This window comes from Bacillus sp. SJ-10 (assembly GCF_002843505.1).
In the GTDB taxonomy this organism is placed as follows: Bacteria; Bacillota; Bacilli; order Bacillales; family Bacillaceae; genus Bacillus; species Bacillus velezensis.
This window is the reverse complement of record NZ_CP025258.1, coordinates 116516-174186: the sequence shown is the minus strand read 5'-3', so window position 1 is coordinate 174186 and position 57671 is coordinate 116516. Positions and strand designations below refer to the sequence as shown.

56 protein-coding genes, 7 tRNA genes, 9 pseudogenes and 1 riboswitch (2 of these 73 running past the window's edge) are annotated in these 57671 nt (G+C 38.5%); of the genes and pseudogenes, 53 read left to right on the top strand and 19 right to left on the bottom strand.

The window, feature by feature from the left end; genetic code table 11:
• The 3 genes from sigB to CXL14_RS00930 form a co-directional block, all read left to right on the top strand.
• Positions 1–534, top strand: the 3' portion of a protein-coding gene (gene sigB, locus CXL14_RS00940) for an RNA polymerase sigma factor SigB (RefSeq protein WP_003156171.1). Its footprint begins 255 nt before the window's first position; the window shows 534 of its 789 coding nt (coding positions 256–789); the start codon falls outside the window, past its left edge; the stop codon is at positions 532–534.
• On the top strand, positions 534–1136 hold the full coding sequence (locus CXL14_RS00935) for a phosphoserine phosphatase RsbX (RefSeq protein ID WP_007410234.1): 603 nt from the start codon (positions 534–536) through the stop codon (positions 1134–1136). Before sigB ends, CXL14_RS00935 begins: the two co-directional genes overlap by 1 nt.
• 72 nt (positions 1137–1208) lie before the next feature.
• Entirely contained in the window at positions 1209–3368 is a 2160-nt protein-coding gene (locus tag CXL14_RS00930; protein WP_014416967.1) for a Tex family protein, read from the top strand.
• A 9-nt stretch (positions 3369–3377) separates the two neighbouring features.
• Here CXL14_RS00930 and cmpA read toward each other — a convergent pair whose 3' ends face one another.
• Positions 3378–3491 carry a cortex morphogenetic protein CmpA gene (cmpA, locus tag CXL14_RS00925; RefSeq protein ID WP_003156164.1) on the bottom strand — a complete coding sequence of 38 codons (114 nt, stop codon included), beginning with the start codon at positions 3489–3491 and terminating at the stop codon, positions 3378–3380.
• A gap of 99 nt (positions 3492–3590) precedes the next feature.
• Here cmpA and CXL14_RS00920 point away from each other — a divergent pair, with 99 nt between their 5' ends.
• From CXL14_RS00920 to CXL14_RS00880, 9 genes are all read left to right on the top strand, one after another.
• Positions 3591–4040, top strand: coding sequence for a SprT family protein (locus tag CXL14_RS00920; RefSeq protein WP_014416968.1), 450 nt, complete (start codon positions 3591–3593; stop codon positions 4038–4040).
• Positions 4041–4175: 135 nt separating this feature from the next.
• A tRNA-Asn gene (locus tag CXL14_RS00915) sits at positions 4176–4250 on the top strand.
• 3 nt (positions 4251–4253) lie between these two features.
• Positions 4254–4344, top strand: a tRNA-Ser gene (locus CXL14_RS00910).
• A gap of 19 nt (positions 4345–4363) precedes the next feature.
• Positions 4364–4438, top strand: a tRNA-Glu gene (locus CXL14_RS00905).
• An 11-nt stretch (positions 4439–4449) separates the two neighbouring features.
• Positions 4450–4524, top strand: a tRNA-Gln gene (locus tag CXL14_RS00900).
• 33 nt (positions 4525–4557) lie between these two features.
• A tRNA-Lys gene (locus tag CXL14_RS00895) sits at positions 4558–4633 on the top strand.
• Between the two features lie 8 nt (positions 4634–4641).
• Positions 4642–4723, top strand: a tRNA-Leu gene (locus CXL14_RS00890).
• 68 nt (positions 4724–4791) lie between these two features.
• Positions 4792–4875, top strand: a tRNA-Leu gene (locus tag CXL14_RS00885).
• 111 nt (positions 4876–4986) lie between these two features.
• Entirely contained in the window at positions 4987–5361 is a 375-nt protein-coding gene (locus tag CXL14_RS00880) for a cystatin-like fold lipoprotein (RefSeq protein ID WP_021495076.1), read from the top strand.
• 25 nt (positions 5362–5386) lie between these two features.
• Here the strand turns inward: CXL14_RS00880 and CXL14_RS00875 are convergent, their stop codons facing one another.
• Entirely contained in the window at positions 5387–7204 is a 1818-nt protein-coding gene (locus tag CXL14_RS00875; protein WP_021495075.1) for a hypothetical protein, read from the bottom strand.
• 262 nt (positions 7205–7466) lie between these two features.
• On the opposite strand from CXL14_RS00875, the gene CXL14_RS00870 reads away from it, so the two are divergent.
• Entirely contained in the window at positions 7467–8642 is a 1176-nt protein-coding gene (locus CXL14_RS00870; protein WP_101287632.1) for a Rap family tetratricopeptide repeat protein, read from the top strand.
• 510 nt (positions 8643–9152) lie between these two features.
• Here CXL14_RS00870 and CXL14_RS00865 read toward each other — a convergent pair.
• Both CXL14_RS00865 and CXL14_RS00860 read right to left on the bottom strand, forming a co-directional pair.
• Positions 9153–10496 (bottom strand): PIN-like domain-containing protein, encoded by a 1344-nt coding sequence (locus CXL14_RS00865; protein ID WP_032863959.1) that lies wholly within the window; start codon positions 10494–10496, stop codon positions 9153–9155.
• Between the two features lie 281 nt (positions 10497–10777).
• A complete protein-coding gene (locus tag CXL14_RS00860) occupies positions 10778–12007 on the bottom strand; it encodes a Shedu anti-phage system protein SduA domain-containing protein (RefSeq protein WP_032863960.1) in 1230 nt (409 codons plus the stop codon).
• A gap of 591 nt (positions 12008–12598) precedes the next feature.
• Here CXL14_RS00860 and CXL14_RS00855 point away from each other — a divergent pair.
• The 5 genes and pseudogenes from CXL14_RS00855 to CXL14_RS00845 all read left to right on the top strand — a co-directional run.
• A pseudogene (locus tag CXL14_RS00855) lies at positions 12599–12754 on the top strand (tetratricopeptide repeat protein); the annotation flags it as partial.
• On the top strand, positions 12711–12839 hold the full coding sequence (locus CXL14_RS20305) for a hypothetical protein (protein ID WP_228370356.1): 129 nt from the start codon (positions 12711–12713) through the stop codon (positions 12837–12839). The pseudogene CXL14_RS00855 and the gene CXL14_RS20305, both read left to right, overlap by 44 nt.
• Positions 12796–12914, top strand: a pseudogene (locus CXL14_RS20605) (IS1595 family transposase); the annotation flags it as partial. The gene CXL14_RS20305 and the pseudogene CXL14_RS20605, both read left to right, overlap by 44 nt.
• 705 nt (positions 12915–13619) lie before the next feature.
• Positions 13620–13985 (top strand): annotated as a pseudogene (locus tag CXL14_RS00850) (BCCT family transporter); the annotation flags it as partial.
• Positions 13986–14023: 38 nt separating this feature from the next.
• Positions 14024–15427, top strand: coding sequence for an MFS transporter (locus CXL14_RS00845; protein WP_014416971.1), 1404 nt, complete (start codon positions 14024–14026; stop codon positions 15425–15427).
• 615 nt (positions 15428–16042) lie between these two features.
• Here CXL14_RS00845 and CXL14_RS20300 read toward each other — a convergent pair.
• Positions 16043–16147, bottom strand: a pseudogene (locus CXL14_RS20300) (esterase); the annotation flags it as partial.
• A gap of 227 nt (positions 16148–16374) precedes the next feature.
• On the opposite strand from CXL14_RS20300, the pseudogene CXL14_RS00830 reads away from it, so the two are divergent.
• Both CXL14_RS00830 and CXL14_RS00825 read left to right on the top strand, forming a co-directional pair.
• A pseudogene (locus CXL14_RS00830) lies at positions 16375–16749 on the top strand (cystatin-like fold lipoprotein); the annotation flags it as partial.
• Between the two features lie 125 nt (positions 16750–16874).
• Entirely contained in the window at positions 16875–17300 is a 426-nt protein-coding gene (locus CXL14_RS00825) for a MaoC family dehydratase (RefSeq protein ID WP_014416973.1), read from the top strand.
• A gap of 263 nt (positions 17301–17563) precedes the next feature.
• On the opposite strand, the gene CXL14_RS00820 is transcribed toward CXL14_RS00825, so the two are convergent.
• Positions 17564–17905 (bottom strand): MmcQ/YjbR family DNA-binding protein, encoded by a 342-nt coding sequence (locus CXL14_RS00820; protein WP_032863961.1) that lies wholly within the window; start codon positions 17903–17905, stop codon positions 17564–17566.
• Positions 17906–18245: 340 nt separating this feature from the next.
• Entirely contained in the window at positions 18246–18689 is a 444-nt protein-coding gene (locus CXL14_RS00810) for an Rrf2 family transcriptional regulator (RefSeq protein ID WP_014416974.1), read from the bottom strand.
• Positions 18690–18886: 197 nt separating this feature from the next.
• On the opposite strand from CXL14_RS00810, the gene CXL14_RS00805 reads away from it, so the two are divergent.
• Complete coding sequence (locus CXL14_RS00805; protein ID WP_014416975.1) at positions 18887–19525, top strand: NAD(P)-dependent oxidoreductase; 639 nt, start codon at positions 18887–18889, stop codon at positions 19523–19525.
• Positions 19526–19837: 312 nt separating this feature from the next.
• Here CXL14_RS00805 and CXL14_RS00800 read toward each other — a convergent pair whose 3' ends face one another.
• The 3 genes from CXL14_RS00800 to CXL14_RS00790 form a co-directional block, all read right to left on the bottom strand.
• The gene (locus CXL14_RS00800; protein ID WP_014416976.1) at positions 19838–21007 is read right to left on the bottom strand and encodes an MFS transporter; all 1170 of its coding nucleotides are present in this window, start codon (positions 21005–21007) and stop codon (positions 19838–19840) included.
• A gap of 73 nt (positions 21008–21080) precedes the next feature.
• On the bottom strand, positions 21081–21656 hold the full coding sequence (locus CXL14_RS00795; protein WP_014416977.1) for a TetR/AcrR family transcriptional regulator: 576 nt from the start codon (positions 21654–21656) through the stop codon (positions 21081–21083).
• Between the two features lie 513 nt (positions 21657–22169).
• The gene (locus tag CXL14_RS00790) at positions 22170–23198 is read right to left on the bottom strand and encodes a Delta(5) desaturase DesA (protein ID WP_014416978.1); all 1029 of its coding nucleotides are present in this window, start codon (positions 23196–23198) and stop codon (positions 22170–22172) included.
• Positions 23199–23382: 184 nt separating this feature from the next.
• On the opposite strand from CXL14_RS00790, the gene CXL14_RS20600 reads away from it, so the two are divergent.
• Entirely contained in the window at positions 23383–23481 is a 99-nt protein-coding gene (locus tag CXL14_RS20600) for a molecular chaperone TorD family protein (protein WP_072177240.1), read from the top strand.
• Positions 23482–23928: 447 nt separating this feature from the next.
• Positions 23929–24132: a cold shock protein CspC gene (gene cspC, locus CXL14_RS00780; protein ID WP_003156143.1), complete on the top strand. Its 204-nt coding sequence runs from the start codon at positions 23929–23931 to the stop codon at positions 24130–24132.
• 632 nt (positions 24133–24764) lie between these two features.
• Here cspC and CXL14_RS00775 read toward each other — a convergent pair.
• A complete protein-coding gene (locus CXL14_RS00775; RefSeq protein ID WP_014416980.1) occupies positions 24765–25226 on the bottom strand; it encodes a CarD family transcriptional regulator in 462 nt (153 codons plus the stop codon).
• 471 nt (positions 25227–25697) lie between these two features.
• On the opposite strand from CXL14_RS00775, the gene CXL14_RS00770 reads away from it, so the two are divergent.
• From CXL14_RS00770 to CXL14_RS00735, 8 genes and pseudogenes are all read left to right on the top strand, one after another.
• Complete coding sequence (locus tag CXL14_RS00770; RefSeq protein WP_014416981.1) at positions 25698–25958, top strand: metal-sensitive transcriptional regulator; 261 nt, start codon at positions 25698–25700, stop codon at positions 25956–25958.
• Between the two features lie 159 nt (positions 25959–26117).
• Positions 26118–26600, top strand: a complete 483-nt coding sequence (locus CXL14_RS00765; protein ID WP_003156140.1) for a DsrE/DsrF/DrsH-like family protein — start codon at positions 26118–26120, stop codon at positions 26598–26600.
• Positions 26601–26644: 44 nt separating this feature from the next.
• Complete coding sequence (locus CXL14_RS00760; protein ID WP_014416982.1) at positions 26645–27013, top strand: rhodanese-like domain-containing protein; 369 nt, start codon at positions 26645–26647, stop codon at positions 27011–27013.
• 65 nt (positions 27014–27078) lie between these two features.
• Positions 27079–27648: a sulfurtransferase TusA family protein gene (locus CXL14_RS00755; RefSeq protein WP_014416983.1), complete on the top strand. Its 570-nt coding sequence runs from the start codon at positions 27079–27081 to the stop codon at positions 27646–27648.
• Positions 27614–28778: pseudogene (locus CXL14_RS00750) on the top strand (MBL fold metallo-hydrolase). Before CXL14_RS00755 ends, CXL14_RS00750 begins: the two are co-directional and overlap by 35 nt.
• A gap of 33 nt (positions 28779–28811) precedes the next feature.
• Positions 28812–29039 carry a sulfurtransferase TusA family protein gene (locus CXL14_RS00745; RefSeq protein ID WP_003156135.1) on the top strand — a complete coding sequence of 76 codons (228 nt, stop codon included), beginning with the start codon at positions 28812–28814 and terminating at the stop codon, positions 29037–29039.
• A 59-nt stretch (positions 29040–29098) separates the two neighbouring features.
• Complete coding sequence (locus CXL14_RS00740) at positions 29099–29875, top strand: sulfite exporter TauE/SafE family protein (RefSeq protein WP_014416985.1); 777 nt, start codon at positions 29099–29101, stop codon at positions 29873–29875.
• A 442-nt stretch (positions 29876–30317) separates the two neighbouring features.
• Entirely contained in the window at positions 30318–30998 is a 681-nt protein-coding gene (locus tag CXL14_RS00735; protein ID WP_014416986.1) for an aspartate/glutamate racemase family protein, read from the top strand.
• A gap of 105 nt (positions 30999–31103) precedes the next feature.
• Here CXL14_RS00735 and CXL14_RS00730 read toward each other — a convergent pair whose 3' ends face one another.
• The 3 genes from CXL14_RS00730 to cotR form a co-directional block, all read right to left on the bottom strand.
• Positions 31104–31673 carry a DUF2812 domain-containing protein gene (locus CXL14_RS00730; RefSeq protein WP_014416987.1) on the bottom strand — a complete coding sequence of 190 codons (570 nt, stop codon included), beginning with the start codon at positions 31671–31673 and terminating at the stop codon, positions 31104–31106.
• Positions 31660–31977, bottom strand: a complete 318-nt coding sequence (locus CXL14_RS00725; RefSeq protein ID WP_014416988.1) for a PadR family transcriptional regulator — start codon at positions 31975–31977, stop codon at positions 31660–31662. Before CXL14_RS00725 ends, CXL14_RS00730 begins: the two co-directional genes overlap by 14 nt.
• Before the next feature lie 363 nt (positions 31978–32340).
• Complete coding sequence (gene cotR / locus CXL14_RS00720; RefSeq protein ID WP_014416989.1) at positions 32341–33306, bottom strand: sporulation hydrolase CotR; 966 nt, start codon at positions 33304–33306, stop codon at positions 32341–32343.
• A 202-nt stretch (positions 33307–33508) separates the two neighbouring features.
• On the opposite strand from cotR, the gene CXL14_RS00715 reads away from it, so the two are divergent.
• Complete coding sequence (locus CXL14_RS00715; protein ID WP_014416990.1) at positions 33509–33985, top strand: DinB family protein; 477 nt, start codon at positions 33509–33511, stop codon at positions 33983–33985.
• A 105-nt stretch (positions 33986–34090) separates the two neighbouring features.
• Here CXL14_RS00715 and CXL14_RS00710 read toward each other — a convergent pair whose 3' ends face one another.
• Entirely contained in the window at positions 34091–35287 is a 1197-nt protein-coding gene (locus CXL14_RS00710) for a diaminopropionate ammonia-lyase (RefSeq protein ID WP_014416991.1), read from the bottom strand.
• 141 nt (positions 35288–35428) lie between these two features.
• Here CXL14_RS00710 and CXL14_RS00705 point away from each other — a divergent pair, with 141 nt between their 5' ends.
• From CXL14_RS00705 to CXL14_RS00690, 4 genes are all read left to right on the top strand, one after another.
• Entirely contained in the window at positions 35429–36094 is a 666-nt protein-coding gene (locus CXL14_RS00705; RefSeq protein ID WP_014416992.1) for a GntR family transcriptional regulator, read from the top strand.
• Between the two features lie 137 nt (positions 36095–36231).
• Positions 36232–36609, top strand: a complete 378-nt coding sequence (locus tag CXL14_RS00700) for a RidA family protein (protein WP_014416993.1) — start codon at positions 36232–36234, stop codon at positions 36607–36609.
• Positions 36610–36686: 77 nt separating this feature from the next.
• Positions 36687–37997 (top strand): SLC5/6 family protein, encoded by a 1311-nt coding sequence (locus tag CXL14_RS00695; protein ID WP_197535983.1) that lies wholly within the window; start codon positions 36687–36689, stop codon positions 37995–37997.
• 49 nt (positions 37998–38046) lie between these two features.
• A complete protein-coding gene (locus CXL14_RS00690) occupies positions 38047–39207 on the top strand; it encodes a M20 aminoacylase family protein (protein ID WP_014416995.1) in 1161 nt (386 codons plus the stop codon).
• Positions 39208–39246: 39 nt separating this feature from the next.
• Here CXL14_RS00690 and CXL14_RS00685 read toward each other — a convergent pair whose 3' ends face one another.
• Positions 39247–40143, bottom strand: a complete 897-nt coding sequence (locus CXL14_RS00685) for an AraC family transcriptional regulator (protein WP_014416996.1) — start codon at positions 40141–40143, stop codon at positions 39247–39249.
• A gap of 126 nt (positions 40144–40269) precedes the next feature.
• Between CXL14_RS00685 and CXL14_RS00680 the strand changes: the two genes are divergently transcribed.
• From CXL14_RS00680 to CXL14_RS00650, 7 genes are all read left to right on the top strand, one after another.
• Positions 40270–41517 (top strand): Zn-dependent hydrolase, encoded by a 1248-nt coding sequence (locus CXL14_RS00680; protein WP_014416997.1) that lies wholly within the window; start codon positions 40270–40272, stop codon positions 41515–41517.
• 239 nt (positions 41518–41756) lie between these two features.
• On the top strand, positions 41757–43145 hold the full coding sequence (locus tag CXL14_RS00675; protein ID WP_014416998.1) for an aminotransferase-like domain-containing protein: 1389 nt from the start codon (positions 41757–41759) through the stop codon (positions 43143–43145).
• Positions 43146–43237: 92 nt separating this feature from the next.
• Positions 43238–44536: an MFS transporter gene (locus CXL14_RS00670; RefSeq protein WP_088056320.1), complete on the top strand. Its 1299-nt coding sequence runs from the start codon at positions 43238–43240 to the stop codon at positions 44534–44536.
• 324 nt (positions 44537–44860) lie between these two features.
• A complete protein-coding gene (locus CXL14_RS00665; RefSeq protein ID WP_014417000.1) occupies positions 44861–45277 on the top strand; it encodes an NUDIX hydrolase in 417 nt (138 codons plus the stop codon).
• Positions 45278–45471: 194 nt separating this feature from the next.
• Positions 45472–45657 carry a hypothetical protein gene (locus CXL14_RS00660; protein ID WP_017419203.1) on the top strand — a complete coding sequence of 62 codons (186 nt, stop codon included), beginning with the start codon at positions 45472–45474 and terminating at the stop codon, positions 45655–45657.
• 242 nt (positions 45658–45899) lie between these two features.
• The gene (locus CXL14_RS00655) at positions 45900–46199 is read left to right on the top strand and encodes a hypothetical protein (RefSeq protein ID WP_014417001.1); all 300 of its coding nucleotides are present in this window, start codon (positions 45900–45902) and stop codon (positions 46197–46199) included.
• 398 nt (positions 46200–46597) lie between these two features.
• Entirely contained in the window at positions 46598–47944 is a 1347-nt protein-coding gene (locus CXL14_RS00650; protein ID WP_032873047.1) for an FAD-binding oxidoreductase, read from the top strand.
• 106 nt (positions 47945–48050) lie between these two features.
• On the opposite strand, the pseudogene CXL14_RS20295 reads toward CXL14_RS00650, so the two are convergent.
• Positions 48051–48462, bottom strand: a pseudogene (locus CXL14_RS20295) (VOC family protein).
• A gap of 192 nt (positions 48463–48654) precedes the next feature.
• Between CXL14_RS20295 and CXL14_RS00640 the strand changes: the two are divergent.
• Complete coding sequence (locus CXL14_RS00640; protein ID WP_101287630.1) at positions 48655–49596, top strand: cation diffusion facilitator family transporter; 942 nt, start codon at positions 48655–48657, stop codon at positions 49594–49596.
• Positions 49597–49658: 62 nt separating this feature from the next.
• A complete protein-coding gene (locus CXL14_RS00635; RefSeq protein ID WP_021495052.1) occupies positions 49659–50696 on the top strand; it encodes a flavin-containing monooxygenase in 1038 nt (345 codons plus the stop codon).
• A 447-nt stretch (positions 50697–51143) separates the two neighbouring features.
• On the opposite strand, the gene CXL14_RS00630 is transcribed toward CXL14_RS00635, so the two are convergent.
• Entirely contained in the window at positions 51144–51485 is a 342-nt protein-coding gene (locus CXL14_RS00630; protein WP_014417007.1) for a YxeA family protein, read from the bottom strand.
• Between the two features lie 173 nt (positions 51486–51658).
• On the opposite strand from CXL14_RS00630, the pseudogene CXL14_RS20290 reads away from it, so the two are divergent.
• Positions 51659–51911 (top strand): annotated as a pseudogene (locus CXL14_RS20290) (GNAT family N-acetyltransferase); the annotation flags it as partial.
• A 91-nt stretch (positions 51912–52002) separates the two neighbouring features.
• On the opposite strand, the gene CXL14_RS00620 reads toward CXL14_RS20290, so the two are convergent.
• Complete coding sequence (locus tag CXL14_RS00620) at positions 52003–52500, bottom strand: DinB family protein (RefSeq protein ID WP_014417008.1); 498 nt, start codon at positions 52498–52500, stop codon at positions 52003–52005.
• 276 nt (positions 52501–52776) lie between these two features.
• Between CXL14_RS00620 and CXL14_RS00615 the strand changes: the two are divergent.
• The 7 genes and pseudogenes from CXL14_RS00615 to CXL14_RS00585 form a co-directional block, all read left to right on the top strand.
• Positions 52777–53163 (top strand): annotated as a pseudogene (locus CXL14_RS00615) (dihydrodipicolinate synthase family protein); the annotation flags it as partial.
• Between the two features lie 68 nt (positions 53164–53231).
• Positions 53232–53612, top strand: a complete 381-nt coding sequence (locus CXL14_RS00610) for a hypothetical protein (RefSeq protein ID WP_014417010.1) — start codon at positions 53232–53234, stop codon at positions 53610–53612.
• A gap of 117 nt (positions 53613–53729) precedes the next feature.
• A riboswitch (TPP riboswitch) is annotated at positions 53730–53833 on the top strand.
• 77 nt (positions 53834–53910) lie between these two features.
• Positions 53911–54375: a TIR domain-containing protein gene (locus CXL14_RS00605; protein ID WP_014417011.1), complete on the top strand. Its 465-nt coding sequence runs from the start codon at positions 53911–53913 to the stop codon at positions 54373–54375.
• Positions 54372–55382, top strand: coding sequence for a thymidylate synthase (locus CXL14_RS00600; protein ID WP_014417012.1), 1011 nt, complete (start codon positions 54372–54374; stop codon positions 55380–55382). Before CXL14_RS00605 ends, CXL14_RS00600 begins: the two co-directional genes overlap by 4 nt.
• On the top strand, positions 55379–56137 hold the full coding sequence (locus CXL14_RS00595; RefSeq protein WP_014417013.1) for a class I SAM-dependent methyltransferase: 759 nt from the start codon (positions 55379–55381) through the stop codon (positions 56135–56137). The genes CXL14_RS00600 and CXL14_RS00595 overlap by 4 nt, the downstream gene beginning before the upstream one ends.
• A 14-nt stretch (positions 56138–56151) precedes the next feature.
• The gene (gene thiD / locus CXL14_RS00590; protein ID WP_014417014.1) at positions 56152–56970 is read left to right on the top strand and encodes a bifunctional hydroxymethylpyrimidine kinase/phosphomethylpyrimidine kinase; all 819 of its coding nucleotides are present in this window, start codon (positions 56152–56154) and stop codon (positions 56968–56970) included.
• An 8-nt stretch (positions 56971–56978) separates the two neighbouring features.
• A protein-coding gene (locus tag CXL14_RS00585; RefSeq protein WP_101287628.1) for an HAD-IIA family hydrolase crosses the window boundary here: on the top strand, positions 56979–57671 show its 5' portion. The gene runs 546 nt beyond the window's last position; only the first 693 of its 1239 coding nucleotides appear in the window; the start codon lies at positions 56979–56981; its stop codon lies beyond the right edge, outside the window.

Genomic DNA, 57671 nt, shown 5'->3' with positions numbered 1-57671 from the left:
GCGATTCCGACCATCATCGGCGAGATCAAACGCTTCCTCAGAGATAAAACATGGAGCGTACACGTTCCGAGACGGATTAAAGAACTCGGGCCGCGCATTAAAATGGCGGTGGATCAGCTGACGACAGAGACGCAGCGGTCGCCGAAAGTCGAAGAAATCGCAGCCTTTCTCGATGTGTCAGAAGAGGAAGTGCTTGAAACGATGGAGATGGGAAAAAGCTATCAGGCGCTTTCTGTCGATCACAGCATCGAAGCGGATGCGGACGGAAGCACCGTCACGATTTTAGATATCGTCGGTTCGCAGGAGGAAGGATACGAACGCGTCAACCAGCAGATGATGATCAAAAGCGTGCTTCATGTGCTGTCCGACCGCGAAAAACAGATTATCGATCTAACATTTGTGCAAAATAAAAGCCAAAAAGAAACAGGGGACATTCTCGGAATATCTCAAATGCACGTCTCGCGCCTGCAGCGGAAAGCGGTGAAAAAACTGAGAGAGGCCTTGATTGGAGATCCCTCCATGGAGCTAATGTAATGATTCAGGTTGAAGAAAATGAACATGTTCAAACTCTTGTATACCAATTAAATAAAGAAGGCAAGTCCATATGCGGCGACAGCTTTTTTATGAAGGCGAATGAAGAAGAATTAGTTTGCGCGGTAGCGGACGGTCTCGGCAGCGGATCTCTTGCCAACGAATCCTCGTCAGCCATTAAAGACATCGTGGAAACGTATGCGGATGAGGATGTGGAAAGCATCATTGAGCGCTGCAATCAAGCGATGAAAAACAAAAGAGGGGCGACTGCCTCCATCTTAAAAATCAACTTCATCAAAAGGGAATTGACATACTGCTCGATCGGCAATGTCCGTTTCTTCCTGCACTCCCCATCAGGCGAAGTCTTTCATCCGCTGCCGATTTCGGGTTACCTCTCAGGCAAACCGCAAAGATACAAAACGTATACGTCATCATACGAAAAAGGGGCGAGGTTCATCATCTACACGGATGGGCTTGAGGTTCCGCATATCCGCACCTGCTTAAAGCAGGGACACTCAATAGAAGATATATCAAAATCACTTCATCCGTACACAACATCCAGACGTGATGATTTGACCTATATTCTAGGGCAGCTTTTATCGTAAGGCTGCTTTTTTTATGTTCCGCCGTTTTTTGATACACTAGAGAAAGAATGAAGAGATGGAGGCTTTGGTGATATGGAAACGTTAGCCCTTTTGAAAAAACAAATTGCTGAAGAAACAGCGTTATCCCAAAAACATGTCGAAAGTGTCATCCGCCTGCTGGAAGACGGCAACACCGTCCCGTTTATTGCGCGGTACCGAAAAGAGCAGACCGGCTCAATGGACGAGGTGCAGATTCAGTCAATCTCCGAGCGGTGGCAATACATACAAAACCTGACGCAGCGGAAAGAAGAAGTCATCAGATTGATCTCTGAGCAGGACAAGCTGACGGAAGGGCTGAAGCAAAAAATCGAACAAGCGGTCAAGCTTCAGGAAGTCGAGGATTTATACCGTCCCTTCAAACAAAAACGGAAAACAAAAGCCACCGTCGCCAAAAGCAAAGGCCTTGAACCGCTTGCGGACTATATTCTTTCTCTCCCGAAAGAAAACCGCCTTCACGACATCGCTGATCAATATATCAGTGCAGAAAAAGAAGTCGCTTCAAGAGAGGAAGCCATTGAAGGCGCGAAGCACATCATAGCCGAACAAATCTCGGATGATCCTCATTTCAGAAAGTGGATTCGCCAGGAAACGTATAAAAAAGGAATTCTCACTTCCGCGGCAGGCAAGTCAGCCGCAGATGACGAGAAAAACGTCTATGAAATGTACTACGAGTACGAAGAGCCGATCCAAAAGGTCGTTCCTCACAGAGTGCTTGCGATGAACCGCGGTGAAAAAGAAGGCATTTTAAAGATTGCGATCGAACCGCCCGCCGATCAGATAAAAGCTTATTTAGAAAGACAAATCATCAAACACCGTGAAACGCCTGTGAAAGAAACGCTGAAAGAAGCCATTGAGGACAGTTACAAACGTCTGATCCAGCCGGCTATTGAGCGCGATATCCGCAAAGAGCTGTCAGAAAAAGCAGACGCGCAGGCGATTCATATTTTCGCTGAAAACCTGCGTAAGCTCCTGCTGCAGCCGCCGATGAAGGGAAAAGTCGTGCTCGGCGTCGATCCGGCCTTCCGTACGGGGTGCAAACTGGCAGTTGTTGATGAGACGGGAAAAGTGTTGAAAATCGACGTCATTTACCCGCACGCTCCCGTAAAAAAGACAGCGGAAGCCCGGAAAAAAATCAAAGAATTGCTGGACCGGTACGAAGTCGAGGTTGTGGCGATCGGAAACGGCACGGCATCACGAGAGACAGAGCAATTCGTCGTTGATGTGCTGAAAGAAACAGAGCGGGACATTTATTATGTCATCGTCAATGAGGCCGGAGCAAGCGTGTATTCGGCGTCAGAAATCGCCCGTGAAGAATTTCCGGATTTTCAGGTCGAAGAGCGCAGCGCCGTCTCCATCGCGCGAAGATTGCAGGACCCGCTGGCCGAGCTTGTAAAAATTGATCCTAAATCCGTCGGCGTCGGGCAATACCAGCATGATGTGAGCCAAAAGCATTTAAATGAATCACTCCGTTTTGTCGTAGAGACCGTCGTCAACCAAGTCGGGGTGAATGTCAATACAGCATCAGCCGCGCTGCTTCAATATGTAGCCGGGTTATCCAAAACCGTTGCCGGCAATATCGTTAAAAAAAGGGAAGAGCTCGGAAAATTTACAAATCGCAAAGAGCTGAAAGAAATCCCGCGTCTCGGCGCAAAAACATATGAACAGTGCATCGGCTTTTTGAGAGTGCCCGGAGGACGGGAGCCGCTCGACCGCACCGGGATACACCCGGAAAGCTATAAAGAGACAAAGGCGCTGCTCAAAAAACTGCAGCTCACTGCGGATCAGATCGGAAGCGCGGACGCAAAAGAGAAAATCAGCGCATTGCCGCTGTCTGAAACGGCTGAAGAGCTCGGTATAGGGGAGATTACGCTTGCGGATATTTGCGGGCAGCTGACAAGGCCGGAGCGAGATCCTCGTGACGAAGTGCCGAAGCCTTTGCTGAAAAAAGACGTTCTGCAGCTTGAGGATTTAAAGGAAGGAATGGAATTGCAGGGCACCGTCCGCAACGTTGTAGACTTCGGCGCTTTCGTCGATATCGGCGTCAAACAGGACGGGCTTGTGCACATTTCAAAACTGAGCAATCAATACGTCAAACATCCTCTCGACGTCGTATCGGTCGGAGACATCGTCACCGTATGGGTCGAAGGAGTGGACGTGCAAAAAGGCAGAGTGTCGCTGTCTATGGTAAAATAAAAGCACTGCTTACGAGCAGTGTTTTTTTCTGTAGAAATACCAGCACTGGTTCAGCAGTTTGATTTGGTAATTGTCCTTTTCTAAAAACGCTTTTTGCATTTGTTTCATCAGCCAATTCGGCATGGCTCATTCCTCCTCAGCTTTTAGTTAGAGGTCGGTTTTAACTCATTGTATGCGAACGGTGAATTGTCCCGTTCAATGTTTTTAAAGCGGGGTGCACATATGGATAACGAACAACTTCAAAAGCTGACGGAAGACATCTCTGCACAAGATTTCGGAAAGCCGTTCCGTCACAGAGCCTTCTTCAATGACCGGCTGAAAACGACAGGCGGCCGGTACATGCTGTCTTCCCATAACATCGAATTAAACCGCAGATATCTTCTCGAACACGGGCAGAGCGAGCTGGAAGGAATCATTAAACACGAGCTGTGCCATTACCATCTTCACCTTGAAGGAAAAGGGTACAAGCACAGAGACAAGGACTTCAGAGAACTGCTTCAGAAAGTCGGAGCGCCGAGATTCTGCACGCCGCTGCAAACCAAAAAGCCACAAAAGAAAACATATATGTATAGATGCGCGGCTTGCGGCCAACAGTATATAAAGAAGCGGGCAATGAACCCGGAAAGATATGCCTGCGGAAAATGCAGAGGGAAAATCAAAAGAATTTTTTAAAAAGGCTTGACTCATTTTAATGTTCTATGTTAAATTATAAAAGTCGTTGAGAGACAACGACACTTTCTTAAAAAAATAAATGTTGCTTCTTGACACAATATGTCGCATCATTTATAATAAAGAAAGTCTGATTATTCCACAGTAGCTCAGTGGTAGAGCTATCGGCTGTTAACCGATCGGTCGCAGGTTCGAATCCTGCCTGTGGAGCCATATGGAGAAGTACTCAAGTGGCTGAAGAGGCGCCCCTGCTAAGGGTGTAGGTCGCGTAAGCGGCGCGAGGGTTCAAATCCCTCCTTCTCCGCCAGATAAGTTCTCAACCAGACGGCCCGTTGGTCAAGCGGTTAAGACACCGCCCTTTCACGGCGGTAACACGGGTTCGAATCCCGTACGGGTCACCATTTACCTTCGTTGGGCTATAGCCAAGCGGTAAGGCAACGGACTTTGACTCCGTCATGCGTTGGTTCGAATCCAGCTAGCCCAGCCATTTTATTTAAAAATTTTGAATCACTTTTAGAGCGAGCCATTAGCTCAGTTGGTAGAGCATCTGACTTTTAATCAGAGGGTCGAAGGTTCGAGTCCTTCATGGCTCACCACTTGTCACGCGGGTGTGGCGGAATTGGCAGACGCGCTAGACTTAGGATCTAGTGTCTTACGACGTGGGGGTTCGAGTCCCTTCACCCGCACTTTCTTTTCAAAGTGCTGATCATCATCACTAGCTTATATGCTTAGTGGAAAGACAGCTTCATAGCACGCGGTCGTGGCGGAATGGCAGACGCGCTAGGTTGAGGGCCTAGTGGGTGAATAACCCGTGGAGGTTCAAGTCCTCTCGGCCGCATCTCAATGATACCAAGGGTTTAGATACCCTTGGTATTTTTTGTTTATAGAAATTCATCTGTTACTGTCCACTTATTTATAGTAGGTCGTATGATTTGTCAGCTATCTCTTTTTGAAGAACCTTTTTATTTTCCTTAATATATTCGCTTTGCTTCTGCTGACTGCGTGCGGCGGTAGTAAATATGATAATGCAATTAATGAAGTAATTAAGCAGGAGAAGAAAGCCAGAAAAGAAATGAGAGCTGCTTCTGATGAGTACAAGAGAGATAACGCCATAATTCGTGTATATGATAAAGGGAAGTATATTCAACTTGCGTTTTATCAGCCAGAAGAAAGTTCTCGCAAGCTTACTACCTATTCTTATTATGAGAAGCTTGGAGATTCTTTTGAGGAAATGGCACATATGCCGGGTGATGGGGATGGCGACCGACTTGGTCTGTATAAGAAAACACCTGGTTATGAAGAGGTAAAAGGGGAGCAGACATAATGTCTGCTCATTTTGTTTAAGTATACTACCTCAAATTCTTATAGAAATGATAAATTGGAAATCCCATCACCTCTTTTTGTTCTCTATCATTAAGAGAATTGAATATTCTTTCAGCTTTCATTTTACATCGTAATAAGACTTCACATGCAAAGCATAATTGATTGTTTTTGGATACCTCTGCTTTTTCTAGTATATCTAGAATATCAGATTGTTCCTCATCTAAAAGTGTGTGGTCTTTTATTAGCTTAATAAGATAAATATTAATTCTTGCAAAAAAGTCTTCTGGAACCTTGTCTAAGTGTCGTTGATTAAGGTCAAGAGCAAGTTCTAGAAATTTTTCATCATGAAATTCATTATAATAATTTATATAGCTTAATGAAACATTAATTGTTGCGTCGGTTTTTATGTCATGATACTTATTAGAGAAGGATAACTTTAATATTTCAAAATTAAAGTTAGCATCGTTCGCCATTTTATTCACGTTCTGAGAAGAGTAAACACTTACTTGTAAATAGTGATCTTCCCATTTATCAAGTGAATAATCAATTCTTTCATTGCCTTGTTCTTTCGGTAATAAGCCACCTATTGTTGTTAAAGCTTCTTTACTGTAGAAATTAACAAATTTATCACCTGTGTAAATTAAACTTACTGTAACGTAATCAGAAAGTTCAATAGAGTATAACCTTATATTTTCTAGTTTTGCTTCTTGAGGGATAGTTAAGAGTTCATATTTTTTATCTTTGAAAACCTTAATAATCCCATTAAATAAAATTGGTAAATTCTCTTTATCATTAAATACATAGTCTTCACTTATCCCAATTTCGGCACAAACTTTGATCAACTCTTTGTATGAATTGATTTCTTCTTCAATGTTTTGAAATTTATCCATAGACATTTCGCCCTTTAACTGGAAAGTGCGAAATGAAAGGTTTTTGCTTTTTATGTAATGTTTTATTACTTGTAAACATTTTAAATATGAACTTAGTGTCTTTAGTTTTCCTAAATGAAACTGTCCCAAGCTATTGTCTTTATTTAAAACAAAACTTAATGTGTTTTCTATAACAACTTTAGATGTTTTTTCTGTAACACTTACCTCATAAGAGATATTAACTTTTTCATCGTTTAGATAAATACTTTCTGTATCTGCTTTATTTATTATGGATAAATGTGCTACATCTACAGGGATTTCTATATTGTCTGCAGTGAGTCCATAAATGTAAGCACTTTCTTCGAATAAATTAAAAGTATCTTTATTTATATCAATGAAATCCACTTTATAATTTTTGAAATTAGTTTCTATATTTGCTTCAAGAAATTTCTGAGGCTGTTTTTTTGTCACTTCTAAAAGAGTACTACACAAATATTCTAAGTGTCCTTCTTCTAGCTTTTTAAAATTTAAATATTTAGTATTTTTTTCTCTACTATTCAATTCTAATAAGAGTTTTTTTAATTCTATGGGAGCAAATAGTCTGTAATATGCTTGTCTTTTGTATGTTAAGGGATTTATTGTTACCACAAAGTATAATACACCCACACCAAACTTATTATAAACCTCGATGTCCTTTTTCTCTACGCGATGTTTTATTTTGTTTAACTTATGAATTTTTTTATAAGTCGTGGTTCCTTTTACTTGTACTCGGACCTCCCCAGCAACATTTGATTTTATTAGCTTTGTATTATTATAAACCTGAATTTCACCATCGTAAGAGATACCCTTATCATCTACTTGAATATTACCAACTAAACGGAATGGTGGCTTAAGAATTAAACTGTTAATCTCTAAGCAAGCCAAATGTTCAATAATTTTATTATCAATTTTTTCGTTTTTGTTTTGGTCATCCATCTAAGCATCTCCTTTTAAGAAGGTATCATCTGTGAAAACTCCCCTTACTATGATAACAAGGATTGCCTTTCTTTGGTATTGTCTGTTTTTTAATGTCAAGAAACAAAAGTCTTACAATAAGCGAAAATATGACGAAAAGAATAATTTCTTCAATAGACAATTCGTACCTTTTTGCATTTTAACTTTGTAAAGAAATATTCAATCTGCCATAATACAATTAATGTAAATATTCCAACAATTTAGTGGAGATGGGGGAGCTTTCTTGCAGCAGGGTTTTTTAAAGAGAAGCAAAATTCCATATGATTTGGTGACAAAAAAACTAAATGCTTGGTACATGGCGATAAAGAGTGATTTGGTTGAGGAAGCAGAACGAATTAAAGTGGAAGCTGAAGCTGAACTAGCTAATATGGAAGAAAATCAAGATGCTCTATTATATTATCAGCTGCTAGAATTCAGACATGAAATCATGTTGAGCTATATGAAGTCAAAGAATATGGATAGCTTGGAAAATGCATATGAGACGCTAAGGGAAATTGAATCCCAAGGTCAATTAACCGGTATGTTGGAGTATTATTTTTATTTCTTTATGGGAATGTATGAATTTAGAAGGAAAGAACTGACTACAGCAATAAGTGCTTATCGAATCGCGGAGAAAAAGTTGTTTGAGGTGGAAGATGAAATTGAAAGGGCGGAGTTCTTCTTCAAAGTCGCCCATGTGTATTACTATATGAAACAAACTTATTTTTCTTTAAATTATGCCAATCGGGCGCTTAAAATTTTCAAACAGTACGATGCGTATGCAGTTCAAATCATAAGATGTCAAAATATAATTGCTGGTAATTTAATTGACTCTTTGGATTATGAAAGAGCACTAGATGTGTTTAGAGACACATTGCGTATAGCTGAATCAGTTGGAGCGGATTACTTGATTGGTATGTCTCGAATGAATATTGGTATTTGTTATGATTATATAGGTGAATATGATAAAGCAGCTGAGTATTTACAAACGTCATTAGAATTTTTCGAAAAGACTGAACACGTCTTTTTGACAAAAACATTGTTCAATATTGTAAATGTTAAAACGAAACAGAAAGCTCTGGCTGAAGCCTTACTTTATTTAAAAAAGGGGCAATCTGTCGCAAAGAAATACGGAGATTCAGAATATGAAGCAAAGTTTAAGATTATAGAAGGACTTTATTTTAGTGATGATGAATATTCTTTAATTGAAGAGGCCTTTTCGTATCTGAATGAAAAAAGAATGTTCGGAGACATTGAAAATTTTGCAATCAGAGTAGCGGATTATTTTTATGAAAAAGGGGATTTGTCACGTTCAAATGAATATTATCGACTGAGTATTGAAGCGAGACGAAAAATAAAAAAAGGGGAGATTATTAATGAAGATCAGCCGGACTTTGTTTTCAGTCATTTTATTGGGTAGCATCGCAGGAGTAATTTTAACAAATGATGCCCCTGTTATCAAAGCTCCTTTCCATGTTGCTGACGACAGAGTAGGTGCTTAGTAAGCGGGATAAAAAAGTATAAAAAAGCTCTAACTAGCAACCTTTGTGGTTTTGTTAGAGCTTTTTTATTTGACCATGTTTTCCGCTGTAATCCTGCATTTAGAAACGACAAAACAGAATTCGTTTAGGAAGAGGAAAATCGGTCATTACGGTTTAGATATAACATCAAGCTGATTTAAGGGTTTCTTCTCATTAGTTATGATTTTTTATCAGCAGTTGGATACAAGAACAAATTTCAATTTCTTAAGTGTCTATTTAATGAATCAAAAATCTCCTTGGATTGGTTCGCCAAATCTGATCACTTAATAGGTTTAATACTTCGAATTATGTCTAGTAGCGCAATAGCGTTCTACTAAAAGTAAAGCTTGCAATGTTCACTAAAAAAGATAGGCAGAAGAAGGTATAGTTATTGCACGTTTTAATTCTAATTAATGCAAATCTTCTAGAGGGTCCACTTCAACCAATTTTTCTTCAAGAATCTCTATGCTTTTTAGTAACTTAATGTTTGGTAAGAGCGCTTTTTGTTCAAAAAAAGGCTTCAGACGTTTATAATATAAATCAGCTTCTTCGGGATCGTAATATGCAAATCTACCTAACAATGCCTTGACTCTTCTGGTGATATTTGCAGAAGATTGTTTTAAGCACCACCTGTATAATTGCTCCATATCTTCATCTTCTGTGTCATCAAGCCTATTATAGAATTCTTCTATTTTTTCTTCAGGTAAAAGATCTATCAATTTCCTTCTTATATTGCTTGAGCCAAAGAATTTTTGGATATAGTCTGTAGCATTAATTAACTTAGGATACTCAGTAGAATCTTTAAAACTATTATTTTGCTCTAGTGTTCGGATGTTTTCAATGTCTTTAGTAACATTTTCAACTTGTTCTTCTGTAATATCAGTATAGAGGTGCTCTTTTGCATATTTAACAAATCTCTCTGTTCTATACATAAAAAACTTTTGTTTAGTTTTATTGATGAATTCCTGAATTAATAGGGGATGAGGTCTTTTAATATTATCTTGTTCATCTTTTTCCCACCAATCTTCTTTTTTCTCTTCAGTGATAAATATTACTGGTTTTGGATTTTCGGAGTTTTTGATTTTATCAATTATTTGATTCCAAAGAATTAAGTCACCATAGATTTGTTTGTATCTAAAATCTCCATACGTTCTATAGCCTTCTTTCTTTTTATTGCCTTTATCTTTGAAACCGGGGGGGACATCAAATTCGTAGCGTTCTTTTCCTGCAATTTCAATCTTATCAATTTTTGTTTGAACATAGGGATCACCAATAATATTTTCAAGTAAGTTGCTTAGATCGTCTTTTATTTTTTCAGTATTCGGTAAGTTTTCTAACTCTTTTTTTAGAATCTTATCAAGTTTATAATTTAGTTTATCTATTTGTTCAATATAAAATTTGAATTGCTTTGTATTTATATATGGATAATCACTTTGAGCTGTCCGCAAAGTTTTCTCTGCCTCATGTTTTAATTTGTGGAGTCCGTCACTTAAAAAGAGGTAGCCCTCTTTTTGTTTGGACATATTAGAATCAAGATTGAAAAAGTATTCTAGCGCCACTTGATGGGGAATCCATAGTCTATCTGAATCCTTTAAGGATTTTAAAATTTTCAGTAAACTTTTGGTTACCTCTTTTGATGTATACTTATAGAAATTCAATAAAACATTTGTATCAACTACAAATATTGCATTTTCCCATATTTCCTTGAATTCAGAATCATCATAACCTGTTAATCCTTTAAAGTTTTCTAGCAATTAAAATTCCTCCATTCCCTCAATTTTCATATATTTAGAAATCGTTTCATTCAATTTATATACTTCACCATGTTTTCAGAATTTTTTCTTTGTCAAAAAACAAAAGTTTATCTAATACAGCAAAAAACACGCAACCATGTATCAAAATTAGCTAAAATGTACTTTCTACATTATAAATTGTAATTGGCTTTTTGATCTGACATAAAACAATTACATAAATATTAATATTTACACAATATGGATAGTGTGTAAATCCATTAGAAACCTGAAATATAACTTTATTATGAATATAAATGACTTAAAACTAAATCTATAATGTCGTCATAAGTTTTAAACATGATGTTTCTATAATCATTTTCTAACTTTCTCCAATCTGGGGTATCTAGCATCCATCTTCTTCCCATTACCAAAATTCTTTTCGGATAATGAACTTTTATTCCATGCTGTTCTTCCGCAAACTCTCTATTTTTAGGGTCCTCAAAATACTCCTCATAGTTTCTTGTTTGACTAATATATGAATTAATCTCCGCGCTGAAGGTTTCTCTATTCTCCCGCCCCACTATGCTTTTTGTATTTTTTAAATTATGTAATTTAAATTCAACAATATCCGAATAACCATTTGGTCCTTCTACAAAAAAATCTGGTCTAATTGCTTTGCATTCTACTGATTGCCATTCTAATTCACATTCAGAATATATATTTTTACCCATAAAAGCCATTTTTAATATAAACTGATTTTCAGGCTTAGCTAGAAAAGCAGTTATTTGGAGTTCACTCGTATCCTTAGAACTAATCAACTCAACAAAGCGATTTAAACTATACCATTTTTCTTCTCTATATCCAGAAGGAAGAGGGTATTGAAAGTGGACATCATGTATTATGACATCTGAAATATTGGGCCACATATAAAATTCAAATGTATCTACTTCTACGTCTGTATCATCTAACTGTAGTGGAAACAAATCTAACCATTTTACATTTCTGGTAACTAAGCCAGACCTGTTAGTTCCATAAAAGAAACCATTAACTATTCTATGACACATACCTTCCTGTAATACAAATTCGCCTGCATTGAGACCTATTATCATTGACTGACCATCTAAATTCCATCCATTCTTTAACATGATGTCCATGGCTTCATTGGTAGGATGAACCAAATCAACATTATACTCCGGTAATGGCAGTACTGGACCTGTTTGTTTACTATAATCAATGCCTAAAATATCTGTTAAAAGATTATCTCCTGTTGAATAGTCTGAGAACTGACACTCAAACTTATGATTCAAACTAATTTCTTTAGAATTAACATTTCCTATATACTCTACACCCCAATGAGTTTTACCTAAGTATAATATTACTTTCTCTGGGTTCACTAAGAATTTTGTAAAATTCTTTTTTAATTCAGGATTTAATTCTAGAAACATCAATAATTTTGTGAAATATTTATTCTTAAGCATTGTTATCAACGAATTAGCAACATCCTTCAATGTTGATATTTCTTTTCTCTCCATCTTATCATCCTCCCTTTAAATTTAAACGAGACTCTTTGATCTATTTTTCAACACATCAATACAACAAATCATATATATTATAAATTATATAACCCACTTATGCTGAGTTTAGTTTATAAGATGGAAAATTATGAGGGTTATCTTTTTCTATTTGCAAGGGTAACTAAACGAACATGGCATCAATGACATGTTTGCAATCTATATGGGCACAATTTAATCACCGATTTTTAACCATAATTCATGAAAACATATAAAAATGATGAAAGTGGAGGATAGAGAGTGTAATGAAAACAAGCTTTCATAACCAGTGATATGGATTCACTATGTTGAGGGCCTAGTGGGTGAATAACCCGTGGAGGTTCAAGTCCTCTCGGCCGCATTAATGATACCAAGGGTTTAACCACCTTTGGTATTTTTTTGTGCTTATTTTTAAATGATCTACTGCCCACAAACTGCCCACTTACCTAAAGTAAGTCATCTGCAGTAGACATCGCACAAATATTTTCATCTTTATAGGTAGTTACTAATGCCTCAAACTCCAATTTGCCAAAGCAGAGAAAGTGCTGCTAAGCAAGGAAGAATACCAAGACTTCGAGGAAAATGTTTGCTGATGTTGAAAATTTTTCGATTGAAGTCGCTGATTATTTTCATGAACGAGGAAGCTTAATGCTCTCTACGAAAAATAAAAAAGGGGAGATTATTGATGAAAATCAGCCGATGTCTATTGGCTGCAGTGATTTTAGGTAGTGTATTTTCAATAACTTATTTTCAAAGTGATCAAAATACTCAAACTATCTGGACAATACTTTGCTTGGTTCTTATTTGTCGATAGTCGCCGTAACGAAAGCACTAAACAACACCTTAAAGAGATTCTTTTGATATGACGGACACATATGACAGTTTGTGATTGTCAAAATTCAATGTTTAATCCTTGTTCAACTTACCCAGTTCAGTTAAAAGATTGTTAAAATTGTGATAAATGTATGAAAGGATTAAATGTTCATATCGAAACATTAGGATTACAGGGAAGGGGAACAAATACATGTCGATATACCAAAAATAAAACCATTACCTAAGAAATGTTTCTTTATTTCCAGCTGGATTTTAAAAAAAATTTTGTTAGGTGTCATGCAATAAATTCAATTGTCGGTGATTGGCCTGTTTAAATGCATCCATTATTTCATACCCGGTGCTACTTATTTCTGTTGTAGTCTGTATACTGATTAATAGGTAAAGAAAGTCGAAAAGGTATACGACATTCTTCATACAAATTAAAGTTTTGAATGGAAGAGCAGGATTACTCCTGCTCTTTTTCTTTCTAATTGGGCTAGGTTAAACGCAGACGGTTATTCCTTGGGAAAAACAAAAAAATTTCTTCTATCCATTGACTAGCTTGGCTTTAGCCGGGTTTCTATCACCCTGTTGGGCTTGTCAGATTTTAAAAAGGTATGCTACGTTTATAGTGTTTTGTTTCACCTGATTGCGGGGTAATAAAGATAGAATCAGTAAATAAAGACGTAATGGAAGAACTAAAATATAGGTTTAGGATCCTTTGAAGAAATAAAAGTTTTTTTTTGATTGTGATAATATTCACAATAGAGCTGTATGAAGGGGAATCATTTCTCCAAATAGTCTGCAGAAAACACCAACCACAGCCCAAGGATATATCACTAACCGCTTTGGCTGGTATTATCTGTTGGATGTTTCTCTTTTTGTTGCTTTTTGTATTATTTTTAGTCCAATCGGCAAAAATAAGTTAAGGAAACCAGCGAAAAAACTGAATTTCATCCTTCTTTCCTGGTTTACAATGTTATTTGGCGCTGGTATGGATATTCGTCTAGTCTTTTAAGGTACAGTTGAACCAATCATCCACTATGCCGTTAGCTCTCCATCAGGTGAAACAGAAACCCCCAGACTTTAGAGAAGCATTATGCTATACATTCTGGGACTGCATGCTTGGACCGTTTATACGCTTGTATAATGTGGATTTGATAATTAAGGAGTTGATATTATTAAATGAAGTTTAACAAGAAAAAAATTAACGTTGTAGACATTCAAAAAGCGAAGAAAAGCGTGTTTGCTACAGGGATAGGAAACGCGATGGAATGGTTTGATTTTGCTTTATATTCTTATTTGGCAGTTATTATTAGTAAAAACTTTTTCAGTCCGGTTCAAAACGATGAATTAAAGTTAATATTTACTTTTGCTACATTTGCAATTGCCTTCTTACTTAGACCGGTAGGCGGAATTATTTTTGGTAAAGTGGGTGATAAATTTGGTCGGAAAATAGTATTAACAATTACTATTTTAATGATGGCTTTATCTACTTTAATAATTGGTGTGCTTCCTACCTATGACCAGATTGGTGTATGGGCCCCTATATTATTACTCTTAGCTCGTATTCTGCAAGGTTTTTCTGTGGGTGGAGAGTACGCTGGTGCAATGGTATATATCGCAGAATCTTCTCCAGATAATAAACGTATAAGGTTAGGCAGCGGTTTAGAAATCGGCACATTATCTGGTTATATAGTAGCGTCTGTTTTAGTTACAGTACTTTTCTGGACTTTATCTGATGTTCAAATGAATAGTTGGGGATGGAGAATTCCTTTCTTCTTAAGTATTCCAATAGGATTATTTGGTTTATATTTGAGAAGTCATTTAGATGAATCACCAATCTTTGAAAATGACATCTCTGAAAACCAAGAACAACAACCAGGTTTATTAGAAGTCATTAAAACATATAAAAAAGATATCTTTTTATGTATCGTATTTGTGGCATTTTTCAATATAACCAATTACCTATTGTTAGGTTATATGCCTTCTTATTTAGATGAGAACCTTGGTATAAGTGATAATATAAGTACACCGATTACAGCAATTGTATTGATTATTATGGTACCGTTCGCTTTAACTTTTGGTAAATTGGGAGATAAATTAGGAAATAAAAAAGTTATAACAATTGGATTAGTATTAGGAATTGTATTTTCGATTATCTCTTTTCAATTTCTTAATATGGGGAGTCTAATATTTTTATTTATAGGACTTTTAATGTTAGGTATTGTATTATCTGTATACGAAGGTACTATGCCAGGATCTTTACCTACGTTGTTCCATACTGACATTAGATATCGAACATTATCCTGGACATTCAACTTATCAGTTTCTATTTTTGGCGGAACAACACCTTTAGTTGCTTCTTGGTTAACCCATGTGACAAGAAACAATTTGGCGCCGGGTTTCTATTTATTAGCAGTTAGTTTAATTGGCTTAATAGTTGTGTTAACCTTATTTAAAGATACTTCAGGTAAATCTTTAAAAGGTTCTTACCCAACAGTTGCTTCTAAAGCTGAGTTTCAAGAAGCTGTTGAAAATCCAAAAGATTCACTGTGGTGGAAAATGGAACAAACAGAAAAGGAATGAAAAAAACATCCATTTAATTGACCGGCTACTCGAAATACAGACTCAGAGTAAGCTGGGATTATCCGAGCAGCAATGACTGCAGCTCTTTTATATTCTGGAGGGCTTACTGCTTTGCAAAAGCAGCGTTGCTATTCTCGATCGTCATTATTTTATTGGTTGTGTCCTAATAATAAAACATTGACGCAAGAACGAAGAGAAATTAAAAGGTCCGAGCAATACAGCAAAATAAGAAATAAGAAGCTTTGTTATGCCAGTTCTTCTCCCGAAGGAGAGCTGGCTTTTTGTTTTCTATATGGGGCCCAAAGCAGAAAACGAGAACTTGTACGCTAACTAATAATCCTATTGTTTTTATCAACAAAGGTTTTTTGGATATGAAGAGGGTGAACTGGTGAAAAAATAGAGTTTGTTGTGGAGTTAGCTTTTCAATTAGGGACATCTCAACAACAAAATAATAACCAGCCCGATTAAAAAGCTCATCAAAAGTTCCATTATTCCAACGTGAATATATTTGCGATAAGTTATTGAATCAATATACGATCCACTCAATTATTTGAGTGGATCTGTTTGTTTTTTATTTATTTGCAGCAGTCTCTATGTGACGAAACAATAGATGAATTAAAACCCTTTACGCAGCCAGGTTGCGGCAAGATCAATTGCTCCGCGCGCAGCTTCAGTTTTAGCTAAGGCGTTGAGCATCACGAAATCGTGAATGATACCTAATGCAGTATTTGATAAAACCGGTTGTAATGAAGAAGAAATTAAAAGTTATAACAAGGAAATTCGTAATTTACTTAACATGCTGACAACTGAGCAATAGTTTTATGAATATAGATGGAGGGCCCTGCGGGTGAATAACCCTTGGAGGTTCAAGTCCTCTCGGCCGCATCAATGATACCAAGGGTTGTAGATCGCCCTTGGTATTTTTTTTGCGGAAAATTCATCTGTTACTGTATAGTAGGCCGTATGATTTGTCAGTCACCTTCATCCTTCTGCTGACTGCGTGCAGCGGTAGTAAATATGATAATGCAATTAATGAAGTGATGAAGCAGGAGAAGAAAGTCAGAAAAGAAATGCGAGCAGATTCAGATGAGTACAAAAGAGATAACGCCATAATTCGTGTATATGATGACGGGAAGTATATTCAACTTGCGTTTTATCAGCCAGAAGAAAGTTCTCGCAAGCTTACTGCTTATTCTTATTATGAGAAGCTTGGAGATTCTTATGAGAAAATGACACATATGCCGGGTGATAGTGATGGCGACCGCCTTGGTCTTTATAAGAAAACACCTGATTATAAAGAGGTTAAAAGCAAGGAAACAAAAACAATGTGCTTGTTCATTCCTGATAGGGGAACAATTGTTTCACCGTTAAGTTGTTGTGTGAGAGCCAGTATGTTAAAATGCTACGTAGATTTAATAATAAAGTTTAGATTCAAGGAGATTTATTTATGAAGTTGGATGAATTCACCATCGGGCAGGTTTTTCAAACTAAATCTTTTGAATTAACAAAAGAGAATATAATGAATTTTGCAGAAGTGTATGACCCACAATACATGCATTTAAATGAAGAAAAAGCAAAAATGGGCAGATTTAATGGAATTATTGCTTCTGGAATACAAACGTTATCTATTACGTTTAAGCTTTGGATTGAAGAAGGGTGTCATGAAGACGATATTATTGCTGGGACAGGAATGAATAATATAAAATTCCTAGCACCCGTTTACCCTAATGATAAACTGCACACTATTGTTAAGGTTATTGATAAAAAACCAAATAAAAGCCAGACGGGGATACTTACTGTATTGTTATCTACCTATAATCAGAAAGAAGAAAAAGTGTTTGAAGGTGAGTTATCAGTATTAATTAAACGCTAAATGACTTTTGTGGCATATCATCGTCACCTTTCATTTTTTATAGGTGTCTGGATGAAATAAGCAATCATCTTAATGAATTGAGTGGACTTTGAGTCTGCTCTTTTTTATTTGCTCAACCTATGTCAAGAAACAAAGGACTAACAATAACGAAAAAATCATCTCGTAAATACGAATTTAAACATTGCTGACTTGAGGTTTTTTGCATATTCCTCTGTATCATTGCAACGGATGAATATCTATAATAAGCGTTCTATCCTTCGATGTTATGTTTCCTTTTTACTTTTTGGTTTTGTCAGTTCAAAGCTGTACTTTACCATGTCATGGATTTGGTGCTCTGGGAGTCCCTCATCTAAGGTAAGAGTATTCCAATGCTCCTTGTTCATATGGTATCCGGGCTTGATTTCTTCAAAAAGACCACGTAGAAAATCAGCCCTTTCAGGTTCGCATTTAAGGTTGACACATAAGTGTTCGTCGCGAGTGAAGATAAGTGCAAATATTTTCTTATTCCCTTTGTGCCGAATTGCAGTCCAACCATCTCCAAAAGGATGGTCTTCATAAGAGTTTGGAAAGGTTAGGCAGTAATCTTTTATTGCATCATAATTCATTATCAATTCACTCCATACCTCATTATTTTTATATACAGAACATATTCGTTCAAACTAGATTTGCGGTTTCTTTTATACAATCCGAGATTTCCTCAAGTCTTTGTTTGAACTTAGCTTCTGAACCTTGAGTTGTTGGATAGTAATACTCACCCCTATTAAAGAATCTGGCATCGTCTGCATTGTCGTTAATTTTTCCTCTGTATCATGAGCATATTTATATCCCTTACCGTAATCTGAATCTTTCATCAAAAGGAGCAGACTTTATGTCTGCTCTTTTTTTGTTCATGAAAAAGCCATTTTTCTTATCCCCAATCTGATAAAAGATTTTCTGTGAAATCATTTAACAATTATTGGTCAATTTTTCTTTTTCAATAATATCCTTTACCACATCATCAATTGTGATATGCCCAAGAGCTTTTTCCAAGGCAGATTGGGCGATTTCAAATATTGGACCAATTGTACTTTGAATGTTCCGGCCTACAGGACATTGAGGATTGGGATTTTCATGTATACTAAACAATTCTTTATCTTGAACAACATGAACTGCTCTATAAACATCAAGTAAGGTGATTTCAGTTAAATCCTTCGCTAATTCAGCTCCTGCAATACCTGGCTGAACTTTTACTAAACCTGCTTTTTTCAGCATCCCCATAATTTTTCTTATGAAGGCGGGATTTGTATTTACACTTCCAGCTAAAAATTCAGAAGTGCTAATTCCGTCTTCATTTATTTCAATAAGAGCCAATATATGAATTCCTACAGCAAAACGGCTGCTAATAGACATGATTTCTTCACCATCCTAATTACGTTACACTCTTTATAGTACACTTGTAACTGAATGTATTACAAGTTCTTTTACTCTAATATGCTCAATTAACAAGATGATAAAAGTATTGACAAATAAATAAGGTGTAACTAAAATTATTACATGTAATCAATGTGGTTACATTTAAAATTTTGAATGATTAGGAGGACTTTAAATTGAAAATTGGAATCATTGGTGCAACCGGAAAAGCTGGAAGTCTTATCTTGAAAGAAGCGGTAAGCAGGGGACATGAAGTAACTGCAATTGTAAGAGATGCTGCAAAACTTAAAGAGGAAAAGATTTCAATCATTGAAAAAAATATAATTGATCTTACATCGGATGATCTAAAAAAGTTAGATGTAATAGTTAATGCCTTCGGTGCTCCATTAGGAGAAGAACAGGCACATGTAGATGCTGGCCGGGCATTAATTAGGGCATTAAAAGGAACGGGTACAAGAGCCGTAATTGTAGGTGGAGCAGGGAGTCTTTATGTAGACGAAAATAAAACTGTCAGTGTAATGGATACACCTGATTTCCCGGAGATTTTTATTCCAACAGCTAAAGGCCAAGGTCGTAACTTGCAAGAACTAAAGGAAACTTCTGATATTAACTGGACATTTATCAGTCCTTCAGCGGTATTTGACCCAGACGGGAAAAGAACTGGATTTTATCAGTCAGGAAAAGATCATCTTCTTGTGAATTCGAAAGGCGAAAGTTATATCAGCTATGCAGACTATGCAATTGCAGTATTGGATGAAATTGAAAATCCAAAACATATAAATGAACGCTTTACAGTTGTTGGAGAAGCTGAATAATTGAGTAGAAACAAAGGGTACCATTAGTGTCATCGCTAATGGTATCTTTCCTTCTAAGAATGTACGGAGACATTGAAAACTTTGCAATCAGAGCAGCTGATTTATTCGAGTTGAGGATAGAGTAGGTGCTTAGTGAGTTGGACCAAAAAAATATGTATAAATAGCTCTGACTAAAACCTTTGTGGGTTAGCTAGAGCTTTTGTAAACCCACTCGTTTTCGTGAGTGGGCTTTTTTAAAATACATCTATCAACATGATTAAGGGGACCGTCAAAACTCCTAAATTACAGAAGTTTATTTTCATGATAGTTTAATCATAATGTCACTTTCGAATAATATCGATTAAACTTGATTGAATAGATCAAGACATAAATAACGATTAGTGCGGCAAATGTGTTTAGAACAATTAATGAGTGATTCAAGCTAAAGAAACTGGTCAAAATGCCGACTCCAATTGGAGGGATAATGAATCCGGAATAAGCGCACAAATAAAATGCTGATATTACTCTCGGTCGTTCTTCCGGCTTAGGCAGCTGTCCGGCAAACCTTAATGCTGCTTGGAACGACCAACCGGCGCCGACCCCTTGGATAAGCATTCCAATCCAGAGCATCCATAAATCGCCTGTCTGTCCGGAGAAAACAATGATCCACGGACCGATGGCCAGCAATACAATTCCGATGCGCATTCGCTTAACTGGATTCTGTACCCACGGGAAGAATTGTATCAAGGCAGCCACGCCTAAGAGTATGAACACCAACACACCTGCTAATGAGAGATTAGAGGAGTGAATGACGTTTTTGACATAGGAAGGAATGACGGAAAATACGATTCCGCCTAACATGAAGAATGTAAAAGCCGGAAGTCCAATAAATGAAATAAAATGGGATCGTATATTTTCCGGTATACCGAGCGAAATTTTTGTATTCAGCGGTTTTGGTTCTTCTTTAAGACTCGGTAACATTTCCAGAAATACTAAAGAACTCAATAGCATGGCAAGCAAAAGCCAAAATGGCATTCGAAGCGGCTGAACCTGCACATATTGCAACACTAGACCGGATATAGCCGGACCCATGCCGAATCCAACGTTTACGAATACTCCCGATAACTTAATAGCAGTACTTAGATGCTGGCGAGAGGTTTGTGATAATAAAAATGTGGTGGCCGTTCCTGTAAAAGCGCCATATGCAATGCCTTCCAAAATCCTTGCCGCAAATAGCATCCAGACGTTCTGGCTCCCTATGAAAAGCAACGTTGACGCGATGGATAGCCAGATGCTTATGCGAAGGATCTTCTTTAATCCCCAGGTGCTCCCCTTGGCTCCTACGATTAGCAAGGTCGGAACCAAGATAACGGCATAAACAGCAAACAACATTGTAATCTCTAGGCTGCTCATTTGATAGTGACTCCCGTATATAGGGAATAATGATGAAATATAAGTGGCTCCGCAAGACATCATTAGAATAATCCAAAACATTCTCTTCATCTTTCGTTCTCCTCGCATTTTATTAGTAAATCCGTTTTATTTGAGAATGATCGTTCTCAATAGGGTAAAAAAATTATTTCTTTAAAATGGATAATGTCGTATCCACGATCTGCTCTAATTTATCTCTGTTATCTGTTGTCTTGATCATCACTCGAAGCCCGATTAAAGCATTATTTATATATTGGGATAGTAATTCCGCGTTTAGCCTCTTATCGAGTTCTCCGGACTGCTGACCTGCCTCAATGAGTTCACGGATTAGACGCTCTGTATCGGTTAATCGTTGATCTACCCAATCCTTACATTCGGAATCATGCAGAGCCAGTTCAACTGCTGTGTTTACGATCAAACATCCTTTAGGGTATTCGCCTTCTCCTCTAGTAATGACTCTATCGAACAACTGCCGGATTGCTTCAACCGCAGTAAGATTCTCTTTATTGATTTTTTTCTCCGACTGCAGTTGAGTGTAACGGTTTAAAGCCTTAATGTATAACGAATGCTTATCTCCGAAGGTATCGTACAAACTTCTCTTGTGCACTCCCATATGGTTGACTAAGTCTGTCATGGAAGTTTTCTCATACCCTTGTTCCCAAAATAAACGAACAGCTTTAAGCAGTACTGCATCTTCATCAAATTCCTTGGTTCTAGCCACTAAATTCCCCTCCTTGTGATGGCAATCATAACATATTGAGAACGATCGGTAAAGAATAATGATGATCCATTCCTCTTCTTATCTTTAGAACGATCCTGTCATTTTGTCATAAATGGGGTCAATCTAAGATTGGGAAAGATCAGTTTCAAAAGATTCTTTTTTTCTTTAAACAGTGGCTATTTTAAGATACATTGCACCAATGACATGCCATGTAACTTTTTGGAAATGAAAAACTGCTCCATTTTTACTCCACAATATGAATATTCAAAGGTTTTATAACAGAAAACACAGTTTCACTTTATTGATGGCCCAACGGGTGAATAACCCGGTGAAGGTTCAAGTCCTCTCGGGCGCATCTCAATGATACCAAGGGTTTTGACACCTCTGGTATTTTTATGTTGTAAGTGCATGTGGCATTAAAAAAGTGCTGACCTCTGCACAAAATCTTTGCGCGAGTCTGCACTTTTATTCTGCAAGATACACTGCCCATTATCATCGATTACGGGCGTTTATTTAATCCGTTCTTAGCCGAGCTGATACCTGGCTTTTAGAAGTTTTTTTTAAGTGGGTAAAACCAACAAATTTTTTGCCTTCTTCATCCCATAGGCGGAACTTTAACGACTTAATACTTGTTGCCAGTGTGATGGTCGGAACATTTTGCAATGGTTCAGTGTTGTTATGCACGATTTCAAGCTTATAGTTTGGGACTCTTGGGCTTAAATGATGAACATGATGGAAACCGATATTGCCTGTCAGCCACTGCATGACTTTTGGAAGCTTATAAAAAGAGCTTCCTTCAACGGCTGCTTTTACATATTCCCAATGCTCATCTTCTTCGAAATATGAATCCTCAAACGTATGCTGAATATAAAACATCCAAATTCCGAGGGATCCCGATATCATAAAAATTGGCGTCTGGACCAGCAGAAAGTTTTGCCAGCCGATAGCCCAACATAAAAGTGCTGCCAAAGCGACGATCCCCAGGTTCGTTACATATGTATTCATCCGTTCTTTGCGTTTTGCCCCTTTACGATTAAAACGATTGGTAATCCCGAAGACGTAAATCGGTCCGATAATAAACATAACAAACGGATTTCTGTACAAACGGTACATTATTTTTGTCTTAGTTGAGGCTTCTTTATATTCCTCAACAGTCAGTACCCAAATATCGCCCGTACCGCGTTTGTCCAGGTTGCTGCTTGTCGCATGATGGACAGAATGATCGTGTGCCCAATGATCAAACGGATGCAGAGTCAGAATTCCTGTAATTGTTCCAAGGATTCGATTCGCCTTTCGGTTCTTAAAAAAGGAATAGTGGCAGCAATCATGAAAGATGATGAAGGTTCTCACTAAAAAACCTGCCGCAACGACAGAAATCGCTGATGTAAGGATATAAGAAATCGACAAGCTCTTATAGGCCAAACACCATAACAGGAAAAACGGCACCAATGTGTTAATGATTTGACAAATACTTTTTTGTAAATCGGACTTTTCATAAGGGGTAACCAGTTTTCTCAAAGTCCTTAGGTTTTGTTCATTCATTTTTAAAAGCTTCCCCTTCCCTGATGTTCTTAATCTGCGTATAGAAAACGTTTTATTGCCTTTGAAGTCCCAGCTGTCATACTCCATGTATAATAAGTATCTTTCCTAATCCTGTGTAAAATTATTGAAGGTCAGAAACTGATCTCCATCTCGATTAAATCTTTATTAGCAATGGCCAGCCGGGATACAAAAAGCGTATGAAGATTATACCCGGCTCTTTATCGGGCCAAACTCTCTCCATGCTCCCCTATGTGAATCGGTTTATTTAGACCGTAAACATTGATTGTTTGAGGAACAAACATGACAAGTTAATACCGTTAAAATAGGGGGTATACTTGAATGATCGTTTGGAAACATCTGCAGAAACAAAGCTATACCAGTGAACAGCCAAGAATATCTAGTACTTGAACAAGAAACAGCTGAGCTTTTTAAAGAAATCTTTAACAATCAATATGAAGTACTGGGTTTGAAGACACTCGTGATTCATGTTCACGGTGTTTTCAAACCATAGTTATTAATAGGCATCTTATTTTGCACTCGTATCGACAGGTTTAACAAATAAAACATGAATGAACACATTATTAATTTGCAGTTATTTCCGTTTCGTGCTATGATAAAGGGGAATTATTTTTGTTCGTGTAAAGGATAGTATGAATATCGACTTTTCGTCTTGATGATACTTTGGGCAAGGATAGTAATACAATGTGTAACACACTAGGAGGCAACAAAAATGGAACAAGGTACAGTTAAATGGTTTAATGCAGAAAAAGGTTTTGGATTTATCGAACGTGAAAATGGAGACGATGTATTCGTACACTTTTCTGCAATCCAAAGTGACGGATTCAAATCTTTAGACGAAGGTCAAAAAGTAACGTTTGACGTTGAGCAAGGTGCTCGTGGAGCTCAAGCTGCTAACGTTCAAAAAACTGCTTAATCTTTAATCGTTTATACAAACAGGCTCTTTATACAGGGCCTGTTTTTTTATGATCTCTGTATATACTGAATAAAAAAACCCTACTCAACGTTCGAGTAGGGACAGTTGCTACAAGGTAAGAAAAAGGTTTAAAACCTCAAAGGATTGTTTACAGTATAACATACCGGATTGACGATATGTGGAATATATATAAATGATTTGTTTTTATGTTCTCAATATATCTGTATGTTATTCTTTGTTACATTTCGCATATCTCTAATATGAAAAGAAGATAAACAACTGCTATTCACTGTCGCAAGAGATGTAAGAAATTCTTAAAGATAAAGAGGAGAGTGGTTGTTTTTTCTTCCGGAAATAATCACTTAGACCTAAAACAATGAAAGCCCTGCCTCTCTTCCATCCTTACGGCTCCTTGTCCGTGCCAGTGTGAATCAGGATTACAAAAATCAAGTGACTATTTCATCGAAATTCAAATGTTCGTTGAAGAAAAAAATAAAACAGATTAGATTGTTGGGGTAATAAAAGGGGTTAATGTTTTAAAAGTAAGTTGAAGAAGTTAAACATCTAATCGTAATATTCCGAAAACTTTTGGGTGCTTTTTTTGGAATGCAAAACATTATTTAAAATTAACCTTAACAGAAACTTTTTATTTGTTTTTCAGTGATTCCTTTAATGAATTCCAGTTCACTAATCAAAAATTCATATGCATGATCCAACATTTTTTTTTCGCTTGAATTAAGTGCTTTTTCTTTCTTCATTCGCCTTAAATCACGTACAACTTCAGCGCCTTCTTGTATTTCACCCGTTTTTATTTTGTTCGTGTTTACTATATACCTTTGCTTCCACGGCAGTAGCCTATCTGATTCTCCATGCTGAAAAATGTGTATAATGTGTTTTAATGCACGTATATCAGTAACCGGCCGTATATTTGAACTCAATATCTTACGCGTTGGAATCATAACTGTCATATTACTGATTGACATTCTTATGACATAATACTGTTGTTTTTCCTCTAAGAATTGTTTTTCTTCTATGGCTTCAATTGTACCTGCTCCATGCATTGGATAAACAATGTTATCGCCAATTTGAAACATATCATCCACCTCCATATATAGGAACTTAACTTAAGGTTATCATATATGGAGTGAGATATCAAATTTTTAATGATAACATGGTCATTTATTGGTGTCAATAACTTTTTTTAAAAAACAACATCAAAACAAGAGGGAGCCTGTGGGATTCCTAAAAAAAGGAATATCAATTGGTCCGTGTATATCTTGGAATCTCGACTAATTAACAGAGATCAGTTTTTCGTTGAAAATGAGTTATTAAATTTCCTTTAGGAGTTCATGCCTTGACGTCAATTGAATCCGTAAAACAGGGGATACTAATATTAGCTCTTTATAATCATTCTCATGCCGTCTTGAAAATTGACAGTATACCTGTAAGGGTATAATATTGATTCACAAACATTATCTAGTTAATAATGTAGTGTGATAAAGCATAGTATGAAGTGATAGTTGATAACATGCAAATATATAAATTTCAAAGAAGGAGTTCAACGCATGGAATATGATCAAAAGATTAAAAATCGCTTACGCCGGATAGAAGGACAGATAAAAGGTGTATTGACCATGATGGAACAAGGAAAAGATTGCAGAGAGGTTGTGACCCAATTAGCTGCTTCACGTAATGCGATCGATCGAGCAATGGGTTTGATTGTGAGCACAAACCTTGAACATTGTGTTCGTGAAAGTTTAGAAAAGGGAGAAGACACACAACACTTAGTAAAAGAAGCGGTCGAATTATTGGTAAAGAGCCGATAAAAAAATTCATCAACCTATCATCTTTAAGGTTGACGAATTTTTATATTTATTATAATATACCCCTGCTGGTATTTTGGGTTGAATAATAGGAGATCTTCCGAAAAAAATTTAATTCCGATATACCCCCTGGGGTAATAGTGATTAGTCAGGAGAATAGACATGACAAAACAAACAAAACGCACAACAATTGTTTTATTTAGCGGCGAATATGACAAAGCAATGGCAGCCTATATTATTGCAAATGGTGCAGCTGCCTACGATCATGAAGTGACGATCTTCCATACGTTTTGGGGATTAAACGCTTTACGTAAAGAAGAGCTGATTCCAGTGAAAAAAGGATTTCTTGAAAAAATGTTTGGAAAGATGATGCCTCGCGGTGCTGATAAGATGGGTTTATCTAAAATGAACTTTGCAGGTATGGGCCCTAAAATGATTAAAAATGTGATGAAAAAGCATAATGCACTTACGTTGCCTCAGTTGATTGAGATGGCTCAAGAACAAGGTGTAAAGCTCGTAGCTTGTACGATGACAATGGATCTTCTTGGTTTACAGGAAAAAGAACTATTAGATGATATCGACTATGCTGGTGTAGCTGCTTATTTGGCAGATGCTGAAGAAGGCAATGTCAACTTATTTATCTAATGTTATCCATTGCAAATTGAATAAGTGAAGGGGGTTATAACACTATGAATAGCGGAGTAATGTTCAATACTTTACTCATTTTATTTTTACTTTGGATCGTATTTCGACGTTTTTTCCCATTGCATGGTGTTAAACAAATAACAACTGCTGATTTAAAGTCAGAGCTGAAAAATAAAGACAAACAGTTTATAGATGTACGAACACCTTATGAGTTCCGCACAAGGCATATTAAAGGGTTCAAAAATATTCCTTTGTCTATCTTGCCTCGTCAAACTCATCAGCTTTCGAAAGACAAAGACGTCTTTGTGATCTGCCAAAGCGGAATGAGAAGTATAAAGGCAAGTAAAATATTGAAGAAACAAGGGTTTAAAAATATCACAAATATAAAAGGTGGTATGAATACATGGTATTAACATCCAGAGAGTAACTTTTTGCATATTTATATACCCCCACCCCTATATGAGAAAAGGAGGAAAAAATGATGAAAGCAAATATTGTACTAGACGCTAAAGGTTTGGCGTGTCCAATGCCTATCGTAAAAACGAAGAAGAGTATGAAGGATTTAAAAGCTGGTGACATATTAGAAATTCAAGCGACAGATAAAGGTTCTACAGCAGATCTGGAAGCATGGGCAAATAGTACAGGCCATGAATATCTAGGTACTGAAGCAGAGGGGGAAATACTTCGTCATTTTCTTCGAAAAGGAGGAGAGCTTTCAGCAGAAAATGCAGCTTCAATTCCTGAGATTTCATTAGAAGCTTTCAAACAGAAAGTGGATAGTGACGAGTCTCTTCACATTTTAGATGTACGAGAGATAGAGGAGTATGAAAATGCTCATATTCCTGGAGTTGTGCATATCCCTCTAGGTGAAGTGGAAAAGCGCTCTAACGAATTAAACAAAAATGATGAAATTTATATTATCTGCCATTCGGGAAGAAGAAGTGAAATGGCGGCCCACACCATGAAAAAACAAGGTTTTAAAAAGGTTATTAATGTTGTCCCCGGTATGCGGGATTGGACAGGTAAAACAGAAAAAGGAGGTATGTAAACATGACCGTTCAAGCACTTACCGCAAAAGAAGTCACACAAAAAATCTTTAACATAGAATCTTTATTTATTCTGGATGTGCGTAATGAAAATGACTTTAACGATTGGAAGATCGAAGGACATTGTTTTGACTATTTAAATGTACCGTATTTCGATCTTTTAGATGGCGTAGAAGATATCTTGGAGAAAATTCCTTCTGATAAAGAAGTGCTGGTCGTTTGTGCAAAAGAAGGTTCATCTGTCATGGTATCCGAAATGCTTTCTGAAGCAGGTCATTCTGTATCCTATCTTAAGGGCGGAATGAAAGCATGGAGCGAACATTTAGAGCCGGTAAAAGTCGGGGATTTAAAAGATGGCGGTGAGATGTATCAGTTTGTTCGTATCGGTAAAGGCTGCCTGTCATACATGGTCATTTCCAATGGTGAAGCAGCGATTATTGATGCGACACGTATGGCGGATATTTTTATAGACTTTGCGAAAGAGAAGGGCGCGGAGATTACTCACGTATTTGATACACATCTTCACGCAGACCATATTTCAGGCGGCAGAGTCATAGCTGAAAAAACAAAAGCAACCTACTGGTTACCACCGAAGGATGCAGAAGAAGCGGTATTTGATTATCAGCCGCTGGAAGAAGGCAACGATATTGTCATTGGAAACACAAAGATTGGCATTCAACCGATTTATTCACCGGGGCACACGATTGGCTCCACTTCTTTCATTGTTGATGATCAGTATCTTCTTTCAGGTGATATCTTATTTATTGATTCAATCGGAAGACCAGACTTAGCCGGTATGGCAGAAGATTGGGCGGGAGATTTAAGAACAACGCTTTATAGCCGTTACAACGCGTTATCAAAGGATTTAATTGTATTACCGGCACACTTTATGATCATTGACGAGCTAAATGAGGATGGAAGTGTTGGTAAAAAACTAAGTACATTATTTAGCGAGAACCATGGTTTGAACATTGCGGATGAAACAGAATTTAGACACCTAGTAACAGATCATTTGCCTCCGCAGCCAAATGCATACCAAGAGATTCGAGAAACAAACATGGGGAAAATCAGCCCGGATGAAGAAAAACAGCGTGAAATGGAGATTGGTCCAAACCGCTGTGCAATACGGTAACACAAGTTTCTATTAAAAAGAGGAGAGATGAACATGAAATCAGATAAAGTATTAGACGCAAAAGGCCTGGCATGCCCAATGCCAATCGTCAGAACAAAGAAAGCGATGAATGAACTGGAATCAGGTCAAATATTAGAAGTGCATGCAACAGATAAGGGAGCTAAAAATGATCTTGCAGCTTGGTCTAAATCAGGCGGGCATGACCTTTTAGAGCAAACTGATGAAGGCGATGTATTGAAATTCTGGATTAAAAAAGGCTAATAAATGTGAAAGGGTATCGAATACAAAGATGCCCTTTTTCTTTGAAAGGAGGAACCAAAATGGATATTGCCTTTATCACAACTTTTTTCATTATAGGGTTTATTGGTGCCTTTATTTCCGGAATGATGGGTATTGGCGGATCAGTTATTAATTATCCAATGCTATTATACATTCCTTCTTTAGTGGGAGTGATGTCATTAACTGCCCATGAAGTTTCAGGGATAGGGGCTATTCAAGTTTTCTTTGCGACACTTGGCGGTGTTTGGGCTTATCGTAAAAGTGGTTTTTTAAATAAAGCATTAATTATGTACATGGGAAGCAGCATCCTTTTAGGGAGTGTATTGGGGAGTTACTTTTCTCATTATATATCTGAAAAAGGAATTAACTTTATATACGGAATTCTGGCTATACTAGCAGTTGTTTTAATGTTTATACCTAAAAAAGGACAAGAACATAGCGAAGACGAAGAAGTGATATTTAATAAATGGTTGGCTTCGTCCCTAGCGTTTATCATTGGCGGCGTATCAGGTATTTTAGGAGCTGGCGGCGCTTTTATCCTGGTCCCCATTATGTTATCGATTTTAAATATCCCTGTTAGAATCACAGTCGCTTCATCTCTTGCGATTACATTTCTTTCATCTATTGGCGCAACAGTTGGAAAAGTAATCACGGGCCAGGTTCTTTTTGCACCGGCTCTGGTTCTTATGATTGCCAGTTTAATTGCTTCTCCTATTGGCGCATCTGTTGGGCAAAAAGTAAATACAAAATTCCTGCAATGGATTTTAGCGTTATTAATAAGTGCGACAGCTATTAAAATTTGGTTAGAGCTCCTTTGATATGAGTCAGCGGGTAAAATGAAAGATTAAAAGATTCATCACTCCTTGGTTTCTTATTCATGTTATAACACTTGCTCACGTTCAATAAATGTTTCAAGTGCTTGATGAAATTCTTTTTGATAATGGTGACTTGGGCAAGTCTTGACTATAGTACCGTGAAAAACATTTGACTTAGTTGCGACCAGTGTTTTATTTAGGACAGCGTTATGGGACACTATAAACCTGTACGTTTTAAAACGAAGATGGTGATTTTAACAAACATGGCGCCCAAGAGCAAGTCGTCTGGTTTGCCAGCTATCTTTTTTAAAGTCCCTTTTTCGATTAATGAAATGATAAAATAGGAGAAGACAGCCAAAAAGAAATGAGAGCAGATTCAGATGAGAAACACAAGAATAACTCATCGTGATCGTATTCGTACACATTTTTACAGAGGAGGACAATTATGATTGGAATACTGGCAGGAATGGGGCCAAAATCTACTGGGCCATTTGTAGATAAAGTAGTAGACGAGTGCCAAAAAATATATGGAGCAATACACGACATGGATTTTCCTCATATGATGATTTATTCTTGTCCGACTCCTTTCTACATGAATAAACCTCTCAATCATACGGACATGGAAAATGCAATTATTGAGGGGGCTGTAAAGCTTGAAAAAACGGGTGTTAATTTTATTGCAATCCCATGTAATACCGCACATATTTATTTTAATCAAATAAAAAAATCGCTTTCAGTCCCTTTACTAAACATGGTTGATGAAACCATAAAAAAAATACCTAAAGGCTCAAAAAAAGCAGCTCTTTTAGCCACCGTTCCTACGGTTCAATCTGGAATATTTCAAGAAGCGTTAAACAGAGAAGGTTATGATTTTTTACATCAAGATAGTTGGCAAATCTATGTCGATCACATAATAGAAAAGATTAAACAAGGTCAAACCGATGAGGCTGGTACATTATATGATGAATTACACCGTGAATTAGCAGAAAAGGTTGATACGGTTATCATTGCATGTACGGATTTAAATATGGTCACGGATCAAAAAAGCAGCGAACTTACCTTTGTTGATTCATCAGCTTGTCTCGCTCAAGCCATTGTAAATAAGTATGTATCATTAACAAAATAAGCCGTCTGATTAATCAGCAAATTCAGGGCGCTTTTTTCCGTTAAAGCGCCCGGCTTCGGCAGATACATGATCCTCGATTACTTCTTTAAATGTAACTTCCCCGCGTTATTGTTCTTTTAACATTGAATATTTTCGATACGCTTTATAGAAACTGCAGCCAAAGAGAACGGCCATAAGAGCGGGAAGCGACCTTAAAAGGGCAAATGGAGTTTCAAATAAAAATGCTTTCCAAAACATTGCGCCTTCCATACTCCACAGACCTTCAGCTAAATACAAACCTGAATTCGTGTAAATCATATTACAATAAAACAAGCACAGTAACCCAAAACAAGATGAAAAACTCATTAGTCTTTTATAATAATTACTCTTTGATTGGCGATCCGAGAAGATTTCATTTTGATCATCATCTTCTTTTTGCCAATATCGAGTTCCAAGCCCCCAAGGGCCATTTATATAACTCCAGCCGAAGTCTTCATATATCTCTCTGTAATCTTCGAATTTTTTCTTTGATAAATAATCTTGATAATCCAGTCTCATCACATATTTTTTGTCGGTTTTTTCGAAAGTGTATATTCCTAATCCGCTGATATTTGTACAGCGATAGCCTTTTTGTAATTGCTCGTTCAGCCATTGCTCCTCTTTTTCAATATCAAAAAACATCTTAAATTTCTTCATTCGATTCACTTCCTTCGTGCAGGGATAAAATATGCAGTAACCTGTTTTGTTCCATTTTCAAAATGGCGCTTCCTTCCGCAGTTATCATATAAACTTTTCTCCGGCCCGACTCTCCAACAGGTTCAATCCAGCCATGCTTATTCAAGTTTTCAATCGCGCCGTATAATGTGCCGGCTGCTAAAATAACAGTTCCGTTACTCATCTTTTCGATCTTCTGCATGGCGGCATAGCCATGAAGCGGCTCCCGCAAAGCTAATAAAATATAATGCATGGTTTCAGACAGCGGTAATAATTTATGTTTCATATCCTCATCCTCTATTCAGTCTGACTATATAGTTAAACTTAATACAGTTCAACTGAATAGTCAATGGTCTTTTCAAAATTTGTCAAAGGAACTTGAAAATCAAATCTAAAAAGTCGCTTTTCTTACGTAATGGGAAGCGACTTCTGAGTAGTCCTATTCAATTAAATGGCCCGATTGTTGGATGTAATGCTTAACTTCAGTGTTTGAAATGTCGGGCGGTAATAAGATTTCACTTTATCGAATGCCCAGCGTATAAATACCCCAGGAAGGTCCAAACCCTCTCGGCCGCATTAATAATACCAAGGGTTTTGAGTCCCTTGGTATTTTTTGTTCATTGTATGATGACGTAAACTTCTGACTTACTTAGTGGCTGTCGTTCCAGTTTTTCTCTATAAAAGTATTAGCAGGCTGTAAGTTGGTTTTGTTCGCAATTTCAATGACAGCGGGAACCACGGAAGGGTCTGTTTTGGAGAAGTTAGGAATCCGCGGATCTAACCGGAAAAAGCGATCTCCCAGCAGATTCGCGCTGACCATGGATTCATAGTAGCCATTTCCGCCGGAGATCATCTGAAGAAATGGCAGTAAAGGTTCATTAGGCGACCTGTCCAAAAGGACTCCCCAATTTGGAGGAAGGTTCTTCAGATTTTCGGGACGTATGTTATCCGCACTTACCATTCCCCACCCCCTCGTATCTCTTCTTAACCGAGTCGGGGCTTCACCTGTACCGATGGATAGCGCCGCAATTTGATCCAATGGCACGTTGGCTTTACCAACCGCAAACGCGATACTGGCCGTACTGGGGTTCGTTGCCACTACATATCCGTCCACGTAGTTTTGATAGGCTCGCTGCGTCGCGGGGGCACCGCTGCTCCGCAGTATGACATCACTCACTTTCTCATTTAAATAGGGAGAGCCGGGAAAGTTGTGAAATAATACGGGCGTCCAACGATCCAGTGCTGGGGAGTATAATTTGAATGAAGGGACAACAATTCGTTTTCTTACATCTTTAAGACGTAGGCCTGGCGGGAAAAAGTTTCGTACCGCTTTAATAAAACCGGAATATGGTAATTGTTGATTGAAAACAGGTCCGCCCGGCCGGGAAGTGCTGAATGCGGGCAGGATTTCATCCTCAAAATACTGAAGTGTTTCCTTCGGAGATCTTCCGCTTGCTAATGCAAGGGCAGTAAATGAACCGATTGAATTTCCCGCAAATACATGGGTTCGACTTATTAATGCTGGATTTTCTTCAGCCAGTCTGTTCAATAGTTGTAAACTTAAAGCACCTAAGGTACCGCCCCCGTCAAAGGTCATGATCCGATATTTTGCCAAAGCTGATTTCTCCTTTCTGATGAAAACTATCATTCAGTATATGTTCAGCCAGAGTCTATTGTATGGATGAATGAATATCTCCTTATCTTAAAAATGGTTTGATTATCAATCCAGCGAGTCGGGAAAGAATATGTTTTTTATTTAAAGAGGTTTTTTCCGGGAAAAAGGAGAATTATTCTTAAAAATAAAAGGGGGAAAACACTTGAATACGATTGACCTTATTGTTTTACATTTTGAAGAAGTAAGACGGCGAAGCATCAAGTTATGGACAGCTATACCTGAGGAAAAAATGGACTGGCGCCCCGATTCCGAAGCAATGTCGTGTAAGGAAATGATAAGACATGTATTAGAAGCGGAATTTCTTTATCATCACATTTTACTAAAACAAATGAATGAGTCTTCAGAGGAATCTAAAAACCCGTATGAATCAAAAACGTTTACCACAGTAACCGAAGAATTAGAATTTGCAAAACCGTATCGGGCCGAGTTTTTGACATTCATCAAATCGTTAAACGAAACAGATTTAACAGATATAAAGATTGACAGGTCTGATGTTGGATATATTCGTGAACTAGGAGACATGTTATTAAGAATCGCTTACCATGAGTCCGTACATACCGGTCAGCTTTTAGACTATCTCAGAACTGCTGAAGTGGACAGGCCTTTAATTTGGGACTAGTTAAATGATTGAGTTTTACACGGGAAGGGGAAATAACGGAAGCCTTAACTTCACCCAAAGTTAAGGCTTTTTATAAATCATTAAAACAAACATGTTGCCGTTGTTTTAATGATCTGTTCCCCAAACCGCTTTCCGATAATTTTCCGGATCAGTATCACCTTCTGTATTAATCATTAACACATTAGATGACTGATCTAATTCTAATTTCTTCTTTATCTGTTCCATTGAAGTATTCTTACTTAACTCATGCAGCAAACCTAATGGTACGGAACCTGACTCACCAGAAATAATCTTCGGATCCGGATCAATAGGATTACCCAATATTCTCATCCCCAATGCGCTTATCTTGTCATTACAGGAAAAGAAATAATCACTGCATGTTCTCAAAATGTTCCAACCGAATGGGTTGGGTTCGCCGCAGGCAAGCCCAGCCATCATTGTAGAAAGATCACCGTATACTCGGACAGGTGATCCAGAGGCGCTTTGGGCTGACCGGTACAGACAATTTGCGCTTTCGGGTTCAACTATGGAGATTTTGGGCTTATTCCCGCTTTTTACATTTAATAGGGAAGCTGCCATTGAAGCAGCGAAAGATCCCACTCCAGCCTGAAGGATAACATGACTGATTGTATTGAAGAAATCTTCATTTTGTTTGTATATTTCTGCAATAATTGTTGTATATCCTTGCATGATAGAGAGAGGAATTTGCTGGTATCCTTCCCAAGCCGTATCCTGAACTAAAATCCAATGATGTTTCTCAGATAAATCTGCCGCCATTTGAACAGTGTCATCATAATTTAAATCTGTAATGTACGCATCAGCACCTAAATGTTTAATGGCTTCCAATCTCGCGGGAGAAGAACCTTTCGGCATATATACCTTTGCTTTCTGTCCAAAAAGGGAAGCCGCCCATGCCAGTCCCTTTCCGTGATTACCGTCGGTAGCTGTAGCAAATGTAGCAGAAGGAGCGCTTTTTACAAGTTCAACCAATTCGTTAAAATGAATGGAATTAAGGTCGATTTTAAGTTTTTTACTATAGTAAGAAGCAATCGCATATGAAGCACCCAAGCTTTTAAAAGCATTAAGGCTAAAGCGTTTAGATTCATCTTTGACATAAAGACTGTTTATGCCGAGATATTGTGCGAGACTTCTTAACGAGTGAAGCGGTGTTGCTTGATAGCCGGGAATGCCGGAATGAAAATGAAGCGCTTTTTTTGTTTCCTCTGCAGAGAAATAGGAAGATTCCTGAGGTAACGTATCAGATCTGAAATGATTCGAAACCCAATCAATATTCGCAAACAAATTTCTTCATCCTTCCAATATGTGATATATCACATTATACATGGATCGGAATGTAAAGCAACTTTTCTTTTTCGCAAACGATATACTGAAATGTGGTATATTACATGTAAAATGATGTTTTAAAGAGGTGAAAACGTGACAATGAACCAACAGCACCAATTAAAACGAACATTTATGAAAGTTGAAGCTTATCAGTTTCTGAGAGAGTGGATTATAACAGGTAAGCTTGAGCCGGGAGAAAGACTGAGAAATCAAGATCTATCTGAGACACTCGGAATCAGCCGCACGCCGGTCCGGGAGGCGCTGCTTCAGCTTGAAAATGAAGGTCTTGTCATAACGAAAGCCAATCGGTGGACAGTGGTAGCACCTATTGACCTGGAAAATGCGAAAGAGGTTTACTCGGTCGTTTGGTCTCTCGAGTGTCTCGCTTTTGAACAGGCACTTTCAAGATTTACACAAGATCATATAGACGAGATGGAAAAATTAAATAAGCAAATGAATGAAATAATGGAGACGGATGATAAGGTAAAAGCGCTGAAATTGGATAATGCCTTTCATCAAAAGATCATTGAAGTCTCAAATAATACTGAACTGCAGAAATTACTGCAAGGACAAAAAACGAAAATACAGAGAATTGAAATTCGGTATTTCAGTCAAAATCACGCAATGAATGCATCCTGCAGTGAACACAATCAAATATTAGACGCAATGAAGAATAAAGATCTTAAACAAGGACTGAAAGCCATAAGGAGTAACTGGGAAAACAGTCTGACTCGAATCATTTTAAACAGCCAATTAAAAGCCTGACAACTCGTCAGGCTTTTTTGTATGAATTTTTCGTTTGACTAATATGAGATATGTGATATATTACTTTTAACTGAAAGCAATTCAGTTTTTGTGAAGAATATTTAGAATTTTACATCAATAAGGAGAAGGTGATTATTATGTTAAAAACAGTTTTTACAGAAAAAGCACCAAAAGCGATCGGACCTTATTCTCAAGGCATTAAAGTACAAGATTTTTTATTTTTATCAGGACAGCTTCCTGTTAATCCAAACACGGATGAAGTTCCGGCTGATATTAGGGAACAAACGATTCAAGTTTTAAAAAACATTGAATCCATTCTGAAATCAGAGGATTTAAAAATTGAAAATATAGTGAAAACGACTATTTTCCTTAAAAATTTAGGTGATTTTAAAGCTGTTAACGAGGAATATGGTAAATATCTTGGAGACCATCGTCCTGCGAGATCCACAATTGAAGTAAGCCGGTTGCCTAAAGATGTACAGATTGAAATTGAAGTCATCGCGTATTCCGGATAAATATATACGAGTGAAAAGCTGCCCGGCTTCATGGTAATTCGTGATGTTCCAGAGCATGACATTCTTTTTTCGGGAGGATAAATATGTCTATAGAACAGGATGTGGATGTGCGGTGCCGGAGTTCTTCATCGAATAATGCCTCTTATGAAGATCCGGCTAAATGGTGCAGGCAAAATACAATTTGGGTCTTAGGCCTGTTTGGCACAGCAATAGGCGCGGGCGTGCTTTTTTTGCCAATTAATGCGGGAATAGGGGGCATTCTGCCTCTGATAATCATCACTGTTCTGGCTTTTCCGATTACGTACTTTTCTCACAGAGCTTTGGCCAGATTTGTTTTATCGGCAGGTTCTGCAACAGACGGGATTTTAGCGGTGACAGGAGAATACTTTGGGGCGAAAGCAAGAAGAGTATTCACTGTCATTTATTTTCTTGCGATTTACAGCATCCTGTTAATGTATTCAGTTGCCATTACAAATACAGCTCAAAGCTTTATTGTGAATCAAATGAACATGCCAGAGCCGCCAAGGGGTTTAACTGCCGGATTTCTGATAGCAGGATTACTGTTTATCGTGCGTTTTGGTCAGGATGCGGTCATGAAGACTATGAGTTTGTTAGTTTATCCATTTATAGGTTCGTTATGTTTGATGGGGATCTATCTGATACCTAAATGGAATACAGCCATTTTGGATGTCACACACCTATCATTATCCGGATCAGGACAAGGGATGTTCATGACGGTATGGATGACATTCCCTGTCCTGGTGCTTTCATTTAATCATTATTCAATGATTTCACCATTCGTTGTAGCTCAAAGGCAGTGTTATGGAGACAAATTTGCTGATGATAAATGTGCCCAAATACAAAAATACAGTTATATATTGATGATACTTACTGTTTTATTTTTTGTATACAGCTGTGTATTCAGTTTGTCGCCGGCAGATCTTGCTATGGCAAAGAAACAAAACATCTCAATTCTCACTTATCTCGCCAACCATTTTCATTCAGCGTTTATTGCTTGTCTTTCCCCGATTATCGCATTTGTCGCAATTACGAAATCCTTTTTAGGACATTATATAGGAGCCTATGAGGCCATGCGGGATATCATTGTTGAGGTTTTTCCATCAAGAAATAATAAGAAAAAAACAGATTTTATCATTCTGTTTTTTATGTTTGTCACTTGCTGGCTAATAGCTTATATCAACCCAAGTATTCTAGGCATCATTGAAAGCATCAGCGGACCGATAGGGGCTGTTATTCTATTGCTGCTCCCTATGTATGCCATTCGTAAGCTGCCAGTATTAAAAATGTATCGAAATAAAATCAGTAATGTTTTTGTTACGATTATTGGTGTCATCACTGTTTCGGCAATTATTTTTGCTTTATTTTAATTATTTATGTAAACGCTTTCTATTTAATGATTATATTGGAGTGGTCTTTATGAATGATATCACAATGAAAGATCAATTAATAAAATGGAGACATGACCTCCACATGATACCTGAAACAGCTTTTGAAGAACACATGACCTCAGTGTATATTGCTGAAGAATTAAAAAAAATGGGAGTAAGCGTTTGTTCGGGTCTGGGCGGAACAGGTATAGTCGCCACCTTAAAAGCGGGAGAAGGTTCAAAGGTTATAGGAATCAGAGCGGAACTGGACGCATTACACTTCACTGAAGCAGCAGATCATTCGTATGTGTCTAAAAATAAAGGGAAAATGCATGCCTGCGGTCATGACGGACATATGGCAATCCTTCTTGGGACAGCTAAAATATTGAGTGAAAGACAACATTTTAACGGCACCGTGTGTTTTATTTTTCAACCGGCGGAAGAACCGGGCAAGGGTGCGAGGGCCATGATTGAGGATGGACTTTTTGAACAATTTCCGCTCGATGAAATTTACGGATTGCATAATATGCCTGGATTGCCGGCGGGTACTTTTGCAACCCGCCCCGGGGGAATTATGGCCGGTGAAGATAACTTTGTCATCCGGATTAAAGGAAAAGGCGCTCATGCAGCCCGCCCTCATATGAGTATTGATCCATTGGTCATAGCGTCGCAAATTATTCTCGCCTTACAGACTATTGTGTCCAGAAATTTAGATCCAAGCGTTCCTGCCGTTATATCCTGTACGGAAATCGTAACAGACGGGGTGAGGAATGCGATTCCGACTTATGTGGAAATCAAAGGTGATACGCGAAGTTATTCTCCTGACACCCGACGTTTTCTCGAAGAAAAAATGAGGACTATCAGTTCCGGGATTTGTGAGATGCATGGTGCGGAGTGTCAGTTTGAGTATACACATGAATTTGCTCCAACGACGAATTGGGAAGAATATGTCGGGTTTACTGTTGAAGCTGCTGCCAAAACAGCCGGAAAAGAGAATGTCACTTCTAACATAAATCAGATGATGATTTCAGAAGATTTCTCGGCTTTTTTAGAGAAGGTTCCCGGTGTATTTGTTTTTCTTGGCAATGGTGATGAGCATGATCAAAAGGGCCATATTCCATTACACAGCCCGTCATATGATTTTAATGATGACATTCTTTTAACCGGTGCAGCGTATTTTGCGGAATTAGTTAAAATTCGCTTATCCTAAAACACATGAAACAAAGAAAAACAGCAATTACTGAATCAGTCAGTGCTGTCTTTCTTTGTTTTTTTGTTTTTTATAAGCCAGCGGCGTCATCTTCATGGCATGTCTGAACCTGCTGATGAAATAACTTGTGCTGTTAAAACCAACTTGATAAGAAATGTCTGTCACACTCGCATCTCTTTGCTGCAATAAATATAAGCTTTTTTGAATTCTGTAATCTATAACGTAGTGTAACGGAGAACATTTTAAAAAGCGCTTGAAATAGCGGCAGCACTCAGAACGGCTTAGCTGCCCGGCTTTCGCAATATCCTCCAATGTGATTTTTTCAGCATAATGCTGATGGATCCAGCTCAGCATATTCTTCATCCTTTGGTTCTTCAACCATTCTGTTTCGATACATTCAAGGTGGAAGCAATTGGCGATTAAGTGTTTCCAAACAGACGTAAGTTTCATCGTGATATCTATTTCATAAAAGAGGGATTTTTGCTCGATGCATTTGTGGATCTCTAATACAGCATTCAGAATGTTTTTTTCTAAAGGGTCGTCTGCGTGGATATATAAGTAAGGGACATTCGTTGCGTGAATCAAAGGTTTTACATAGGTCGTGTAGAGTTCCTGTGATAAAACGAAATGCGGGGAGACATTTAAACAGATATAAAGACAATCTGAACTGCCATGCTCCTTTGTCATATGCAGGCAGCCGCTGTTAATAAACAGCCCGTCGCCTTGACGGACAACCACCCATTCCTCATTTACTTGGAACAGCGCTTCTCCTTTTATTATAAGCACGAATTGAATTTCATCATGCCAATGAAGGGGAATATATCCGTGCAAATGGTTCTTAATGGTTTTTTCATAGCAAGCAACCGGCATAACAATTGTATGGTGTTTCGTCAAATCTTGCAGACTGTCATCCATCAGAAAGTTTTGCGTTTGCATGTTAAACACCTCAATATACTTATATTTTTAAATCCAATATTGGTATTAAGATGATGAATTCTTATATATCATAACATTATTGTTATATCAATGAAGCGATTGACTCAGTACAGGGAGGAATGCAAAATGGCATCTGAACATGTGAACCTTTACATGAATTCTGAACGTTTACTCAGCCGTCTTAAGGAGCTTGGTGAAATCGGACGTGACCGCAATGACACACTCACAAGGTTAGCTGCTTCCGATGAAGATAAGGCGGGACGGGACTTATTGGTAACATGGATGAAAAAAGCAGGCTTAGAGGTTATGATTGATAAAATCGGAAATATTTTCGGGGTATGGTATGGTTCTGATCAGAATAATGATGCGCCCATTATGATCGGCTCTCATATCGACACGGTCATCAACGCGGGTATTTACGATGGATGTTACGGGGTTATTTCGGGACTTGAAGTCATAAACACTTTAAAGGAGTCCAGCTTCAAACCGGAGCGTCCGATTGTCATTGCGGCTTTTACCAATGAGGAAGGTGTGCGATATACTCCAGATATGATGGGATCACTCGTATTCGCCGGAGGACTTTCTTTAGAAAAGGCGCTTCAGACCCGCGGTACGGATGGGACGAAACTGGGTGAAGAACTTAAGCGTATAGGATATGAGGGAACAGAAAAGCCCGGCTTTTTAACACCGCACGCCTTTATTGAGCTTCATGTTGAGCAGGGGCCGATTTTAGACAAAACAGGCATTCCGGTCGGTGCCGTTGAGAATTTGCAAGGGATTTCCTGGCAGCGTATAACGGTTCAAGGCGTTTCAAATCATGCCGGGACAACTCCGACTGATATGCGTCAGGATGCCGGGCATGCAGCCGCACAAATCATAACGTATTTGCGCAAACGTGCCAATATGTCTAACGGCCAAACTGTCGCCACGGTCGGAACAATCAGTTTTGAGCCAAATGCTATCAATGTCATTCCATCATTGGCAGCACTTACAGTTGATTTGCGAGATCCGGACGAAAAGAGACTTCAAGAAGAAGAATCAGCACTGGCCGATTACCTGAAAGATTTGGAAGAGGCTGAAAACGTATCTATCACATCTGAACCATTAGTCCGTTTCAATCCCGTTGTATTTGATAAAAACATTGTTGCATTAATTGAGCGGGCTGCAAATAAACGGGGACTGGAATCAAAACGGATGACATCCGGTGCCGGACACGATGCACAAATGATGGCCCGCATCTGTCCGACGGCTATGATTTTCGTTCCAAGTATAGAGGGGATCAGCCATAATCCTGAAGAATACACGAAAGATCATGACTTGGCTGCAGGTGTCAATGTATTATTAGATGTCGTTAGTGATCTTTCTTCTAACTAAGGAAACGGGAACATCAAGGAATACAAATCGAGATAAAGAGTGAAGATAAAGAGTGTCGTACAGAAAAGCTCTTCTCATCATTGATATCTCTGATGAAAGTTCAATTTTTCCCGGCGTATCAATCATGCCAAAGGTTTAACCGCCTTTGGCTTTTTTTTATGTCAACTTTTGCGTCTGTTAAGTGAAAATTGTTTTATAAACGGTGTGATCATATAATTGAATGAAAAAGGATGCATATCATGCCGATCAATTCTTTTGAAAACTATCCGATGAGCTGGAAGCCGGCGATTGATAAAACGGAAAAACCCATTTATAAAGCGATTGCAGAGAAATTAGAACAGGATATATTACAAGAAGTTTTATTACCCGGAACCAAACTGCCTCCTCAGAGAGAACTGGCTGATTTTTTGGATTTAAATGTAAGTACCATTTCAAAGGCTTTTAAAGTCTGCGAGTTAAAGGGTCTGCTGAGTGCCTCTGTCGGGAGCGGGACTTTTGTTGCTTATGATGCGTTATCGAATGCGTATCTGCTGGAAGATACAAAGCCGAAGCATCTGATTGAAATGGGGGCGACGCTTCCGGATCAGGCTTCTTATGAGCCGCTGCTGCTCCAGCTGAAAAGTATGCTGCAAGAGGAAGATTATGAAAAGTGGTTTGGCTATGGCCGGACGGGTGAAAGTCTTTGGCAGAAAGATGCGGCTGTTAAGCTGATTCGAAGAGGCGGATTTGAAACGTCCGTTGATCACATTTTATTTGCAAACGGCGGGCAAAATGCGATTGCCGCGGCATTGGCGAGTCTTTGTAAACCAGGAGACCGCATTGGAGTTGATCACCATACATACCCAGGCTTGAAAACTGCCGCTTCGATGCTGAGTGTGCAGATTGTGCCGATCAAATCAGAGAACAATGAGATGAGCCCTGCCTCATTTGAATATGCGTGTAAAAATGAAAATATTAAAGGCATCTACCTCATCCCGGATTATCATAATCCGACAGCGTCCTTTATGTCTGTTGAGAATCGAAAAATGATCGCGAAAATTGCAAAAAAATATAACCAATTCATTATTGAAGATGCCTCGTACCATCTTCTTGGCAAGAATCCGCTTCCGGCCATCGCATCATTTGCACCGGAACAGGTCATTCACATTGCCGGTTTATCAAAATCACTGGCACCAGGGTTAAGGATGGCGTATGTCGCCGTCCCGAGTCAATATAAGGAGCCGATTTCAAAGGCGCTTTACAATTTAAATATAACCGTTTCCCCGCTGTTAGCAGAACTCACTGCACGGACGATCGTATCGAATCAATTTGAAATCTTAATTGACAGTCATCGTGAACAGACTATTCGCAGAAACAAAATGGTCGATCAATATTTAACCGGCTATACGTGTGCAGGTGCTGAGACGGGAATCTTTCGATGGTTACTGTTACCCGGAAATATGACAGGTGCTGCATTTGAAAAATCAGCCGCACAGCATGGAGTGCAAGTATACGCGGCTGAACGTTTTGTCGTCGGGAACAGTTGTCCGGAAAGGGCTGTAAGGGTGTCTGTCTGTGCACCGAAAACGCTTGGGGAGCTTGAGCAGGGACTGCTGATTCTTAAACGCCTGCTGGATGAGCATATCTAATATTGTCCGCCATACAATTATTATATTGTATGGTTTTTTTGTGCGTGTTATGATAATCCAAATCTGTTGGAGGTTATAGAAAGGCAGGTCGGATTATGCTTCACAAAGACAGTGCAAAAGGGTCAGATACTCAATCGGCATTATTGGAGCAATTCATAGGTTCTCCTGATAAACAAAAAAGATTATATAAGCGTACTTTGTTTGTCGTCAGTCTTTCACAAATTTTCGGCGGCGCAGGGTTGGCGGCCGGAGTGACTGTCGGTGCGCTTATTGCACAGCAAATGCTTGGTACAGATGCGTTTGCCGGTGTGCCCTCTGCTTTATTTACCTTAGGATCAGCAGGCGCCGCGTTATTTGTGGGGAGGCTTTCTCAGCGTTACGGCCGCCGGACAGGTCTTTCAGCCGGATTTATGATTGGCGGACTGGGAGCGATAGGAGTCATCATTGCGGCTATTTTAAATAGTGTGTTTCTGCTGTTTGCTTCTTTGATTATTTATGGTGCGGGAACAGCGACAAATCTGCAGGCCCGTTATGCGGGTACGGACTTGGCAAATCATAAACAGCGGGCGACTGCTGTCAGTATGACTATGGTTTTTACCACATTCGGTGCCGTTGCAGGCCCGAATTTAGTGAATGTAATGGGGAACTTCGCTCGCTCCATTGGTGTTCCGTCACTGGCGGGTCCATTCATTTTAGCGGCGGCAGCATATATGTTGGCAGGTGTTACTCTTTTCATCATGCTACGTCCTGACCCTTTAGTCATAGCAAGAACAATAGAAATGGCCGGCCAAACACCTGATGATAGAGGACAAGTGCCCGCCGACGAACACACAGAGAACAAAAAAGGTATTATTGCGGGTGCGGCGGTTATGATTCTTACTCAAATTGTAATGACTGCTATTATGACAATGACACCGGTCCATATGAGACATCACGGCCATGGCTTAGGAGCGGTAGGTCTTGTTATCGGTTTTCATATAGGCGCCATGTATCTCCCTTCTTTGGTGACAGGTGTGCTTGCGGATAAATTAGGCCGTACTGTAATGGCTGTATCTTCCGGAATGACGCTGCTTTTGGCAGGGCTTATATCGGCATTTGCACCGGGAGATTCTATGATTCTTATGGTCATTGCTCTGTCTTTGCTCGGGTTAGGATGGAATTTTGGTTTGATAAGCGGAACGGCACTGATTGTTGATTCAACTGAAACGTCAACACGGGCTAAAACACAAGGTACTGTGGATGTTTTGATTGCGTTGTCCGGAGCCGCCGGCGGAGCCTTGTCCGGAATGGTCGTAGCAGGTGCCAATTACCTGACATTATCACTTGGCGGAGGGATATTATCGTTATTATTAATTCCGGTGGTGATATGGTCGCTTGGAAGTAGGGAATAGTATCTTATGTTTAAAAGCAGTGCGAGGCTCCTGTGGTTGAAAAACCCATGAAGCGTAAGTCCTCCCGGCTGCATCTCAATGATACCAAGGGTGTAACAGCCTTTGGTATTTTTTATGTTCTCTTTTATTTTTAAAGTTTACTCTTATTTGCTCTGCTCAATAGACTGTCGTTTTTAAAAAAGGTTCTAAAACGATACAAATGATGCGCTTGAACGGTTGTAAGTTTGATGTATTACAAAAAAACAGCTGTTATATCCCTTTATATTCTTTACAGTAAATATATAAATAAGCGGTTAAAAAATATTTTTAGTAAAGGAGAGTCATATGGAAGAAGTTAAAGTTGTATACGCATTGATTAGAAATGAGTTCAATCAGATAGTAATGGTAGATAATCATGAGGGGCATTGGTCACTTCCAGGCGGAAAAGTTGAGCTTAATGAAAATCTAATAGAAGCAGCTGTACGTGAGGTATATGAAGAAACAGGGCTGGAAGTTGAAATTGGGGATATACTAGCTGTTAATGAAGCGAAATTTATAAAGAGAAATCATCACGCCATATTTTTTACATTTGAAGCAAAAGTTACAGGAGGGAAAGAAGGAATTAAAAATGCTCAAGAAATATTGAAAATAGAATGGGTTGATATTGAACAGGCAAGTCAACGATTGCCTTATTACACCGAAGGGATTAAAAAGCTTATGAAAGGAAATGCGCTGTATAACAATCAGGGAACAATATACTGATAATCCCGTACTTTGATTAATGGTTGTGGAGGGTGAAGAGGTAAGGTACTCGTTCTTCAAGGAAAAAACAAAATAGTAATAATGATTTTTACTTGAACGACAATTAAGAAAAATTTAAGGTTAAATACTGAAAAATCTGTTAATATTATAATGCATTGTTTGAAAATGTAATTATTTAATAAGGAGTTTTCTAATTGCGTTGGAGTAAATGGTTCAATATTTTTTGCATAGCAGCATTGGGATCAATATATGGCTATAAATTGTTTACTAACCAAGAAGTCAGTACGGCTCGTTTAATCATAGCTGCTGCAATTATCTTGTGGAACATTGTCGGACTTTTTAGCAAAGAACCAGTAAAACAAACACAGCAAGCAAACTAAAAGTCAAAAACACAAAAAGTTGGTACAGAAGGATGCTGCAGCGCGCAGCATCCTTTTTCGCAGTCTCTCTTTTTACGCTGCTTATCATAAATCATTTAAGTTTCATCAAGCATCCAGAATCTGTTGCATCGATAAATGAAAATTGCCCTAAAATGTGTCGATTCATCAACATAATAGTCCAAGCTGGGGTTTTTTATTTACATAGTATGAAGAGATTAAAAAATGCGAGAAGGAGTGGCGTAATGTATTATAACGAAGGTGAAGATCAACAGTACGTTCAGAAGAAAAAGCCATACAACGAAGCCTGTGACCTTGGCCATGATTTTGATATGGCGGACGACGAAGCAAGAGCGGAAGCAGCAAGAGAAGCAGAAGCGAGAGCCAGAGCGGAAGAGGCAATAGCAAGAGCGGAAGAAGCAAGAGCCCGAGCAGCAGAAGCAAAGGTAAAAGCGGCAAAATTAGCAGCAAAAGCGAAATGTAAAAAACGTCATAAGAAAGAGGAAAAACATGATTGCAAACGTAAGCACAAGAAGAAAAAATAAGAGCTTTTCATCATGTAAAAGATAAAATTCATGTGTATTGATTTTACCCGTACAGGGGTGCAAAAACGATAAAGAAAAAGATTCTTGTCGGGGGATCAAACAGAAAGGTTGCTCAGCCGGTGTCTCAGCAGAACCACGCATAGCAGGGCAAACATAAATTTCTATGGACTTCCATAGTTTGGTCGGTATACCACGCCAATAAATGTAAGTGCCTATCATGATAAAAAAGGCAGGAGAGACAAGAGTTTCGGCAGCTTGCCGCTCTTGTCTTTTTTTGTTTTTATATCATCTTCGCGTATATGTGTCTATTTTTAAGTTTGCAGAACATCTGTCTAAGAATTTGTCCAATTCCTACATATACTGGTATCGGAATCAAATGCTTATTGGGAGTGAAATAGATGGGATCAGCACAGTTAACAGGACGCGTCATCTTCAAAGGGGACCCCGGCTATACACAGGCGGTTAAGAATTGGAACCCTTATGTTGATGTCTGTCCGCTTGTCTTTGTTTTTGCACAAAATTCATACGATGTAAGTAATGCTATTAAATGGGCTCGTGAGAAGAATGTGCCTATGCGTGTCAGAAGCGGCCGCCATGCTCTGGATAAAAATCTTTCCACGGTAAGTGATGGGATTGTTATTGATGTGAGTGACATGAATAAAGTTTTCTTAGATGAAAAAAACGCGGTAGCAACTGTTCAAACCGGCATTCACGTCGGCCCGCTTGTAAAAGGTTTAGCTCGGGAAGGTTTTATGGCCCCGTTCGGAGACAGTCCAACCGTCGGAATCGGAGGAATCACGATGGGAGGCGGATTTGGAGTGCTTTCCCGATCGATCGGCCTGATAAGCGATAACCTTCTCGCACTGAAAATGGTAGATGCCAAAGGCAGGATTATTCAAGCAAATCAATCCCGCAATGAAGATTTACTGTGGGCTTCCAGAGGCGGCGGGGGAGGCAATTTCGGATATAACACCCAATATACGTTCAAAGTTCACCGTGCCCCTAAAACCGCAACCGTCTTTAATATTATTTGGCCGTGGGAACAGTTAGAAACGGTATTTAAAGCGTGGCAAAAATGGGCGCCGTTTACAGACGAACGATTAGGATGCTACCTTGAGATTTACAGCAAAGTAAATGGCTTGTGCCATGTGGAAGGATTGTTCCTCGGTTCAAAACCAGAGCTGGTTCAATTATTAAAACCTTTATTAAATGCCGGAACGCCGGCACAAACAGTAATCAAAACACTATACTACCCGGATTGTATAGATTTCTTAGATCCTGACGAACCGATTCCTGGCAGATCGGATCAGAGTGTTAAATTCTCCTCGGCGTGGGCGCTCAATCTTTGGCCGGAAGAACCTATTGCAGTAATGAGACAATTTTTAGAAAAAGCGACCGGGACAGAAACCAATTTCTTTTTTATCAATTGGGGCGGCGCGATAAGCAGAGTTCCAAGCAGTGAAACAGCCTTCTATTGGCGCCGGCCATTGTTTTATACGGAATGGACGGCCAGTTGGAAAAATAAATCACAAGAAGCTTCGAATCTTGCATCAGTTGAAAGAGTGCGTCAGCTGATGAAACCATATGTAACAGGTTCATATGTGAATGTTCCGGATCAAAATATCGAGAACTTCGGGAAAGCATATTATGGCTCAAACTTTGCAAGGCTTCAAAGAATAAAGGCGAAATACGATCCCGAAAATGTATTCCGTTTTCCGCAAAGCATCCCGCCATCGTATAAATAGTTTGATCGTTTTGGGAAACAAAATAAAATGCTGCGTTTGCATTCTGTTGGAACACACCAGAACATTCAGGTGTGTTTTTATTGTTGCTTTCATTTCTGAAATGTGGTTATTCACTTATACCCCAGTGCGGATTCCAACCGATTTCCCATAAGTGTCCATCGGGGTCTTGGAAGTGACCGGCATATCCGCCTCAAAAAGTATCATGAGCGGGATCAGTTATCGTTGCTCCTGCCTGTTATGACTTTATCGCCTTCAGCTTTACTGATGACGTTATGTCCTCATGTAAATTCCGCAGTACTTGGAGCAGTGAACGTAACGTTTGATTCATGTGCGATGTTTTTGCGGTCCCAAAGGGCAAGTTTCAGTCCCGTTTGCAAGTCAAAAAAAGCAGCTGCGCCATGTTCAAATTCTGTACAGGCTATTCCTTCTGTAGGCAGACCCAAGCCATCCCGATAGAAGTGCAGCGATTTTTCTAAAGTGTCTGCGCCTAAAGTAATTCCTGTAATCCGCGGCTTCATAGCAATCATTGATTAAGAGCAATATAAAGTATCGGGAATTTTCATTGAAAAGATTTTGACATTTCAGTAAAGAACCTATATATTCATATATGAGCACATAATCATATATGGTTATTTTTGTGTCCATGTTAGAATGCTTCATAACAGAAAAGAAATAATAAATGCAGTGTATGAGATAAGGAGGAGATTTTTATGGGTCACAATCACAATCACGCTGGCGGATCCAATAAGAAGGTTTTATTGATCTCTTTTATCGTGATTACAGGTTATATGGTAATAGAAGCGATAGGCGGATTTTTAACCAATAGTTTAGCGCTTTTATCAGATGCAGGCCATATGCTGAGTGATTCAATCTCATTAATGGTTGCTCTGATTGCTTTTAAATTGGCCGAAAAAAAGGCAAGTCATCATAAGACATTCGGCTACAAACGATTTGAGATTCTTGCAGCTGTGATAAACGGTGTTGCATTAATATTGATTTCCCTTTATATCATTTATGAAGCAATCAAACGTTTCTCTCATCCGCCGGAGGTAGCAACAACCGGCATGCTGACGATTAGTATCATCGGGTTAGCTGTAAATATATTGGTTGCTTGGATTATGCTGAACGGCGGAGATACAAAGAATAACCTGAACATAAGAGGGGCTTACTTACATGTGATAAGTGACATGCTCGGATCTGTAGGTGCCATACTGGCTGCGATCCTTATCATCTTCTTCGGGTGGAGCTGGGCAGATCCAGCGGCCAGTGTCATTGTGGCTATTCTTGTTCTGAGAAGCGGTTACCATGTGACGAAAGACTCCATTCACGTATTAATGGAAGGAACTCCGGAAAATATCAATGTCACTGACATCATTCATACAATTGAAGAGACAGAAGGAATTCAAAGCATTCATGATTTGCACATATGGTCTATCACAAGCGGATTGAATGCTCTTTCCTGCCACGCTGTTGTTAACGATCAACTGACCATTTCTGAAAGTGAAAGTATTTTACGCAAAATTGAACATGAACTTGGAGATAAAGGCATTACACATGTAACCATTCAAATGGAAACAGCAGCGCATAATCACGACAATACGATTCTTTGTCAGGCCCAAACTGAGAATCCGCGTGACCATCATCATCATTAAAGGAGGAAATAGGGACTCACTTGTCTGCTGACAATTAAGATAAAACCGGAGGGGGGATTCATATGTACGACACGATAGTAATCGGAGCCGGTCAGGCAGGAATCTCAGTAGGATATTATCTAAAGAAGTCGAAACAAAAGTTTATCATTTTGGATAAAAGTCATGAAGTGGGAGAAAGCTGGAACAAGCGGTATGACTCATTGGTTTTATTTACTTCTCGAATGTACAGCTCTTTGCCTGGAATGCCTCTTGAAGGAGACAAGCATGGACTCCCTTCAAAAAATGAAATTGCTGCTTATCTGAAAAAATATGTAGAAAGATTTGATATCCCGATCCAATTACGGACAGAAGTAATAAGTGTCCAAAAATTAAACAACGATTTCTTAATAAAAACAAACCGGGAAGAATATCAAACGAAAAATCTTGTGATGGCCGCAGGTCCTTTTCATACCCCTAACATTCCATCAATATCAAGGGATGTAGCCGATCATATTCATCAATTACATTCTTCACAATATAAACATTCAAAACAACTGGCGCCCGGGAATGTACTGGTAGTCGGCGGCGGGAATAGCGGAGCTCAGATAGCTGTTGAATTATCCAAAGAAAGAGTTACATATTTGGCTTGCAGTAATAAACCGGCTTATTTCCCTTTATGGATTGGAAAAAGAAGCATCTTTTGGTGGTTTGATAAATTAGGAGTTTTACATGCAAGTCATACATCAATAGTAGGCAAGTTCATTCAAAAGAAAGGCGACCCCATATTTGGGTATGAATTAAAACATGCAATAAGACAGAAGAAGATCATCTTAAAACAAAGAGTCATAGCCGGAAAGCAAAATGAAATCATTTTTAAAGATTCATCTTCATTAGAAGTAAACAATATCATTTGGGCAACTGGCTTTAAGAATCCGCTTTGTTGGATGAAAATAGAAGGTGTTTTGGATAAGGAAGGCCGAATTATACATCACCGGGGTGTTTCAGCTGCGGAGGGATTGTACTTTATTGGTTTGCCTTGGCAGCATAGGCGAGGTTCAGCGCTGCTTCAAGGTGTAGGAAATGATGCTGAATACATTGTAAAACAAATGAACGGCGGATAGACTGAGGAGAGCAGTAACTTACGGGTTTCCTGCTCTTTTTTGTGTTGAATACGTCCATCAGTGCAACTATTTTAGTCCGCGCATATTCAGTTTGAACTAAATGGATTCACATGGAGCGCGTGCTTCACTCCTCGTTCAGACTCTCTAATTTAATTCTTTCAAGTAAAAGTCGAAATAGCTCAAATAACAAGAAGTTAAAAAACTGCAAACCCCGCCGTATACGTATCCGCCCACTATAGAGTTCATTAATTACTTGGGACCATAGAAGAATTGTCAATGTCACTTCCGATAGTTGTAACCAGCCAAAAAAAAGAAAATGGGGAGGGTGTGCTTAATTTGCACAATCTTTTATGTAGAAGTGGCCCAAGGAGCCATCCTGCATTTTGCATTCGAATGAACCTGTCGTAAAAAATTGAGAGCAGACTTAAATATCTGCTCAACTCGCTGTTATTTCACAATGTTGAATCGGTCTTTGATCTTTTCAGGCAGTTTCTCGGCCTTAATAGCTTCAGATCCTCCGGTATAACCCTCATAGCTCCTCGGAACGCGTACAATGTCACCTTCTTGATAAGGCTTTTCAACAAAGAAAGAAACCATCTTTTTCTTACCTTTCTCGTTATACCCTTCTAAATTGTAAACGTAGTTGCTATTATTTTTGTTTTTTTCCGCTTTTCCGTGAATTTGTACGTAATAATCGCTTTCCAGCACGGCGCCTTGATCAGCGCAGCCTCCTAATATGAAAACCGATAGGCAGCCTAATATAATAATGAAAATGCTCATATTTTTCATTCTTCATCACTCCTTTTATACTTCTTATTCTAGTGAACACTGCATATCGAATAAATGCGGATACCTTACACTCACCTTACTTTTTTGTAAGAATTCCTGATATAAAAGATAATGATTCAGTTGCAGAATAACAAATAATGGGTAAATGCAATCTCGTTTGGAAGGAGACTGATATGATCATTAAAATGACTCCATTTAATATGAAAGAATTCAATAAACCAAACAACCATTTGCTGTTTCAGGGAGAATTGCACCTGCATTTGAAAACAATGTGTGGAATATACCGAGGAACGATTTGCTGAACCTATGTTAAGAAAAATGAAGATGATGATGTCAGTTACGTTGAAGAAGAGGGGAAAGCGGTCTTTTTTTTATTATGCTGAAAACAACTGCGCCGGCCGGATTAAGATACGTTGCAAATGTAATAGCGATTTTTTGTCTGACCATTTTAATTGATTGGCAGTCAGTGAAAATAGACATTTGTAATGAATTTATCCTTGCTCCTCCTAATAAGGCTTTAACTGCCAAGTTTCTGTTTCTCTTCATACCATTTGCGAAGCTGATGAATATGAGCTTGATGATATCTATTATGGTCTGCCATATGCCATATTCCCCATTGAATGGTTGCTTGTTTTTCTGCCTCATAATCTGCTGTATGATTCAGCTGATCGTCAGTTAATTGATAACAAACAGACTTAAACATGCTGAATACTTCTTCATAATCAGTGAGAATTTGTTTTAATGAAACACCGGAAATGAAAGGGATCTTATTGTTCTGATCTAACATTGGTCCATACTTCTCTTCCAGCTGCTTTGGTATCGGTTCACCCTTTATTCTGAATATCCAGTTGAGATCAACATATGCTAAGTGTCTTATTAGCTGAGCTGTACTATTGTATGTTTGATTTGGTCCTTTATAATCAATCTCCTGCTGTGACATGTCTGACACAATGGATATTAAGCGGCTGTCATTTTCATTAACGGCAGAATACACCATTCCCACAAGATGATCCATGTGCGTTTCACCTTTTAAATCTAAAATTATTAACCCCGCCTCATCAGCACAATTTTTATATTCAGTTTGCCTTATTACTCATATTTGTCAAGCCATCCGGGGAATGGGCCGCTGTAAGACGAAGCAATGAAGCAGGCTCTCTTTGCCTGCTTTTTTTGTGTGTCGGCCTTTACATCTGACATGTTGAGTTATCTGAAACTGTACCTTTTTAAATGTCAGACAGTGTTATATGATACTCTGCAGATATTCAAGAATATGTACTTGGAGGACATTCTCATGCGAAATTTTAATGTTGCTATCCCTACGCCTTTTCATGAAGATGAACGTTTATATTCAGCAGGATTTGATCCTATTGTCGAACATTTGAAAAACAGCGGTATCCATTCGTTACTCATATGCGGCACGACTGGTGAACAGCATTCACTCAGCATAGATGAGCGTCTTCAGATCATTGAGTATGTTAATCAGCGAAAATTTGAAGATGTTGAACTGATGTTCGGTGTTTCAGCCGTAAGAACCAGTGATGCCGTCAAACTGATGAAACACATCGAGAAAACCAATATTGATTCTGTACTGATTGGTTTTCCCCCTTATATAAGACCGACACAGCAGCAAGCCGTTTATTACGTTATTCATTCATCAATTGACTTCATATTATTTCATTTGATAACATAAAATGGTTATCGTCTTAAAAAAAAGGATACCCGTTTTTATAAAAAGGAGTCATAACGTTGCTGAAAAGGTTTTTTCTTGTTTTTCTTACGCTGATGATGTCTATATTTGCTGTATTCGCGGCGGCTGAAGAGTCTCCCGGCGATCGTGTCATTTCTTTTGACGAGCCTATGATTTTATTGATCTCACTCGGAATCATTTTATGTTTGTTCATTCCGCCATTCGTCATGTCCTTTTTTAGCAGCTTGGTTGTGAGAATCATATCCGGCGTCTATCAATGTTTTATCGTTCTCACGTTTGCGGGCCTCATTCCGATTGGATTTCTGATTCCCCATGGCTTTTTGACAATTCTTGCTGCCGTTCTGGGGACTTTGGTCAGTTCAGCGAGTGTTGCTGTGACCTTATTCGTTGGCAGGAAAAAAGAGGCCGGAAGGTTTTAAAACTAGTGGGTAAGCTGCAATATTGAAGGGGAATCCCAGTGATATCCGCAGCGCTTTTTGCCGGTCATTGTTTGACTATTTATATGGAATAGTATAGAATTAAAGTAAATATTTATAAAAAGTCACTAGGGGAGCTTTAATAGCTGAGAAGAGACAATACGTCCTGACCCTTTGAACCTGATTTGGTTAATACCAGCGTAGGGAAGTGAAAAATTAGAGAGATTCTTTATCTTATCTATATTTAAGCCACTTTCCATAGAGGAAAGTGGCTTTATTTATTTTGAAAGGGTGATATGAAGTGGCGACGAAAAAAGTTTTTCTGGCAGGGCCTTTTAAAAGTTTAGTAGATGAGAAAACTGGATTGATGAGTACGTATGAGAGGGGAAAGCTGGAATCATTAATTTCCTTTTTTGAGAATGAAGGATGGCTGGTTCATAATGCTCACAAGCGGGAAGGGTGGGGGAAGGATTTCATGACACCCCTTCAATGCACTAAAATTGATTTTGATGAAATAAGCACTTGCGACCTTTTTGCAGCATTCCCCGGATCACCCGCTTCTCCCGGAACACATATAGAAATTGGATGGGCTTCTGCCTTGAAAAAAAAGATCGTGCTATTTCTAGAAAAGGACAAGGATTATGCTTTCTTAATTCAAGGGTTAAATGCAGTGGCGGATGTTGAGTACATCAGCTATAAAGATACAGATGATTTATTAGAGAACATTAAAAATATCTTTGCAGCATATAAGGCGGAATCTCAATGAGAAAGAGAACTTTTCATGAAGCATATACGGAAACGCTGTATGACATCTATCACAACCCTGAATTTTTCAATTCACCGCGCGGACAAAAAAGCAGAGAACAATTGAACTACCATCTGACTCTGGAAAATCCAATAGAACGTGTCACTTATTTATCCTCAAGAAAAACCAATATCGTGTTTAATTTTGCTGAAGTGTTATGGTATTTATCGGGGAGTAACGACTTAGATTTTATCAGTTATTACAATAAAAAAATGCCTTCATATTCAATGAATAAAAAAACATTAACAGGCACTGCGTACGGGCCTAAAATATTTGAATTCGGAAATGCAAAACTAAATCAATGGAATAGAATAAAAAATCTTTTGACACAAGAAGATATTGATTCAAAAAGGGCATTTATTCAAATATTCGATGCTTCGGAACTCTTCGTTTCAGAAAATATAGATGTTTCCTGCACAATCGGTTTGCAGTTTTTTGTGAGGGAAGGCGAATTATACATGTCTTCTGTCATGCGTGCAAATGATGCTTTTCGCGGGATGATCAGTGATCTTTTCTCATTTACGTTCATGCAGGAATTAATGGCCAGAGAACTGCGTTTAGAAGTCGGAGAATATTTTCATAATGCGGGATCAATCCATATTTATGATTCAGATCATGAATGGGCGAAAACGGTGCTTGAGGAAGCTGAAAATCACCATGATATTCCGGAATTTGAATTTCCGAAAATGCCTGAGGGAAATAACTGGCCGTCCATTGAAACAGTCTTAAAGTATGAAGAATTACTTAGGAAAGATCACATTTCTATGACTAAAAACGATATTGAAATGCTTGATTTACCTGATTACTGGAAACAGATTCTTTTCCTTTTCAGTATATACCAGCATATTGCATATAAACGGGATATGGATCATTCTCTATTTCAAAGTTTACTTCCTATATATCAATTTTTCGTCAGGAATAAGTGGTTTCATTATTTCTCAATTGAGCAAAAGGAGGAAATTCAATGAAAACTTCATGGAAAGAAGACAGTGTTGCTGGTAAATTCGATGCTTATAATGACGTTTTAGAACAAACGTTAGGTTTTGAGTTTGTTTTTCGTACTTTTGATAAAGCGGAGATTAAAAAGGTGCTCGATTTCGGATGCGGTCCGGGAAAGGTAGCTTACAGGCTGGCTGACAGAATAGGCTGCAATGTGATCGCAGTCGATGAATCAAGGAAGATGTTAGATATAGCAAAGGCAAAAAGACAACATCCTCATGTGGACTATCATTTAATTGAACACGATAATCTTTCCTTCTTACCAGATCACTCAGTTGATGCTGCAATGGCCTGTTATGTTTTTATTAATACGGATAGTGACCAGCGTATCAAAGGTATCATAAATGAAATTTTTCGTGTGTTAAAACCAGGAGCTTCATTTGTCATACTCGATACGAATCCTGATTCAACCGGAATTGAATTTTCAACCTTCCGCAATGGAATACCGGGGAAAGAATATTCTTACGGAGAAGAAAGAAATGAATGGCTCCATGTTCCGGGACAAGCAGATTTAATTTTAAATGATTTTCATTGGCCGAAGTCAATGTATTATAAACTATTAACTCATGCAGGTTTTGAAAATGTAACTTTATCAGAACCAACGTTAAACGATATTGACCAAGAGCATGTAAAAGCCATAGAGAAAGAGTTTCAATTTAATAATTGGAAATGTGAAAAGGAATATCCGCCTTTTGTCATTTTTAAAGCAGTGAAACCTGCCTGAAGGAGGAGTGTAAATTGACGGATATTTATAAAGCGCTTTCGATTGCTGGGACTGATCCTTCCGGAGGGGCGGGAATTCATGCGGATTTAAAAACATTTCAGGAACAAAAGGTATATGGAATGGCTGTTATTACATCAGTTGTTGCACAAAACACACTTGGTGTGAAAAGTTTTGAGGAGATGTCTCTTCAGAATATATCTCAGCAAATAGACTGTGTCATGGATGATATAAAACCTGATGCTGTCAAAACCGGTATGCTTGCAAGTATAGGAATTATTGAATTGCTGGCAGAAAAGTTAAAAGACGCAAATATTCAATCGTATGTGATGGATCCGGTTATGATTGCTAAAAGCGGACATCATCTGCTCCATAAGGACGCCATTGATCATTTGAAGAAATTATTAATACCCCAAACAACTGTTATTACACCGAACATTCCGGAAGCGGAAGTAATCATCGGCAAATCAATCGAGACTGTACAGCAGATGCGTGATGCGGCGAAAGAAATAGTGGAGGTATACGGGGCGAAAAGTGCTGTCGTAAAAGGGGGGCACCTGAATGGAGAAGCCCGTGATATTTTGTACTTTGACGAGGACTTCGAGGAATTTGTTTCTCCCCGATTTGATACAAAGCATACTCATGGAACAGGATGTACGTTTTCAGCTGTGATAACTGCAGAGCTGGCAAAGCAGCACAGCATACCGGAATCAGTGGCAACTGGAAAGGAATTCATTTCAGCAGCCATTAAACATCCCTTAGGAATCGGGAAAGGACAAGGCCCTACAAATCATTTTGCGTATCGCTCAACTATTAACCAAGAGACAACCGCTTAAGGAGTGTTATGATGATCTCCAAGAATTATGATGTATTTTTATTTGATTTAGACGGAGTGATATATATAGGAGATAAAGCTTTACCAGGAGCTGTGGCCTCTTTAAAACGACTCCGTGAAGAAAAGAAAGCCATTCGCTTTTTAACGAATGATCCTTGTGTTACAAGAGAAACGATTGTGAAACGCCTTCATAAACTGGGGATTTCAGCAAGTATTGATGAAGTCGTTACTGCGGGGGGGGCAACAGCTGATTACCTTGTCAGTGAAGGAATAAAGAAGGCATATATATTGGGAAATGACCAACTTAAAAGTGAAATTCAAAAGGCCGGTATTGATCTTACGGAAGATCAGGCGGAGGCTGTTGTCATTGGATGGGATCAAAATATTACATTTCAGGATGTGCATAAGGCAGTAAACCTCATCCGTTGCGGAGCTTCATTTATCGCTGCAAACGGGGATAAAACATTTCCTGCCGCTAACGGACCAGCTCCCGCGACAGGCGCTATAGTCGCGGCTGTTAAAACAGCAGCTGCTAAAGAGCCGATGATAATTGGAAAACCGGCGTCTTCAATATTTGAAAAAGTACTAGAGCCTTTTGAGGATAAAGAGAGATGCGTTATGATCGGGGATACGCCTGAAACAGATATTGTCGGAGCAAACCAAATAGGTATAACTTCCGTATTAGTTTCTGATCAAAATACT

Coding starts and splice junctions, on each gene's coding strand:
- CXL14_RS00935 (WP_007410234.1), top strand. CDS start 534: ATGATTCAGGTTGAAGAAAATGAACATGTTCAAACTCTTGTATACCAA.
- CXL14_RS00930 (WP_014416967.1), top strand. CDS start 1,209: ATGGAAACGTTAGCCCTTTTGAAAAAACAAATTGCTGAAGAAACAGCG.
- cmpA (WP_003156164.1), bottom strand. CDS start 3,491: ATGCCGAATTGGCTGATGAAACAAATGCAAAAAGCGTTTTTAGAAAAG.
- CXL14_RS00920 (WP_014416968.1), top strand. CDS start 3,591: ATGGATAACGAACAACTTCAAAAGCTGACGGAAGACATCTCTGCACAA.
- CXL14_RS00875 (WP_021495075.1), bottom strand. CDS start 7,204: ATGGATGACCAAAACAAAAACGAAAAAATTGATAATAAAATTATTGAA.
- CXL14_RS00860 (WP_032863960.1), bottom strand. CDS start 12,007: ATGGAGAGAAAAGAAATATCAACATTGAAGGATGTTGCTAATTCGTTG.
- CXL14_RS20305 (WP_228370356.1), top strand. CDS start 12,711: ATGAAAATCAGCCGATGTCTATTGGCTGCAGTGATTTTAGGTAGTGTA.
- CXL14_RS00845 (WP_014416971.1), top strand. CDS start 14,024: ATGAAGTTTAACAAGAAAAAAATTAACGTTGTAGACATTCAAAAAGCG.
- CXL14_RS00825 (WP_014416973.1), top strand. CDS start 16,875: ATGAAGTTGGATGAATTCACCATCGGGCAGGTTTTTCAAACTAAATCT.
- CXL14_RS00820 (WP_032863961.1), bottom strand. CDS start 17,905: ATGAATTATGATGCAATAAAAGATTACTGCCTAACCTTTCCAAACTCT.
- CXL14_RS00810 (WP_014416974.1), bottom strand. CDS start 18,689: ATGTCTATTAGCAGCCGTTTTGCTGTAGGAATTCATATATTGGCTCTT.
- CXL14_RS00800 (WP_014416976.1), bottom strand. CDS start 21,007: ATGAAGAGAATGTTTTGGATTATTCTAATGATGTCTTGCGGAGCCACT.
- CXL14_RS00790 (WP_014416978.1), bottom strand. CDS start 23,198: ATGAATGAACAAAACCTAAGGACTTTGAGAAAACTGGTTACCCCTTAT.
- cspC (WP_003156143.1), top strand. CDS start 23,929: ATGGAACAAGGTACAGTTAAATGGTTTAATGCAGAAAAAGGTTTTGGA.
- CXL14_RS00775 (WP_014416980.1), bottom strand. CDS start 25,226: ATGTTTCAAATTGGCGATAACATTGTTTATCCAATGCATGGAGCAGGT.
- CXL14_RS00770 (WP_014416981.1), top strand. CDS start 25,698: ATGGAATATGATCAAAAGATTAAAAATCGCTTACGCCGGATAGAAGGA.
- CXL14_RS00765 (WP_003156140.1), top strand. CDS start 26,118: ATGACAAAACAAACAAAACGCACAACAATTGTTTTATTTAGCGGCGAA.
- CXL14_RS00760 (WP_014416982.1), top strand. CDS start 26,645: ATGAATAGCGGAGTAATGTTCAATACTTTACTCATTTTATTTTTACTT.
- CXL14_RS00755 (WP_014416983.1), top strand. CDS start 27,079: ATGATGAAAGCAAATATTGTACTAGACGCTAAAGGTTTGGCGTGTCCA.
- CXL14_RS00745 (WP_003156135.1), top strand. CDS start 28,812: ATGAAATCAGATAAAGTATTAGACGCAAAAGGCCTGGCATGCCCAATG.
- CXL14_RS00740 (WP_014416985.1), top strand. CDS start 29,099: ATGGATATTGCCTTTATCACAACTTTTTTCATTATAGGGTTTATTGGT.
- CXL14_RS00735 (WP_014416986.1), top strand. CDS start 30,318: ATGATTGGAATACTGGCAGGAATGGGGCCAAAATCTACTGGGCCATTT.
- CXL14_RS00730 (WP_014416987.1), bottom strand. CDS start 31,673: ATGAAGAAATTTAAGATGTTTTTTGATATTGAAAAAGAGGAGCAATGG.
- CXL14_RS00725 (WP_014416988.1), bottom strand. CDS start 31,977: ATGAAACATAAATTATTACCGCTGTCTGAAACCATGCATTATATTTTA.
- CXL14_RS00705 (WP_014416992.1), top strand. CDS start 35,429: ATGAACCAACAGCACCAATTAAAACGAACATTTATGAAAGTTGAAGCT.
- CXL14_RS00700 (WP_014416993.1), top strand. CDS start 36,232: ATGTTAAAAACAGTTTTTACAGAAAAAGCACCAAAAGCGATCGGACCT.
- CXL14_RS00690 (WP_014416995.1), top strand. CDS start 38,047: ATGAATGATATCACAATGAAAGATCAATTAATAAAATGGAGACATGAC.
- CXL14_RS00685 (WP_014416996.1), bottom strand. CDS start 40,143: ATGCAAACGCAAAACTTTCTGATGGATGACAGTCTGCAAGATTTGACG.
- CXL14_RS00680 (WP_014416997.1), top strand. CDS start 40,270: ATGGCATCTGAACATGTGAACCTTTACATGAATTCTGAACGTTTACTC.
- CXL14_RS00675 (WP_014416998.1), top strand. CDS start 41,757: ATGCCGATCAATTCTTTTGAAAACTATCCGATGAGCTGGAAGCCGGCG.
- CXL14_RS00665 (WP_014417000.1), top strand. CDS start 44,861: ATGGAAGAAGTTAAAGTTGTATACGCATTGATTAGAAATGAGTTCAAT.
- CXL14_RS00655 (WP_014417001.1), top strand. CDS start 45,900: ATGTATTATAACGAAGGTGAAGATCAACAGTACGTTCAGAAGAAAAAG.
- CXL14_RS00650 (WP_032873047.1), top strand. CDS start 46,598: ATGGGATCAGCACAGTTAACAGGACGCGTCATCTTCAAAGGGGACCCC.
- CXL14_RS00640 (WP_101287630.1), top strand. CDS start 48,655: ATGGGTCACAATCACAATCACGCTGGCGGATCCAATAAGAAGGTTTTA.
- CXL14_RS00635 (WP_021495052.1), top strand. CDS start 49,659: ATGTACGACACGATAGTAATCGGAGCCGGTCAGGCAGGAATCTCAGTA.
- CXL14_RS00630 (WP_014417007.1), bottom strand. CDS start 51,485: ATGAAAAATATGAGCATTTTCATTATTATATTAGGCTGCCTATCGGTT.
- CXL14_RS00620 (WP_014417008.1), bottom strand. CDS start 52,500: ATGGATCATCTTGTGGGAATGGTGTATTCTGCCGTTAATGAAAATGAC.
- CXL14_RS00600 (WP_014417012.1), top strand. CDS start 54,372: ATGAGAAAGAGAACTTTTCATGAAGCATATACGGAAACGCTGTATGAC.
- CXL14_RS00595 (WP_014417013.1), top strand. CDS start 55,379: ATGAAAACTTCATGGAAAGAAGACAGTGTTGCTGGTAAATTCGATGCT.